The 57,671-nt window shown below is 72.1% G+C and carries 44 protein-coding genes and 2 tRNA genes (1 of these 46 only partly in view); 18 read left to right on the top strand and 28 right to left on the bottom strand.

The window, feature by feature from the left end; all coding sequences use genetic code 11:
• The 4 genes from ACZ402_RS14005 to pknB all read left to right on the top strand — a co-directional run.
• A protein-coding gene (locus ACZ402_RS14005) for an FtsW/RodA/SpoVE family cell cycle protein (RefSeq protein ID WP_375823220.1) crosses the window boundary here: on the top strand, positions 1 to 971 show its 3' portion. Its footprint begins 688 nt before the window's first position; 971 of the gene's 1,659 nt are visible here — the last part of the coding sequence; its start codon lies off the left edge, out of view; the stop codon is at positions 969 to 971.
• Positions 968 to 2,434 (top strand): peptidoglycan D,D-transpeptidase FtsI family protein, encoded by a 1,467-nt coding sequence (locus ACZ402_RS14000; protein ID WP_375823221.1) that lies wholly within the window; start codon positions 968 to 970, stop codon positions 2,432 to 2,434. Before ACZ402_RS14005 ends, ACZ402_RS14000 begins: the two co-directional genes overlap by 4 nt.
• Complete coding sequence (locus ACZ402_RS13995; RefSeq protein ID WP_375823222.1) at positions 2,431 to 4,023, top strand: serine/threonine-protein kinase; 1,593 nt, start codon at positions 2,431 to 2,433, stop codon at positions 4,021 to 4,023. The genes ACZ402_RS14000 and ACZ402_RS13995 overlap by 4 nt, the downstream gene beginning before the upstream one ends.
• A 121-nt stretch (positions 4,024 to 4,144) precedes the next feature.
• Positions 4,145 to 6,205, top strand: a complete 2,061-nt coding sequence (gene pknB, locus ACZ402_RS13990; protein ID WP_375823223.1) for a Stk1 family PASTA domain-containing Ser/Thr kinase — start codon at positions 4,145 to 4,147, stop codon at positions 6,203 to 6,205.
• A gap of 148 nt (positions 6,206 to 6,353) precedes the next feature.
• Here pknB and ACZ402_RS13985 read toward each other — a convergent pair whose 3' ends face one another.
• The 4 genes from ACZ402_RS13985 to ACZ402_RS13970 are packed head-to-tail and all read right to left on the bottom strand — an operon-like array spanning position 6,354 to position 8,762.
• Positions 6,354 to 7,013 carry an aminodeoxychorismate/anthranilate synthase component II gene (locus tag ACZ402_RS13985; protein WP_375823224.1) on the bottom strand — a complete coding sequence of 220 codons (660 nt, stop codon included), beginning with the start codon at positions 7,011 to 7,013 and terminating at the stop codon, positions 6,354 to 6,356.
• Positions 7,010 to 7,204: a hypothetical protein gene (locus ACZ402_RS13980; protein ID WP_375823225.1), complete on the bottom strand. Its 195-nt coding sequence runs from the start codon at positions 7,202 to 7,204 to the stop codon at positions 7,010 to 7,012. Before ACZ402_RS13980 ends, ACZ402_RS13985 begins: the two co-directional genes overlap by 4 nt.
• Positions 7,204 to 7,989 (bottom strand): class E sortase, encoded by a 786-nt coding sequence (locus ACZ402_RS13975; protein ID WP_375823226.1) that lies wholly within the window; start codon positions 7,987 to 7,989, stop codon positions 7,204 to 7,206. The genes ACZ402_RS13980 and ACZ402_RS13975 overlap by 1 nt, the downstream gene beginning before the upstream one ends.
• The gene (locus ACZ402_RS13970) at positions 7,986 to 8,762 is read right to left on the bottom strand and encodes a DUF881 domain-containing protein (protein ID WP_375823227.1); all 777 of its coding nucleotides are present in this window, start codon (positions 8,760 to 8,762) and stop codon (positions 7,986 to 7,988) included. The genes ACZ402_RS13975 and ACZ402_RS13970 overlap by 4 nt, the downstream gene beginning before the upstream one ends.
• A 320-nt stretch (positions 8,763 to 9,082) precedes the next feature.
• Between ACZ402_RS13970 and ACZ402_RS13965 the strand changes: the two genes are divergently transcribed.
• Positions 9,083 to 9,334 carry a cell division protein CrgA gene (locus ACZ402_RS13965; protein ID WP_087470436.1) on the top strand — a complete coding sequence of 84 codons (252 nt, stop codon included), beginning with the start codon at positions 9,083 to 9,085 and terminating at the stop codon, positions 9,332 to 9,334.
• Positions 9,335 to 9,490: 156 nt separating this feature from the next.
• Here the strand turns inward: ACZ402_RS13965 and ACZ402_RS13960 are convergent, their stop codons facing one another.
• Entirely contained in the window at positions 9,491 to 10,213 is a 723-nt protein-coding gene (locus ACZ402_RS13960) for a rhomboid family intramembrane serine protease (protein WP_375823228.1), read from the bottom strand.
• Between the two features lie 197 nt (positions 10,214 to 10,410).
• Positions 10,411 to 10,950, bottom strand: a complete 540-nt coding sequence (locus ACZ402_RS13955; protein ID WP_087470435.1) for a peptidylprolyl isomerase — start codon at positions 10,948 to 10,950, stop codon at positions 10,411 to 10,413.
• A gap of 142 nt (positions 10,951 to 11,092) precedes the next feature.
• Here ACZ402_RS13955 and ACZ402_RS13950 point away from each other — a divergent pair, with 142 nt between their 5' ends.
• Positions 11,093 to 12,226, top strand: coding sequence for a hypothetical protein (locus ACZ402_RS13950; RefSeq protein ID WP_375823229.1), 1,134 nt, complete (start codon positions 11,093 to 11,095; stop codon positions 12,224 to 12,226).
• 91 nt (positions 12,227 to 12,317) lie between these two features.
• Here the strand turns inward: ACZ402_RS13950 and ACZ402_RS13945 are convergent, their stop codons facing one another.
• Positions 12,318 to 14,084, bottom strand: coding sequence for an ATP-binding protein (locus tag ACZ402_RS13945; RefSeq protein WP_375823230.1), 1,767 nt, complete (start codon positions 14,082 to 14,084; stop codon positions 12,318 to 12,320).
• Positions 14,085 to 14,230: 146 nt separating this feature from the next.
• Between ACZ402_RS13945 and ACZ402_RS13940 the strand changes: the two genes are divergently transcribed.
• Entirely contained in the window at positions 14,231 to 15,214 is a 984-nt protein-coding gene (locus ACZ402_RS13940) for an HNH endonuclease (protein WP_375823231.1), read from the top strand.
• Positions 15,215 to 15,333: 119 nt separating this feature from the next.
• Here the strand turns inward: ACZ402_RS13940 and ACZ402_RS13935 are convergent.
• The 6 genes from ACZ402_RS13935 to gyrB all read right to left on the bottom strand — a co-directional run bounded on the left by ACZ402_RS13935 (position 15,334) and on the right by gyrB (position 21,651).
• A tRNA-Ala gene (locus tag ACZ402_RS13935) sits at positions 15,334 to 15,406 on the bottom strand.
• 39 nt (positions 15,407 to 15,445) lie between these two features.
• Positions 15,446 to 15,565 (bottom strand): DLW-39 family protein, encoded by a 120-nt coding sequence (locus ACZ402_RS13930; protein WP_208863433.1) that lies wholly within the window; start codon positions 15,563 to 15,565, stop codon positions 15,446 to 15,448.
• Between the two features lie 32 nt (positions 15,566 to 15,597).
• Positions 15,598 to 15,671: transfer RNA gene (locus ACZ402_RS13925), tRNA-Ile, on the bottom strand.
• Positions 15,672 to 15,796: 125 nt separating this feature from the next.
• On the bottom strand, positions 15,797 to 16,768 hold the full coding sequence (locus ACZ402_RS13920) for a DUF3566 domain-containing protein (protein ID WP_375823232.1): 972 nt from the start codon (positions 16,766 to 16,768) through the stop codon (positions 15,797 to 15,799).
• Positions 16,765 to 19,464, bottom strand: a complete 2,700-nt coding sequence (gene gyrA, locus ACZ402_RS13915; protein ID WP_375823233.1) for a DNA gyrase subunit A — start codon at positions 19,462 to 19,464, stop codon at positions 16,765 to 16,767. Before gyrA ends, ACZ402_RS13920 begins: the two co-directional genes overlap by 4 nt.
• A 114-nt stretch (positions 19,465 to 19,578) precedes the next feature.
• On the bottom strand, positions 19,579 to 21,651 hold the full coding sequence (gene gyrB / locus ACZ402_RS13910; RefSeq protein WP_375823487.1) for a DNA topoisomerase (ATP-hydrolyzing) subunit B: 2,073 nt from the start codon (positions 21,649 to 21,651) through the stop codon (positions 19,579 to 19,581).
• A 573-nt stretch (positions 21,652 to 22,224) separates the two neighbouring features.
• Between gyrB and ACZ402_RS13905 the strand changes: the two genes are divergently transcribed.
• Complete coding sequence (locus ACZ402_RS13905; RefSeq protein ID WP_375823234.1) at positions 22,225 to 23,739, top strand: hypothetical protein; 1,515 nt, start codon at positions 22,225 to 22,227, stop codon at positions 23,737 to 23,739.
• 134 nt (positions 23,740 to 23,873) lie between these two features.
• On the opposite strand, the gene ACZ402_RS13900 is transcribed toward ACZ402_RS13905, so the two are convergent.
• The 5 genes from ACZ402_RS13900 to dnaA form a co-directional block, all read right to left on the bottom strand.
• Complete coding sequence (locus tag ACZ402_RS13900; RefSeq protein ID WP_375823488.1) at positions 23,874 to 24,374, bottom strand: DciA family protein; 501 nt, start codon at positions 24,372 to 24,374, stop codon at positions 23,874 to 23,876.
• A gap of 88 nt (positions 24,375 to 24,462) precedes the next feature.
• Positions 24,463 to 25,773 (bottom strand): DNA replication/repair protein RecF, encoded by a 1,311-nt coding sequence (gene recF / locus ACZ402_RS13895; protein ID WP_375823235.1) that lies wholly within the window; start codon positions 25,771 to 25,773, stop codon positions 24,463 to 24,465.
• Between the two features lie 31 nt (positions 25,774 to 25,804).
• On the bottom strand, positions 25,805 to 26,710 hold the full coding sequence (gene gnd, locus ACZ402_RS13890; protein WP_375823236.1) for a phosphogluconate dehydrogenase (NAD(+)-dependent, decarboxylating): 906 nt from the start codon (positions 26,708 to 26,710) through the stop codon (positions 25,805 to 25,807).
• A 61-nt stretch (positions 26,711 to 26,771) separates the two neighbouring features.
• On the bottom strand, positions 26,772 to 27,902 hold the full coding sequence (dnaN, locus tag ACZ402_RS13885; protein ID WP_375823237.1) for a DNA polymerase III subunit beta: 1,131 nt from the start codon (positions 27,900 to 27,902) through the stop codon (positions 26,772 to 26,774).
• Positions 27,903 to 28,929: 1,027 nt separating this feature from the next.
• Positions 28,930 to 30,348, bottom strand: coding sequence for a chromosomal replication initiator protein DnaA (dnaA, locus tag ACZ402_RS13880; RefSeq protein ID WP_253051590.1), 1,419 nt, complete (start codon positions 30,346 to 30,348; stop codon positions 28,930 to 28,932).
• A 545-nt stretch (positions 30,349 to 30,893) separates the two neighbouring features.
• On the opposite strand from dnaA, the gene rpmH reads away from it, so the two are divergent.
• From rpmH to ACZ402_RS13840, 8 genes are all read left to right on the top strand, one after another.
• Positions 30,894 to 31,031: a 50S ribosomal protein L34 gene (rpmH, locus tag ACZ402_RS13875; protein WP_034225701.1), complete on the top strand. Its 138-nt coding sequence runs from the start codon at positions 30,894 to 30,896 to the stop codon at positions 31,029 to 31,031.
• 6 nt (positions 31,032 to 31,037) lie between these two features.
• A complete protein-coding gene (rnpA, locus tag ACZ402_RS13870; RefSeq protein ID WP_375823238.1) occupies positions 31,038 to 31,406 on the top strand; it encodes a ribonuclease P protein component in 369 nt (122 codons plus the stop codon).
• Positions 31,403 to 31,735 (top strand): membrane protein insertion efficiency factor YidD, encoded by a 333-nt coding sequence (gene yidD / locus ACZ402_RS13865; protein WP_375823239.1) that lies wholly within the window; start codon positions 31,403 to 31,405, stop codon positions 31,733 to 31,735. The genes rnpA and yidD overlap by 4 nt, the downstream gene beginning before the upstream one ends.
• Before the next feature lie 60 nt (positions 31,736 to 31,795).
• Positions 31,796 to 32,893, top strand: a complete 1,098-nt coding sequence (yidC, locus tag ACZ402_RS13860) for a membrane protein insertase YidC (RefSeq protein ID WP_375823240.1) — start codon at positions 31,796 to 31,798, stop codon at positions 32,891 to 32,893.
• A 38-nt stretch (positions 32,894 to 32,931) separates the two neighbouring features.
• Positions 32,932 to 33,459, top strand: coding sequence for a Jag family protein (locus tag ACZ402_RS13855; protein ID WP_375823241.1), 528 nt, complete (start codon positions 32,932 to 32,934; stop codon positions 33,457 to 33,459).
• Between the two features lie 212 nt (positions 33,460 to 33,671).
• Positions 33,672 to 34,469 carry a 16S rRNA (guanine(527)-N(7))-methyltransferase RsmG gene (gene rsmG, locus ACZ402_RS13850; protein ID WP_375823242.1) on the top strand — a complete coding sequence of 266 codons (798 nt, stop codon included), beginning with the start codon at positions 33,672 to 33,674 and terminating at the stop codon, positions 34,467 to 34,469.
• A 237-nt stretch (positions 34,470 to 34,706) separates the two neighbouring features.
• Positions 34,707 to 35,768, top strand: a complete 1,062-nt coding sequence (locus ACZ402_RS13845; RefSeq protein ID WP_375823243.1) for a ParA family protein — start codon at positions 34,707 to 34,709, stop codon at positions 35,766 to 35,768.
• On the top strand, positions 35,765 to 37,138 hold the full coding sequence (locus tag ACZ402_RS13840) for a ParB/RepB/Spo0J family partition protein (protein ID WP_375823244.1): 1,374 nt from the start codon (positions 35,765 to 35,767) through the stop codon (positions 37,136 to 37,138). The genes ACZ402_RS13845 and ACZ402_RS13840 overlap by 4 nt, the downstream gene beginning before the upstream one ends.
• A 2,494-nt stretch (positions 37,139 to 39,632) precedes the next feature.
• On the opposite strand, the gene ACZ402_RS13835 is transcribed toward ACZ402_RS13840, so the two are convergent.
• The 8 genes from ACZ402_RS13835 to ACZ402_RS13800 form a co-directional block, all read right to left on the bottom strand.
• Complete coding sequence (locus ACZ402_RS13835; RefSeq protein WP_375823489.1) at positions 39,633 to 40,577, bottom strand: D-alanine--D-alanine ligase family protein; 945 nt, start codon at positions 40,575 to 40,577, stop codon at positions 39,633 to 39,635.
• A 180-nt stretch (positions 40,578 to 40,757) separates the two neighbouring features.
• Positions 40,758 to 42,086, bottom strand: a complete 1,329-nt coding sequence (locus ACZ402_RS13830) for an aminotransferase-like domain-containing protein (RefSeq protein ID WP_375823245.1) — start codon at positions 42,084 to 42,086, stop codon at positions 40,758 to 40,760.
• A gap of 101 nt (positions 42,087 to 42,187) precedes the next feature.
• Positions 42,188 to 42,520, bottom strand: a complete 333-nt coding sequence (gene trxA / locus ACZ402_RS13825; protein ID WP_087470418.1) for a thioredoxin — start codon at positions 42,518 to 42,520, stop codon at positions 42,188 to 42,190.
• Between the two features lie 45 nt (positions 42,521 to 42,565).
• On the bottom strand, positions 42,566 to 43,594 hold the full coding sequence (gene trxB, locus ACZ402_RS13820; RefSeq protein WP_375823246.1) for a thioredoxin-disulfide reductase: 1,029 nt from the start codon (positions 43,592 to 43,594) through the stop codon (positions 42,566 to 42,568).
• A 185-nt stretch (positions 43,595 to 43,779) separates the two neighbouring features.
• Entirely contained in the window at positions 43,780 to 45,648 is a 1,869-nt protein-coding gene (locus ACZ402_RS13815) for a protein kinase family protein (protein ID WP_375823247.1), read from the bottom strand.
• Between the two features lie 97 nt (positions 45,649 to 45,745).
• Positions 45,746 to 47,662 (bottom strand): murein biosynthesis integral membrane protein MurJ, encoded by a 1,917-nt coding sequence (murJ, locus tag ACZ402_RS13810; protein ID WP_375823248.1) that lies wholly within the window; start codon positions 47,660 to 47,662, stop codon positions 45,746 to 45,748.
• Positions 47,659 to 49,965 (bottom strand): DUF6049 family protein, encoded by a 2,307-nt coding sequence (locus ACZ402_RS13805; RefSeq protein ID WP_375823249.1) that lies wholly within the window; start codon positions 49,963 to 49,965, stop codon positions 47,659 to 47,661. Before ACZ402_RS13805 ends, murJ begins: the two co-directional genes overlap by 4 nt.
• Positions 49,962 to 50,681 (bottom strand): NUDIX hydrolase, encoded by a 720-nt coding sequence (locus tag ACZ402_RS13800; protein WP_375823250.1) that lies wholly within the window; start codon positions 50,679 to 50,681, stop codon positions 49,962 to 49,964. Before ACZ402_RS13800 ends, ACZ402_RS13805 begins: the two co-directional genes overlap by 4 nt.
• A gap of 81 nt (positions 50,682 to 50,762) precedes the next feature.
• On the opposite strand from ACZ402_RS13800, the gene ACZ402_RS13795 reads away from it, so the two are divergent.
• Positions 50,763 to 52,286 (top strand): CCA tRNA nucleotidyltransferase, encoded by a 1,524-nt coding sequence (locus ACZ402_RS13795; protein ID WP_375823251.1) that lies wholly within the window; start codon positions 50,763 to 50,765, stop codon positions 52,284 to 52,286.
• A 183-nt stretch (positions 52,287 to 52,469) separates the two neighbouring features.
• On the opposite strand, the gene ACZ402_RS13790 is transcribed toward ACZ402_RS13795, so the two are convergent.
• Positions 52,470 to 54,008, bottom strand: a complete 1,539-nt coding sequence (locus ACZ402_RS13790; RefSeq protein ID WP_375823252.1) for an MDR family MFS transporter — start codon at positions 54,006 to 54,008, stop codon at positions 52,470 to 52,472.
• Positions 54,009 to 54,329: 321 nt separating this feature from the next.
• Entirely contained in the window at positions 54,330 to 55,661 is a 1,332-nt protein-coding gene (locus ACZ402_RS13785) for an MFS transporter (protein WP_375823253.1), read from the bottom strand.
• 155 nt (positions 55,662 to 55,816) lie between these two features.
• Between ACZ402_RS13785 and ACZ402_RS13780 the strand changes: the two genes are divergently transcribed.
• On the top strand, positions 55,817 to 57,535 hold the full coding sequence (locus ACZ402_RS13780) for a glycosyl hydrolase family 18 protein (protein ID WP_375823254.1): 1,719 nt from the start codon (positions 55,817 to 55,819) through the stop codon (positions 57,533 to 57,535).
• Positions 57,536 to 57,671: the final 136 nt, after the last annotated feature.

Below are 57,671 nucleotides of genomic sequence, written 5' to 3'. Positions count from 1 at the left end.
CGATCCTCGTGTTCGAGCGCGACCTCGGCACGTCGCTCCTGTTCTTCGGCTTGTTCGTCGCGATGCTGTACATCGCGACCGAGCGCGTGAGCTGGGTCGTCATCGGCCTGCTGCTCATCGCGGTCGGCGCGGTCCTCGCGGCCTCGACGTTCGGCCACGTGCAGGCGCGCGTCGACGTGTGGCTCCACCCGTTCGACGCCGAGATCTTCGGCCGCAAGGTCGGTGGGTCCGGCCAGCTCGTGGGCGGCCTGTTCTCGCTCGGCAACGGCGGGCTGTTCGGCACCGGCTGGGGCGCCGGCTACCCCCGGACGGTCCCGTACGCGTTCTCCGACTTCATCTACGCCTCGCTCGGCGAGGAGCTCGGCCTCACGGGCCTCATCGGCATCCTGCTCGCGTACCTCATCCTCGTGGAGCGCGGCCTGCGCACCGCGATCGGGGTCCGCGACGGGTTCGGCAAGCTGCTCGCCGGCGGCCTCGCGTTCGTCATGGCGTGGCAGCTCTTCGTCGTCGTCGGCGGGATCACGCGGATCATCCCGCTCACGGGCCTCACCATGCCGTTCGTCGCCCAGGGCGGGTCGTCGCTCCTCGCGAACTGGCTGGTCGTGGGCCTGCTGCTGCGCATCTCCGACGACGCGCGCCGGCCCTCGTCCCTGCCCGTGCGCGGGCAGGTGGCCCCCGGCGGGGCGCGCACGCGCCCCGACTCCGAGCCGGTCGAGGTCGTCGGCAGCGGCGCTCCCGCCGTCGGCGCGCGGCCCGACGACGCACCCACCACGGTCGGGGCGCCCGCCGCGGGCCCCTCGGCGGGACCCGTCACCGGTCCGACGCGCGCGACGACGGGCGTGCAGCCCGCCGTCGGACAGACGGGCGAGGTCTCCGCCCACCACCCCGACGAGCTGCGCACGGAGGTCGTGCGGCGTCCCGGTCCCGACGGCACCCACCCGGAGACCGACCCCTGGGGAGGAGCCCGGTGAACGTCCCCCTGCGTCGCGTCGCGACGGTCGTCCTCGTCATGTTCCTCGCGCTCATGGTGTCGACGACGTACATCCAGTTCGTCCAGGCGGACTCGCTCAACAACGACTCGCGCAACGCCCGCACCATCTACCGCGAGTACAACAAGTTCCGCGGCCCGATCGTCGTCGCGGGCGACGCGATCGCGTCCTCGACCCCGGTGGACGACGCGTTCGGCTTCCAGCGGCAGTACGCGAACGGCCCGCTGTACGCGCCCGTCTCCGGGTTCCTCTCGCTCACCAACGGGCGCACGGAGATCGAGGACAAGGAGAACGACTACCTGAACGGCGAGGCGAGCTCGCTGTGGCTCGACCGCCTCAGCGCGCTGTTCACCGGCAAGCAGCCTCAGGGCGCGTCCGTCGAGCTGACGATCGACCCCGCGGCGCAGCAGGCCGCCTGGGACGCGCTGGGAGACCAGCGCGGCGCCGTCGTGGCGATCGAGCCGAAGACCGGCCGCGTCCTCGCGCTCGTGTCCAAGCCGAGCTACGACCCCAACGAGCTCGCCACGCACGACACCGCCCTCGCGCGCGAGCGCTACCAGGAGCTGCTCAACGCCGACGGCAACCCGATGTCGAACCGGGCGATCCGCGGCAACACGTACCCGCCGGGCTCGACGTTCAAGATCGTCACCTCGGCCGCGGCGCTCGAGAGCGGGCAGTACACGGCCGAGACCGTGATCCCGGCACCGGACGAGCTCCCGTACCCGCAGTCGACGCAGACGATGAAGAACTTCGGCGGGTCGCGCTGCTCGCCGACGGGGGAAATGACCCTCGCGGACGCGCTCCGCATCTCCTGCAACACCGCCTTCGGCGACCTGGCCATGACGCTCGGCGAGGACGCGATGCGGGACCAGGCCGAGGACTTCGGCTTCGACGCCCCGCTCGAGATCCCGATGGACGTCACCCCCAGCCAGTTCCCCGCGAAGGGCACCCCGGGCGCGGACCCGGCGGGCATCGCCCGCGCGGGCATCGGCCAGGGCGAGGTCAAGGTCACGCCGCTCCAGATGGCGATGGTCGCCGCGGCGATCGCGAACGACGGCGTGCAGATGGCCCCGTACACGGTCGAGACGATCCGCAACCCCGACCTCGACGTGGTGCGCCAGTCCGAGCCGCGCCGCCTGCGGACGTCGGTGTCGCCGTCGACCGCCGACCAGCTCACGCAGATGATGCTCGGTGTGGTGCAGAACGGCTCCGGGAAGGCGGCGCAGATCCCGGGCGTGCAGGTCGCGGGCAAGACGGGCACCGCCGAGACGGGCGGCGAGGCCGCCCCGCACGCGTGGTTCACGAGCTTCGCGCCCGCCGACGACCCGCAGGTCGCGGTCGCGGTCATCGTCGAGAACGGCGGCTCGCTCGGCAACGAGGCGACGGGCGGCGCGATCGCCGCGCCGATCGCGCGCGCGGTCATGGAGGCGGTGTTGAACGGATGAAGCCCGTGAGGGGGCTGACGCTCGGCAACCGCTACCGCCTCGTGCGGCGCATCGCCGTCGGCGGCATGGGCGAGGTGTGGGTCGCGGCCGACGACGCGCTCGGGCGCGAGGTGGCCGTCAAGGTCCTGCGGACCGAGTACGCGGGGAACGAGGACTTCCTCAACCGGCTGCGGACCGAGGCCCGCAACAGCGCTGCGCTCTCGCACCCCAACATCGCCCAGATGTACGACTACGGGGAGACCAGCGGCTCCGGCTACCTGGTCATGGAGCTGGTCGTCGGCGAGCCCATGGCGGACCTGCTGGAGCGCGAGCCGGTGCTGCCGCCCGCGCGGCTCCTGCCGATCCTCGCCCAGACGGCGCGCGCCCTCCACGCGGCCCACCTGTCCGGCGTCGTGCACCGCGACGTCAAGCCCGGCAACATCCTCATCGACCGGTCCGGGACGGTGAAGATCACCGACTTCGGCGTGTCGCTCGCGGCCAACCAGGTCCCGATGACCGCGACCGGCATGGTCATGGGGACCGCCCAGTACCTGTCGCCCGAGCAGGCCGTCGGGCAGGCGGCCACGGGCGCGTCGGACATCTACGCGCTGGGCATCGTGGCGTACGAGTCGATCGTCGGGAACCGGCCGTTCACCGGGTCCACCCCGGTCGACATCGCGGTCGCGCACGTCAACGAGCCCGTGCCGCCCCTCCCGTCGTCGGTGGACCCGGAGCTCTCCGAGCTCGTCATGGTCATGCTCGCCAAGGACCCGCTGGCGCGGCCGCACCCGGCCGACGCGCTCGCGCGGGTCTTCGAGGAGATCCAGGCCCGCCTCGCGGCCGACCCGTGGTCCGCCCGTGCCGGCGCGTCCGTCAACACGCGGCGCGCCCGGCGCGCCCGCACGACGGCGGACGACGCCCCTCCCGTGCCCGAGCCCGACCCCGCTCCCGTCATCACGCCCCTCGTCATCCCGGCCGCCGTGCGCGACCCGCACCCGGTCGACCCCGCGACGCCGTGGATCGCCCCGGAGGCCCGACCAGGCGCCCACGCCGCCGAGCCCGCGGGTGGCCACCTCGCCGAGAGCGACGCCGAGCCCGTCGGTCAGGCGACCGCTCCGCCGTCCGACACGCCGCCCGCCCCCGGGCCCGCCCTGCCGTGGGAGCGCCCCGTCCCCACGACGGCGGGCGAGGACCCGGCCGGTCCCCGCGCCTACCCGCCGCGCCGCGAGATGCACGGCGGCACGCGCTCGTCGCGACGTCCGCAGCCCGCCCGCGGCGGCACGCGCCCGGGCGCCGGCTCGGCCGCGAGCACCCCGTCGGCGGCACCGGCCACGCGGGCGGAGGCCCGACGGCAGTCGCAGGCGGCCCCGTCGCGGGCGTCCTCCGGCCGCCGCACGTCGACGACGACGGGTCGGCGCCTCGGCGGGCTGCCGAACGGCCTCACGTGGCCGCTGGTGGCGCTGCTGGGCCTGCTCCTCGTGCTGGTCGTCGCGACGATCGCCTCCCTGGGAGACCGGGACGGGGGCGACGCCGACGCGGCTCTCGCGGCCGTCGTCGAGACGGTCCCCGACGACGCCGCGTCGGGCTCCCCGGCCCCCTCCGGAGGGTGACATCGTGACGACATCGTTGTGTTCCCGGCTTTCCCGGACGCCCTCCAGTGGGATGATTGCGCCAGATGTGCCGCGAGCGGACGCGCCCGCGGCTCCGACGACACCGAAGGACGAATGAGTGGTGGACAACGCTCCCCGAGTGCTTGCCGGGCGCTACCAGGTCGGTGAGCTCATCGGCCGTGGTGGCATGGCCGAGGTGCACATCGGGCACGACAACCGCCTCGGTCGCACCGTCGCGATCAAGATCCTGCGGTCCGACCTCGCCCGCGACCCCACGTTCCTCGCGCGCTTCCGCCGCGAGGCCCAGGCCGCGGCGTCCCTCAACCACCCCGCCATCGTCGCGGTGTACGACACGGGCGAGGACGTCCACGCGGACGCCACCGGCAACTCGGTGCACGTCCCGTTCATCGTCATGGAGTACGTCGAGGGCCACACGGTCCGCGACATCCTCCGCGACGGCCAGGCCGTCCCCATCGACGAGGCCGTCGAGATCACGGCGGGCGTGCTCGCGGCGCTCGAGTACTCGCACCACGCCGGGATCGTGCACCGCGACATCAAGCCCGCGAACGTCATGATCACGCCCACGGGCGCCGTCAAGGTCATGGACTTCGGCATCGCCCGCGCGATGGCGGACTCGGCCGCCACGATGACGCAGACGCAGGCCGTCATCGGCACCGCCCAGTACCTCTCGCCGGAGCAGGCGCGTGGCGAGACGGTCGACGCCCGTTCCGACCTGTACTCCACCGGCTGCCTGCTCTACGAGCTGCTCACCGGCCGCCCGCCGTTCATCGGCGACTCGCCCGTCGCGGTGGCCTACCAGCACGTGCGCGAGGCCCCGGCGACGCCGAGCGCCGTCGCGCCCGACGTGCCCGAGGTCCTGGACCGCATCACGCTCAAGGCGCTCGCCAAGGACCGCACGGCCCGCTACTCGAACGCCGCAGAGTTCCGCGCGGACCTGGAGAACGCGGTGCGGGGCGGGGCGATCACGGCCCCGGCGCTCGGGGTGGCCGCAGCCGCCGCGGGCCTCGGTGCCGCCGCGGCGGCGGCCGACCTCCAGCCGACGATGGTCGAGTCCGCCACGCAGGTCATGGCGCCCGCGGCCGCCACCCCGAACCCGTGGGCGACGAGCGTCGCACCGGCCGTCCCGCCCGGGGACGAGGTCCCGGGGGAGGACGAGGAGGAGCCCAAGAGCCGCAAGGGCCTCATGTGGACCCTCATCGCGATCGGCGTGCTCGCCCTCGCGGCGATCATCACCATGCTCGTCATCAACAGCCAGGGCGAGGACGAGCCGACGACGGGCACGGTCCCGACGCTCTCGGCGCCGATCACGCCCGAGGAGGCCGAGAAGGCGATCACCGACGCCGGCTTCGAGTACGCGCAGGCCATTGACCAGGAGTCGACCGAGCCCGAGGGGACGTTCACGAAGACCGACCCGGCGGGAGGCACCACCCAGGAGCTCGGTGTGACGGTCACGGCGTTCTTCTCCGCCGGACCGGACGCCGTCACGCTGCAGGACCTCAAGGGCAAGACCCAGGAGGAGGCCCGGCAGTACCTCGCGGACAACGGTCTCAACGTCGGCGACGTCGCCACGGAGGACTCCCCGGACGTCGCGAAGGGGTCCGTGACGCGGACGGACCCGGGCGCGGGCCAGTCCGTGCCCGCAGGGTCGACGGTCAACCTGTTGGTGTCGAGCGGGCTCGTCGCCTTGCCTGACGTCACCGGTCAGCAGTTCGACGCCGCGAAGGCGACGATCGAGGCCCTCGGTCTCGGGGTCGACCGCAGCGACGAGGAGTCCGACGAGGCCGAGAACCAGGTCCTCTCGCAGCAGCCCAACGCCGGGAGCGTCCCCCAGGGGTCGCGCGTGACCCTCAAGGTCGCGATCCCGCGTGCCGCGGAGACGACGACGGTCCCGTCCAACCTCGTCGGGATGACCGAGGACCAGGCGAGGGACGCGCTCGGCGGCGCGGAGCTCAACGCGGGCACCCGGCAGACGCAGGAGTCCGACCAGTGGCCCGCCGGTACGGTCATCGGCTCCGACCCGCGGGGTGGTTCCGAGGTCCCCGTCGGCACCGAGGTCTCGCTCATCGTGTCGACCGGCCCCGGCCCGTCGACCGGTGGCGACAACGGCGGCGGCCCCGGCGGTGGGGGCGGCGGAGGCAACGGCGGCAACAACGGCGACTGACGCGCCGCCCGGCCCGGCATGACGAACGGGCCCCCACCTCGCGAGGTGGGGGCCCGTCGTCGTCCGGCGGACGAGCGGTCAGCCGGCGGGACCAGCGGGGTTGGAGTCCTGTGCCCGTGCCATGGCCACGGACGGGTCGCTCCCGGGGCTACTGGCGGACGAGCGGTGCCATACCCGCCGAGCGCTCCACGGCGTCGTCCAGCCCGCAGGCCTCGAGCCAGTTCGCGAGCAGGCGGTGACCGCCCTCCGTGAGCACGGACTCGGGGTGGAACTGGACGCCGTGCAGGGGCAGGTCGCGGTGCTGCAGGCCCATGATGACGCCACCGGCGGTCGAGGCGGTCACCTGGAGCTCGGCGGGCACGGTGTCGGCCACGACGGCGAGCGAGTGGTACCGCGTGGCGGTGAAGGGCGCCGGGAGCCCGGCCAGGACGCCCTCGCCCTCGTGCTCGACGAGGCTCGTCTTGCCGTGCATGAGCTCGGGCGCGTGCGTGACCGTCGCGCCGTACACCTCGGCGAGCGCCTGGTGCCCCAGGCACACGCCGAGCATCGGCGTCCTGGACGCCGCGCACGCGCGGATGACCTGCTCGCTCTGCCCGGCTTCCTTGGGGGTTCCCGGGCCGGGGGAGACGAGGACGCCGTCGAAGACGGTGCCGTCGGCGTCGTGGAACCGCCCCTCGGCGTCGGGCTCGGGCACGGCGTCGTTGCGCACGACGACGGTCTGGGCACCGAGCTGGTCGAGGTAGCCGACGATCGTGTAGACGAACGAGTCGTAGTTGTCCACGACGAGGATGCGGGTCTGGTGGGTCATCGCGGGGCCTCCACGGACGCTGCGCCGGCGGCGTCGGTCTGGATGTTGGGGTCGTTGAACGGCATGTACGCGGACACGATCGGGAACAGCCACTCGAAGCACGCGAGCACCACGGCGGCCGCGAGGACGAGCAGGATCAGCACCCGGACCCACGCGGGCCCGGGCAGCACGCGCCACAGCGCCCCGTACATCACGCGCTCCCTTCGGCGGCAGGGGCCGCCTGGCCCACGAGGTCCGGCGGCGTGCCGTCCTCGACGGGCATCCAGTAGTCCAGCTTCGCGTTGACGATGTACCGGGCCACGAGCGAGTTCAGCCCGATCGGGTGGCACGTCGTCAGGGTGAGGTACCGCTCGGTCGGCTCGACGCCCGGCTGCCACGGGACGGGCGCCACGGCCTCCACCTGGTCGGGCTTCACGGCCTGCATGTGGTCCACGCGGTACACGTACCAGACCCCGCCGGCCTCGACGACGATCGGGTCGCCGATCTGGAGCTCCTCCACGTCGTGGAAGATCTTGCCGTACGTCTGCCGGTGCCCGGCGACCGAGAAGTTCCCGACGTCGCCCGGCATGACCGTCTCCGGGTAGTGCCCGGCCATCGCCTGGTCGAGGATCGAGCGCTTGTCCGTGCCCTCCGCGATCGGCATCATCTTGCCGTCCCAGCGCGGGACGTACAGCGTGCCCCACACCTCGCCGAGGGCGGGCGGCGCCATGACCGGGGGTGCGTCCCGCCGGACCGCCGTCTCCGGCGCGACGTCCGCGGCGTCGGGGGTGGGCGCGCCCATCTCCTCCAGCACCTGCGCCTGCACGCGGTCCGCCTGCACGTCCGTCCACCAGAGCTGCCACACCACGTACAGCCCCAGGAGGATGCCGAGCGTGATGAGCAGCTCCCCGACGACGCCGACGACCGTGGACACGGCCCCGCGCCCGGAGGCGCGGCGGCCCGCGTGCCGCACCGGCACGGGCGCGGTGGCCGTCACGACGCCACCGCGTCGGAGGGGCGGGCGTAGCGGAGCTCGAGCGCGCCCTGGTATCCGGGGAGCTCGAGGTCGGACTTGTCCTCGACCGACCAGCCCAGGTTCACCGCGTCGACGTACTCCTGGTACACCTGGACGCCCGGCGAGCGCTCCAGGGCGTCGCGCAGGGCGTCCGGGTCGCCCACGGCCTCCACGACGTAGGGCGGCGAGTACACGCGCCCGTGCAGCAGGAGGATGTTGCCCGCGCAGCGGAACGCCGACGTCGCGGTGACGCGCTGGCCCTGCAGCGTCATCGCCTCCGCGCCGCCGGCCCACAGGGCGTTGACGACGGACTGGATGTCCTGCTGGTGGACGACGAGGTCGTCCGGGCGGATCTGCGGCGGGTAGTTGCCCTCGGGAGGGGCGTCGTCGAGCGTGACGGACAGGCCCGTGCCTCTGACCGGCGTCGTGCCCGCCGCGACCGCGGTGCGCGACGCGAGGTCGGGGTCGACGCCCGGCGGGGCGTCGCCGGTCTGCGACAGTCCCGCGATCTCCTCCGTGAGCGCGTCCACCTGGGCCGACAGGTCCGCCACGCGGTCCGACTCCCGGTCGACGAGCTGCGCGAGGTTCTCGGGGTGGCGCGAGTCGTCGCCCCGCGCGAGCCGTGCGTTCGCCGTGAACATCACGCCGGCGAGCGCGAGGACGAGGGCGACGGTCACGGCGGACCGGACCCGGCGCGAGCGCGGGGGTGCGGCAGGCTCGTCCGGCGTCGCGGAGGCGGGGTCGGTGCTGCTCACGGACCGTCTCCTTCCTGGGGCGGACGAGGTCGTCGACCGTCTCGCCGATGTGTCTCTGCCGTGCGTCTGTCGTGTCGTCGTCGCCGCGGCCGGGCCGTTGCCCGCGCGCGGTGTCCGTGCCTATTGTGTGCGCCCACTACGCTAGTCGACGAACGTCGTCCACGATCGTGACGGATCCGTGCTCCCACGGAGCCCCGCGGCGCGTCGACGACCTTCGCCCGAGCCATGCACGGTTCCTGCACGACGACGGCAGGCGTCCGCTCCCGCGGTGCGTCCCGACGCCGCCGCAGCGGACCCCACCAGGACAGGAGCCCACCCTCGTGCCCGAGTCGAAGTCGCGCAAGAAGCCCAAGCCGCAGCGCCCGCCGAGCGTGCCCAAGCCCGAGTCGGGCAACCCGCGCTGGCTCGTGCCCACGATGCTCGGGCTGATGCTCCTCGGGCTGGCGTGGATCGTGCTGTTCTACCTCAGCGGGCCCAAGCAGCTCCCGATCCCGCCGCTGGGTGCCTGGAACCTCGGCGTCGGCTTCGCGTTCATCATCGCGGGCTTCGCGCTCACCACGCGCTGGAAGTAGCCGTCCCGACGACGTCGGCCGTCCGGGCGCGGACCGCCTGCAGGCTCCTGCGCGCCCGGACGACGACCGGCGTCCCCGAGGGATGCCGACGACACCGGTGTAGTTCCACACCTGTGAGTAACCCTGGGGATAACTTCCCCGGGCCGCTCGGCGGAGTCACCCGACGAGGTGGCCGAACTGGTCCGCCGAGGCGTACGTCAGCCATGCCGCGGCGACGAGAGCCACGGCGACGACCGCCGTCGCGCCCACCGACACCACGGTGCGACGCTCCTTCGGCGCGTACGCGTACGCGGCCCCGAGGACGAGGCCGACGACGAGCCCACCGAGGTGCGCCTGCCACGCGATGCCGGTGAAGAAGAGCCCGATCGCGAAGTTGATGCCGATGAGCACGACGATCTGCATCGCGTTCCGGCCCGTCCTGCGCAGCACGAGCAGGATCGCGCCGAAGAGCCCGAACACCGCGCCCGAGGCGCCGACGACCGGGGTCATCCACGCGACCGACGTCGGGCCGCCTGCGAGGACGAGGTAACCGACGGAGCCGCCGATCGCCGACAGCAGGTAGAGCGCCGTGAACCGCAGCCGCCCCAGCTGCTGCTCGAGGAACGGCCCTGTGACCCACAGCGCGTACATGTTGAAGAGGATGTGGACGGGGCTCGTCGAGTGCAGGAACGCCGCCGTGAGGAAGCGGTAGGGCTGCAGCTCGCCGATCCACGGGGCGAACGCGAGCATGCTCGTCCACGTCCCGCCCGTGACGAGCTGCAGGACCCAGCTCACGACGCACAGGCCGATGATCGTGAACGTCACGACCGGCGGGCCACCGCGGACCCTGCCTCCGAGCGCGGTGCGCTGGGTCGGCGCCTGCCGGGCGGCGTCGCGCACGCAGTCGACGCACTGCACGCCGACGGCGGCCGGGCGCTGGCACTCGGGGCACGCCGGGCGGCCGCACCGTTGGCACCGCACGTACGACACCCGGTCCGGGTGCCGCGGGCACACGGGCGGGACGGCAGGACCGTCGTGCGGCCCTGCCGTCCCGTACGCCGGCGGGCCGGGCGGCCCGGGAGGTGTCGTCGAGATGGTCAGTCCTCGATCGTGACGGACGTGATGACGATGTCCTCCTGAGGGCGGTCGCCCGGGCGGGTCGGCGTCGCGTTGATCGCGTCGACGACCGCGCGGGACGCGTCGTCCGCGACCTCGCCGAAGATCGTGTGCTTGCCGTTGAGCCACGGCGTCGGCACGGTCGAGACGAAGAACTGCGACCCGTTGGTGCCCTCGGCCTCGCCCGTGACCGGGTTGCGGCGCAGGCCCGCGTTCGCCATCGCCAGGAGGTAGGGACGGTCGAACTGGAGCTCGGGGTGGATCTCGTCGTTGAACGTGTAGCCGGGACCGCCCGTGCCGGTGCCCAGCGGGCAGCCGCCCTGGATCATGAAGTCCTGGATCACGCGGTGGAAGATCAGGCCGTCGTAGAAGGGCTCGGTGCGCTCTGCGCCGGTGCGGGGGTCGGACCACGTCGTGGTGCCCTGCGCGAGCCCGACGAAGTTCGCCACCGTCTTCGGGGCGTGGTTCGGCAGGAGCTCGATCCGGATGTCACCTGCGGTCGTGTGGAGGGTTGCGAACATGGGCACCATCCTCCCACGAGACCCGCGCGCGACCCGTCGGACGCGACGTCTCGCGGGGCGGGCACGGTGGTGGCAGAGTGGTCGGAAACGCCCATCGCATCCGCACCTTCGTCCCGTCGGACGACGACCCCGGGGAGCACGCATGACCCGTTCTCGCTCAGCGAGCGACTCCGTCAAGGACACGCTCGAGTCGATCGACACCGAGAAGCTCAAGGACCAGGCCGCGCAGGCCGCCGCGACCGCGCAGAGCGCGGCGAGCCAGCTCGCCGACCAGGCCAAGGACGCGGCGGTGCAGGCCAAGGAGTGGGGGACGCCCAAGGTGGAGGCGTTCCTCGAGTGGCTCCAGCCGCGCGTCGAGAAGGCGTGGCAGGACAGCATCCAGGCCGCCGCGCCGCGCGTCGAGAAGGCCGCGGGCAAGGCCGCGCCCGCCATCGACACCGCGCACGACAAGCTCGTCGACGACGTGCTGCCGAAGATCGTCGCGAGCTTCAACGCCGCCGCCGCCAGCGCCGCCGACTCCGCCCAGCGCGCGGCCGACAACGCGGCCGAGGCGACCGCCGCCGCGTCCGCTGCCACGGCGGCGGCGACCGGCAAGAAGGCGCGCAAGCTCGCCAAGGAGGCGCAGAAGGCCGCCGCGGAGGCCGCGAGGCAGGCCCAGAAGGCCGCAGGCAAGGCCGGCAAGAAGGCCTCGAAGCACGCCGACAAGGCGGCGGAGAAGGCGGCGGCCAAGCTCGCCGCCGCGGCCGACAAGGCCGCGGCGAAGGCCGCCGAGGCCGACGCGTCGAAGGGCAAGGGCCGCACCCTCTGGTGGATCGCCGGCGGCGTCACCGCCGCAGGCGTCGGCTACGTCCTCTACCGGCGCGCGCAGCCCACGACCGACCCCTGGGCCGAGCCGTGGGAGCAGGAGGAGCAGCAGGTCCACTTCGACGACGTCGTCGGCGACGCCCGGCACGCCGTCGGGGACGCCGCCGAGTCGCTGGGCGAGGCCGCGGGCGTCGCCGTGGCGAAGGGCCGCGAGGCGACCGACAAGCTCGCCGAGCGTGCCGCCGAGGTCCGCGACGACGTCAGCGACCGCGTCAGCGACGCCGTCTCCGACGCCAAGGACGCGGCCAAGAAGGCCACCAGCCGCGCCCGCAGCACCACCCGCAGCGCAGCGTCGTCCGCCAAGGACGCCGCCGCGGACGCGAAGGACGACCTCGGCGACGCCGGCAAGAAGGCCCGCGAGGCAGCCGAGGACGCCGCGGAGGACGCCGCCAAGAAGGCCGACGACGTCTGACCCAGCCAGCGCGGCACGCTGGACGTCGGACATCGCGCACTGCGTGAAGGGGGTCCGCACCTGGGGGTGCGGACCCCCATCGCCGTCCGAGTCAGACCGTGGGGCGAGAGAGCCGGTACTTCCGATTCCTGCTCGTCGGTGGCGCGGTGGCCACGATCGCCCCCTCTGCCACGAGAACACGCAGTCGTGGGCGAAGTGATCCGGCGGTCGTGCCAAGGAGCTCCGCGATCTCGTGGACCGACAGTTCCGGTCCAGGGGTGAGCGCTTCGACAATCCTCTCGTCGAGGGTCCCCTCCCATCGGATCTCCGTGGCGCGCTCCGAGAAGAGGGTCTCGGCAGCCTCGAGGCGGTGGCCCTCGCGATACGCACCGTCCGTCCGCCGCGGGTACTGGAGCCATCCCGCGTCGACGAGCCCACGGAGGACTGCCCTGGCGTCCGCAGAGTCCATCGCCAGTTGAGCCCGCAGGACTTGATCGTCGACTGCGTACCCACGGTGGACGAGAACGAGCGCGCGCCGGGCGTCAGGGTCGAGCGTGTCGGCCCCGATGCTGGCGAGCCATTGATTGGTCTCCGGGTTGAGCAGCCCGTGCCGATCCAGCACGACTGCCATCGAGGTGACGGTGGCGAGGTAGCGGGGTGCGGCGAGTCCCGCTCGCCCGAGCGCACCCGTCATCGTCGGAATCCCAGATCCCGCGTTCTCGGACACGGACTCGTCACGGTCGAGCATCGGGACGTCGGCGAGCATGGCGGAGAGCACGGCGTTGCGTGAGCGTGAAGACCCGTCGAAGAGGTCGACGACGCGCCGCCCACCCCAGATGCCTCCCGGGTTCGTGATCTCCAGTCGATCGGGGTAGAGCTCCACGCGCACCTGGTCGCCGAGTGCCCACGGGCTGTAGTCGCGGTGCGTGAGCGCGTTCGTGACAGCCTCGCGGATCGCGACCTCGGGGATCTCGGGTTCATCACGGGCTCCGGCGCCGACGATGACGCGGCGCACCGGGATGTTCTGCAGCACGGCCCTGACGCAGTCGTCGACCATGGCCGGGATCGGGCCCTCGATCACGCGGCGGTCCAGCATGCGGGTCTCGCCTGCGTAGACGTCCTTCGCCTTTCCCGGATAGACCGCGAACGTCACCATCGCCTGCGCGAGCGAGTGTTGCGGGTAGCGCCCGAACGCGAGCAGTCCGGCAACGGTAGGTGTTCGTCCGTCTGACGCCAGCACGTTGTGGCGTGTCAGGATGTCGACTGTGGACGTCAGGTCCGCAACGGATCGTGGGCGACGACGGCGCAGGCGCGCGATGAACCGCTCGACCTGCTTCATGTCGAGGTCGTCGAGGGAGGCGCCACGCACAGGCTCAGTGTCGACACGCGGCTGCGCGCCGTCGGTCGACAGCAGGAAGATGCCGTAGGTGCTCATCCGACGATCGCCGTCACCGACCCGCTCGAAGGTTCCGCCCTCTTTGCCTTGTGTCGTCACGAAGGCGGGCTTCATCGCCGCCGGCAAGGGCTCCACGTCGGCGACGACGATCGAGGCCCCGTCGACGACCGCGATGTCGATCGAGCCGAGTGGCCGAGGGCTCACCGGACCCGGCGACTCACCTCCGCCGCGAGGCCTGAAGCCGTCGATCAGGCCATCACGAATCGCGGCGGCGTCGAAGCCCTGCGTCGGAGCAAACCCTGTCGACTCGTCGAGCCCGAGAATGATGAGCCCGCCGTCGCCGTTGGAGAACGCGCTCACCGTGGGCCAGACGTCCTTGGGAACTCCTCCCGCAGCCTTTTTCACCTCGACGGACGAGAGATCCGTCGACGCTGCGCGAAGCCGCGCAACGACGTGCTCGATCGGACCCTGGCTCGTCTCCATGACACCTCACTGTAGTTCACTGTCGCCACTACATGCGTCACTGTAGTCGTTGCGTGAGGCAGCCTGTCGCGCCAACCGCCGGGGCTGACCCGAGGACCACCATCCTTCGCTTGCTGTGAGCGGTTCGGGTACGGAAAGCTCTGGCCATGGCCATCAGAGAGCCCCGGCGCGCATGGTTGCTGATGGCTGCGGGCGACGACCGGGGCTACGGCGGCAACGAAGGCTACGACGACGAGTACGACGCCTACTACTCCTGGGACAGCAAGGTCGTCAACCACAAGAACCTTATGGTCGGTGACCCTGTGGCCCTGTGGGACAAGCGCCGGCTGCTCGGGGTGTCTGTCATCGAGGCGATCGAGCGGTCCACGGGCCAGAAGCTGCAGAACCGGTGCCCCGCCTGCCGGACTACGGCGATCAAGCCGCGCAAGACCAAGGCGCCCACGTTCCGCTGCGACGACTGCAAGGCCGAGTTCGACACGCCGCGGTCCGAGGTGGTCGAGGTGGAGATCTACCGTGCTCGGTACGACGCCGCGTGGACGGACCTTGATGGTCTCCTGAACGACCGTGAGATCCGCGAAGTTCAGACGAACAAGGGTGAGTTCAACGCGATGCGGCGGTTGGACTGGGCGTCGTTCCGCGACGTCCTGGCGCGCAAGCACGCCGACCGCGCCCTCAGTCGGGTGGTCGGACGAATCCCGGACGTCGCGTGGGGTCCGACGCTCGGCATCGCAGTCGACGTGCCTCAGGGTTTCCGGGAGTCTCTGGTCCGTGTCCGCCGTGGCCAGCGAGAGTTCCGGGAGGCACTGCTCGCGGCCCAGGGCCAAAGGTGCGCGTTCACGGGGGCGGCACCCGCACGAGTCCTCGAAGCAGGTCACCTCTACAGCTACGCCAGGATCGGCGAGCACCGCGCACACGGCGACCTGATGCTCCGTCGAGACATTCATCGACTCTTCGACGACGGTCTGCTCGCCGTCGACCCTGAGCGCCGCCGGGTCGACGTCGCCGAGGAGCTCGGATCTTACGCACAGTACGCGCGCCTGCACCAGAAGCCGTTGACCCTCGAACTCCGCGACGAGCAGGTGGACTGGCTCACCCAGCACTGGGCCGAGCACCGCACCGCTGCTGGCTGATCCCACGCACGCCGGGCAGCGACCGGCAACGACAGATTTCGTGACGCCCGGACTGGCGGTGAGGAGGGTGCTGTCGACCTCGAGTACGGTCGACGACGAGACACGGATCATCGACGGAGTGGAGCCAGGGGGACTCGAACCCCCAACCCCCTGCTTGCAAAGCAGGTGCGCTACCAATTGCGCCATGGCCCCGGGTGACGCGGCCTGGGGCCGGTCAGGAGTGAGACGTGCTCACTCGAAGGTGTCGGTGACCTCTGCCCAGAGGTCACGCTCGGCGTTGTCCTCCGTGTACTTGCGCCACAGGAGATATCCGGCGCCGGCGGCGAGGAGCAGGACGAGAAGCTTCTTCATGACGTTCCCCCTCGAGTGGGTTCGTTCGGCAGTGGGCCTAAGAGGACTTGAACCTCTGACCTCTTCCTTATCAGGGAAGCGCTCTAACCGTCTGAGCTATAGGCCCGTACGCGCCTCGCCGGACAGCCCCGGGGGGCCGCTCCGCTCGCAGGCAGCGATTGAGGTTACCCCACCGGGAGCCGCAGACCCAAACCGAGGGGTCCGTGGCCCCCGGTCGGGAGCCGTCCTCGGTCAGTCGTCGGTGAGCGTGAGGTGCACGCCGCCCACCAGCGCGGCGACGATGTTGTACAGGAACGCCATGATCGTCGACAGCGCGGTGATGATCACCACGTTCACCACACCGAGCAGCGTGGCGATGGAGATCACACGGCCGAACGCCACGTACTGCTGGATGTCGACCTCGGTCTCGGTGCCGACGATCTGCGTGAACAGGTCCTCGATCTTGGCGAAGACCATCATCCCGTCGAGGACGTACCAGACCACGGCCGTCGCGACGACGGTCATGATGCCGATCGCGACGGCGAGCAGGAAGCCGAGCTTCATCGCGGACCAGGGGTCGATGCGCGAGACCGCGAGCCGGACGCGGCGCGGGCCGCCGTCGTTCCGGACCGTGGGCGTCGCGCCCGTCGCCGGGCCGACGGCGGGTGTGGCACCGGTGAGGGGGGTCGCCGAGCCGGAGACGCCCGCGGCGGAGTAGTGCATCGCCGCCGGCGCCGGGGTGTTCGTGGACGCCGCGGACGCCGCCGTGGCGCTCGGGGCTGTCGCGCTGGTCGTGGGCACGCGCCTCACCGTCTCGTCGTCGATCTCGTCATGACCGGGCTGCTGAGGGTCGGCCTCCGCGGGCGCGGCCGGGACCGCCGCGGAGACCTTCTTGGCCGCGCTCTTCGCCGCGGCGATGGCTGCGGCCGCCGCCTTCACCGCGCCCGCGCGGGCGACCGCGACACGGCTCTCGCCGGACGCGCGCTCCATGCCGTCGTCGTCGGCACCGCGCTCCGCGGCGGCCTGGCTCGAGGCCGGGCCCGGCGGAGGAGGCGGAGGAGGAGGCGGGACGGCGCCCGACGCCGCACCGTTCGACGCGCCGTTCGACTCACCGTGCTTGCTCGGCGCGGTCGCGCCCCCGGCACGCGACGTCGTGTCCGTGTCGGGACGCGGCACGGTCAGCCGGGGCGTGATCGTCGGCGGTGCGTTGTTCTCGCTGCTCATCTGGTTTCCTCGGTGGTTCCGGGGGCCGGCTCGGTCCCGCTCGCCTCGTCGGACGAGGCGGTCGGGTCGGTGATCGGTGCGCTGCTCGTGTCGGTGCCGCCCGGGGCCGTGCCGGTCCCGTCCTCGCCCTCCACGGTATCCCGATCCTCTCCGAGGCGACGCTCGACGTTCCGCGCGACCGCGATGATGCGGTCGCCCTTGTCGGGCTTCGCGAACGTCACCCCCTGCGTGTTGCGGCCCGTGAGGTTCACCTCGTCGACCGCGGACCGCACGATCTTCCCGCGTTCCATGATCACCAGCACCTCGTCGTCGGCCTCTGTCACCAGAGCCCCCACGAGATCTCCACGAGCCTCCACCAGGTTCGCGACCTTGATGCCCAGACCGCCACGGCCCTGGACCCGGTACTCGTCGATCCGCGTGCGCTTCGCGAACCCGCCCTCGGTCACGACGAAGAGGTCGGAACCCTCCTCGACGACGTCGGCCGAGAGCAGCTCGTCACCCTCGCGGAACTTCATGCCCGTCACGCCCGACGTCGCGCGGCCGAGCGGTCGCATCGTGTCGTCGCCCGCCGGGAACCGGATCGACTGGCCCTTGCGCGAGACGAGGATGAGGTCGTCGTCGGCGTCCACGAGGAGCGCCGCGACGAGCTCGTCGGGCGTGCCCGACTCGTCCTCGCGGAGGTTGATCGCGATGAGCCCGCCCGAGCGCGGCGAGTCGTACTCCGACAGCCGCGTCTTCTTGACGAGACCGCGGCGCGTGGCGAGCACCAGGTACTCCGCGGCGCCGTAGTCGCGCAGGTCGAGGACCTGGGCGATCTTCTCGCCGGGCTGGAACGCGAGCAGGTTCGCCACGTGCTGACCCTTGGCGTCGCGGCCGCCCTCGGGCAGCTCGTACGCCTTGGCGCGGTAGACCCGTCCCAGGTTCGTGAAGAACAGCAGCCAGTGGTGCGTCGTCGTCACGAAGAAGTGGTCGACGATGTCGTCCTCGCGCAGCTGCGCGCCGCGCACGCCCTTGCCGCCGCGCTTCTGCGCCCGGTAGCTGTCGCTGCGCGTGCGCTTCACGTAGCCGCCGCGCGTGATCGTGACGACCATCTCCTCCTCGGCGATGAGGTCCTCGATCGAGACCTCGCCGTCGAACGGGAGGATCGTCGTCCGGCGCTCGTCGCCGTACTTGGCGACGATCTCGCCCATCTCGGTGCCGACGATGGAGCGCTGGCGCTCCGGCTTGGCGAGGATGTCCTCGTAGTCGAGGATCTTGCGCTCGAGCTCGTCGTGGTCGTCGATGATGCGCTGCCGCTCGAGCGCCGCCAGACGGCGGAGCTGGAGGTTGAGGATCGCCGTCGCCTGGATCTCGTCCACGCCCAGCAGCCCCATGAGGCCCGCGCGGGCCTCGTCGGCGTCGGGGGAGCGGCGGATGAGCGCGATGACCTCGTCGAGCAGGTCCAGCGCCTTGAGGTAGCCGCGCAGGATGTGGATGCTGCGCTCGGCCTCGGCCAGCAGGTACCGGGTGCGCCGCACCACGACGTCGAGCTGGTGCGTCGTCCAGTGCCGGACGAACGCGTCGAGGCTCAGCGTGCGCGGGACGCCGTCGACCAGCGCGAGCATGTTCGCGCCGAACGTGTCCTGGAGCTGCGTGTGCTTGTAGAGGTTGTTGAGCACGACCTTCGCCACCGCGTCGCGCTTGAGCACGATCACGAGGCGCTGGCCCGTGCGGCCCGACGTCTCGTCGCGGATGTCGGCGATGCCCTGGACGCGACCGTCCTTGACGAGGTCGGCGATCTTCGCGGCGAGGTTGTCCGGGTTCACCTGGTACGGGAGCTCGGTGACGACCAGGCACACGCGGCCCTGGATCTCCTCGACGTTGACCACCGCGCGCATCGTGATCGAGCCGCGGCCGGTCCGGTACGCCTCCTCGATGCCCTTGTGGCCGAGGATCGTCGCGCCGGTCGGGAAGTCCGGGCCCTTGATGCGCAGCAGGAGCGCCGCGAGGAGCTCCTCGCGGCTCGCCTCGGGGTGGTCCAGGTGCCACTGGACGCCCTCGGCGACCTCGCGCAGGTTGTGCGGCGGGATGTTCGTCGCCATGCCGACCGCGATGCCCGCCGAGCCGTTGACCAGCAGGTTCGGGAACCGTGACGGCAGGACCGCCGGCTCCTGGGTGCGGCCGTCGTAGTTGTCCTGGAAGTCGACGGTGTCCTTGTCGATGTCCCGGACCATCTCCATGGCGATCGGGGCCATGCGGCACTCGGTGTACCGCGGGGCGGCCGCCGGGTCGTTTCCGGGCGAGCCGAAGTTCCCCTGTCCCGCGACGAGCGGGTAGCGCAGCGACCAGTCCTGCACGAGGCGCACGAGCGCGTCGTAGATCGCGCTGTCGCCGTGCGGGTGGAACTTGCCCATGACGTCGCCGACGACGCGAGAGCACTTCGAGTACGACCGGTCCGGGCGGTAGCCGCCGTCGTACATCGCGTACAGCACGCGGCGGTGCACCGGCTTGAGGCCGTCCCGGACGTCGGGCAGCGCGCGCCCGACGATGACGCTCATCGCGTAGTCGAGGTACGACCGCTGCATCTCGAGCTGCAGGTCGACCTGCTCGATGCGGCCGTGGTGCACCGCGACCGCCGTGCCGTCCGCGTGCACGACCGCCTCGTCCCCGTCGCCGGGGGCGGTGGGCTCGATCTCGGGGTTCTGCTCGTCGGTCACGGTCTACCTCGTTCGTTCGTTCGTGCGTGCTCGCTGTGCTCGTCGCCTGCCGCGGTCCGCGCCGCCGGGGCGCGTTCGCGGGCCGGTCGCCCGCGCGGGGCGGGCACCGGCTGGTCAGATGTCAAGGAACCGCACGTCCTTCGCGTTCCGCTGGATGAAGCTGCGGCGCGACTCGACGTCCTCGCCCATGAGGACGGAGAAGATCTCGTCCGCGGCCGCGGCGTCGTCCAGGGTGACCTGGTTGAGCGTGCGGTGCTCGGGGTCCATGGTCGTGTCCCACAGCTCCGAGTAGTCCATCTCGCCCAGACCCTTGTAGCGCTGGATCCCGTTCTCCTTGGGGATCCGCTTGCCCGCGGCCTGCCCGGACGCGAGGAACGCGTCGCGCTCCTTGTCCGAGTAGACGTAGTCGTGCGGCGCGTTCGACCACTTGAGCCGGTACAGCGGCGGCTGCGCGAGGTAGACGTGCCCGTTCTCGATGAGGGGGCGCATGTACCGGAAGAGCAGCGTGAGCAGGAGCGTCGCGATGTGCTGGCCGTCGACGTCGGCGTCGGCCATGAGGACGATCTTGTGGTACCGGAGCTTGGTGAGGTCGAAGTCCTCGCCGATGCCCGTGCCGAACGCGGTGATGATCGACTGGACCTCCTGGTTGGACAGGGCCCGGTCGAGGCGCGCGCGCTCGACGTTGAGGATCTTGCCGCGGATCGGGAGGATCGCCTGCGTCCGCGGGTTGCGACCGCGGACGGCGGAGCCACCGGCGGAGTCGCCCTCGACGATGAAGATCTCGCACTCCTCGGCGCGGTTCGACTGGCAGTCGCGCAGCTTGCCGGGCATGCCGCCCGACTCCAGCAGGCCCTTGCGCCGGGTCGCCTCGCGCGCCTTGCGGGCGGCGAGCCGCGCCTGCGACGCCTGGATCGCCTTGCGGATGACGTCGCGCCCCTCGTTCGGGTGCGAGTCGAACCAGTCCGTGAGCTGCTCGTGGACGACGCGCTGGACGAACGTCTTCGCCTCGGTGTTGCCGAGCTTCGTCTTGGTCTGGCCCTCGAACTGCGGCTCGCCGAGCTTGACGGAGACGACGGCGGTCAGGCCTTCGCGGATGTCGTCGCCCGTGAGGTTGTCGTCCTTCTCCTTGAGGATGCCCTTGTCGCGCGCGTACCGGTTGACCAGCGAGGTCATCGCCGCACGGAAGCCCTCCTCGTGCGTGCCGCCCTCCGTCGTGGAGATCGTGTTCGCGTACGTGTGGACGGACTCGGAGTACGAGCTGGTCCACTGCATCGCGATCTCCACGGAGATGCGCTTCTCGGTGTCCTCCGACTCGAAGTCGATGACGTCGGGGTGGACGAGCTCGACCTTCTTGGCCGCGTTGAGGTGCGTGACGTAGTCCACGAGGCCGCCGTCGTACTTGTACGTGACGGTGCGCGCGGGGGTGGTGGGGTCCGACGTCGTGCCGTCCGCCTCCGAGACGCCGTCCGCGTCGGCCGGCCCGTCGCCGCCCGTGACCTCGTCGCCCGTGTCGAGGTGGGCCGGGCGCTCGTCCGTCAGGGTGATGCACAGCCCCTTGTTGAGGAACGCCATCTGCTGGAAGCGCGCCCTCAGCGTCTCGAAGTCGTACTCGGTGGTCTCGAAGATCCCGGGGTCGGCCCAGAAGGTCTGCGTCGTCCCCGTCTCGTCCGACGGCTCGAGCCGCTCGACGGGCGTCACCGGGTTGCCGCCCTCCGTGAACTCCTGGCGCCACGAGTACCCGTCGCGGCGGACCTCGGAGACCATGCGCGTCGACAGCGCGTTGACGACGGACATGCCGACGCCGTGCAGACCCCCGGAGACGGCGTACCCGCCGCCACCGAACTTGCCGCCCGCGTGGAGGATCGTCATGACGACCTCGAGCGTCGGCTTGCCCTCGGTGGGGTGGATCGCGACGGGGATGCCGCGGCCGTTGTCGACGACGCGGACGCCGCCGTCGGCCAGGAGCGTCACGTCGATCGTGTCCGCGTGCCCGGCGAGGGCCTCGTCCACAGAGTTATCCACAATCTCGTACACAAGGTGGTGGAGGCCCCGCTCGCCGGTCGAGCCGATGTACATGCCCGGACGCTTGCGGACCGCCTCGAGGCCCTCGAGGACGGTGATGTTGCTCGCGTCGTAGCCGCCGCCCGCCGAGGGTGCCGCCTCCGCGGACGCCGTCGGGTCGGAGATGGCGGTGTCGGTGTGGTCTGCCACGGGCAGGACTGCTCCTCGTCGTCGTGCACGCAGCGCCCGCGTTCGTGCGGAAGCGGTCGCCGCTGCTCAAGGGTTCCGGGCCCGTACCACGGTCGACGTCGGCTCCTCCGCCACGGCGGACGACCGGCCGTGGACGGCTGGCCGCACCTCCTCGGAAGGGCTGCGCGCGCGGGTGGTGAACAGACCCGGAATGACGTCCCCAGTCTACCCGCCACGAGCCGAATTCCGCGGATTGTGGCGCTCCTGGGGACGGCTGACCGGGCATTCCCGACGCGATCCGCACGTCGCCGCCGAGACTCGTCCACACAGTTGTCCACAGCCTTTGTCCACCGGTGGGGGAGATGCCTCCGTACGAGCTCCCGAGGCCTGGAGCGGGCTCGGCGGACCGCGTCCTCGGCACGGGCGTGGGAACCCTCCCTTTCCCACAAGTCGGGAATCGGCATTTGGCCCGGAAAGTGGTCTAATACCACACACCATCATGATTCGCGCGTCGTCCGCGCAGGAGTGATCCGCGTGCGGGCGGCCTCACCCCGAAGGGACCCTCACCTCGTGAAGAGACTCCTCGCGAGCGCTGCGGCGACAGCGCTCGCACTCGGTGGCCTGCTCGTGGCCACCGCGGCCCCCGCCTCCGCCCACACGCCCGACGTCCGCGCCACGTGCACCGAGCTCTCGGTGAACCTCAGCCAGTACTCCGCCCGGGGCAAGAAGGACAACACCGTCACCGTCACCCTCGACGGCCGGCAGGTCGACAGCCAGACGTTCCCTGGCTCCTTCGCGGGGACGTACGCCGTGCCCGACCCCACGCGGGCGACCTCGTGGGAGGTCAGCATCAAGGCGTGGGACGACCCCCAGGGCAGGAACGGCTGGACGAAGGTCCTCACCGGCAGGACGACCGCGTGCCCGGGCCAGGGCCAGGAGGTCCAGGTCGGGATCTACCTCTACCCGAAGCTCGACGCCTCCAAGGACGCCGCCTGGGAGAACTCCGGGCCGCAGGACCTGCTCACGACCAAGACGCTCACGCTCTCCCCGGAGGAGCAGAAGTCGGGCGAGCACTGGTTCACGGAGCTGCCCGAGGGCACGCTCGACGGGAAGGACCTGTGCGAAGGCTGGGGGATCCAGCAGGACCTCGTCCGCGGTGGCCCTGACGACTACACGATGCCCGAGGAGATCACGTACCCCGACGGCTCCTCGATGGACGGCCACCTCGTCGACTGGACGCACCAGGAGCTGGACGAGTTCGGCGTCACGCTCCCGTCAGCCGCGGACTGCGACATCGCGCCTGTGGACGACGAGGTCGAGCCGACCGCCGTCGCCCCGGTCCCGCCCGCGACGATCGAGTCCTGCGAGGCGGACGCCGTCCCGGTGAAGCCCACGGACAGCCCCGAGGTCACCTACCTGGTCCGGACCGACGGCGTGCTCGCGACGCCGGCGAAGGGCTTCGTGTTCGGTGCCGACCTGGCCGGGTACCAGCTGCTCGACGACGGCAGCGCGCTCTTCCCGATCGCGGCCCTGCAGCCCGCCGCCGAGGACTGTGCCCTGGTCGCGGGCGAGATCACGGCCGTGTGCGAGGGAGACGTCCCCTACCTGGGCTACGCCGTCTCGCTCCCCGCGGGCATCGAGGTCGACGACGAGAACCCCCTGACGATCACGTTCCTCAACCCCGGCGACGGCGAGAACTGGACCGTCACGGACCAGCCGCTCTCGGGCCGCGTCCTGTGGCCCGGCGCCTCGGCGCAGGAGCCGCGGCAGTGGCCGGGCTGGCTCCTCACGGAGGACGGCTCGTACGTCGAGACCGAGGGCAACTACGCGTGGACCCGTGACGGCGTCGAGGTGCTGTTCGAGGTGAACCCGTCCTACTCGACGGTCGTCTCCTACCCGCCGGCGACGAGCGAGTGCGCCAACCCGCCCGCGGGCACGGTCGGCGTCGTCGACGCGGCCGCACCGCCGTCGGGCCCCGCGCTCGCCACGACCGGCGCGACCGTCGCCGGCGCCGCGGCGTTCGCCGCCCTGCTCGTCGGCGGCGGTGTCCTGGTGTTCTGGCTGCGCCGCCGCGTGCAGTCCTGACCCTGACGTGGTGACCTGACCGGTCACCACTCGCGAGGCCCGCCGTGCCCCGGTCACGGCGGGCCTCGTCGTGTCCGAGCGCCCCGAGCCCCGGCGCGGCCCGCAGGACGGCGCGAGGACGCGCCGTCGGGCACTCAGCCCCAGGTGTCGCGCGGACCGGGCCCGCGGACGGACTTCTTCCCCCGCCGGAAGCTCGGGCCCGCGGGCCCGAGGACCGTGACCGTCTCCACGACGCCCTCGCCGACCTCGTGCGCGAGCCGCTCGAGGAGCTGCGGTGCGAGCAGGCGCACCTGCGTCGCCCACGCCGTCGAGTCCGCCCGGACGACGAGCACCTTGTCCTCGAACGTCTCCGGCTCGCAGTGGTCCGCCACCTGGTCCCCGACCACCTCGCGCCACCGCCCGACGACGCCCCCCACCGACACGTCGGCGACCCAGTCGCGCTCGCGCAGCAGGCGCGCGACGACGTCGCCCAGGAGCTGCGGGTCGCGGCCACCTGGTCGGGCGCCCGACGTCGGCGGGTCGGCGAGGATCCGGCGCCGCGGCTCCTGGCCCGGCCGCAGGCCCTTCGCCCGCGCCGCCGCCTTCGCCCGGTTGAGCGCCTGCCGCGCCACCTCCGCCGGCGGCGTGAGCTCCACGACGTCCCCCACGGGCAGCCTCGTGGCACGAGGCTCCGCGCCGTCCCGGTCCTCCACGGCGTCCGACGGCTCGGCGCCCGGCGCCGCGTCACGGTTCGACACGGCTCACCGTCCCGTCCTGCACGACGAACCGCGCCCCGTCCAGGAGGGCGGGGACGTCGTCCGGCACGGCCGCGGTGATGATGACCTGCCCCGCGTCCGCGACGAGCTCGGCCAGCCGCTCGCGTCGCCGGACGTCGAGCTCGGCGAACACGTCGTCGAGCACGAGGACGGGCTCGCCGTCGGGACCCCACTGGTCCGCCCACAGGAGGGAGTCCAGCCCCGCCGGCGCCCCGTCCCGGAGGAGCCGGTACGACGCGAGGCGCAGCGCGAGGGCGAACGACCACGACTCGCCGTGGCTCGCGTAGCCCTTGGCCTGGAGCCCGCCGAGGGTGAGGACGACGTCGTCCCGGTGGGGCCCGACGAGGTTCACCCCGCGCTCGATCTCCTTCGCCCGCACCGCCCGCATGGCATCCAGCATGCGCGCCTCGAGCGTCGACGCGTCGGGGAGGCCCGACGTCGGGCCGTCGCCGTCCCGGTCCGGCTCGCCCCGGGCGGGCGTGGTGCCGACGGTCCCGTCCGGGTCGAGCGCCTCCTCGACCGAGGAGCGGTAGGCGATCTGCGCCTCGCCCTGCCCCGCGCTGACCTGCTCGTACGCCTCCGCGACGTACGGCGTCAGGGCCGCCACGAGCTGGAGGCGCAGCGCCGTGATCTCGGCGCCGAGGCTCGCGAGCCGCGCGTCCCAGACCTCGAGCGTCGCGAGGGGAGACGGTGCGCCCTCGGGCGCGTCGTCGTCGAGCGGTGGCTCCGCGGCCGCGGGACGGCGTGCCCCGCGGCCGCGACCCCGGAGCGCGGTCGCGGACTTGAGGAGCGCCCCGCGCTGACGCAGCACGCGCTCGTAGTCCGCGAGGAGGGCGGCGACCCGGGGGACGAGGAGCACGGCGAGCTGGTCGAGGAACCGGCGACGACCGTCGGGGTCGCCCTTGACGAGCGCGAGGTCCTCCGGCGCGAAGAGGACGGTCCGCACGATGCCGAGGACGTCGCGCGGCCGCTTCGCGGGGGACCGGTTGATGCGCGCCCGGTTCGCGCGGCCGGAGGCGATCTCCAGCTCGACGGTGCTCGCCCGGTCGCCCCGGACGACCCGCGTCCGCACGACGGCGCGCGGGGCGCCGGCGCGGACGAGCGCCGCGTCCCCGGCGACCCGGTGGCTCGCGAGCGTCGCCACGTACCCGATCGCCTCGACGAGGTTCGTCTTGCCCTGGCCGTTCTGCCCGACGAGGGCGTTCACGCCCGGGGCGAGCTCGACGTCGACGGACTCGTAGGAGCGGAAGTCGACGAGGGACAGGTGGGAGACGTACATCGCGAGGACGTGCCGGGGGACGGCCGACCGGTCAGGCCGGGTCGGCGGCCTTCACGGCGTGCCCGCCGAACTGCTGGCGCAGCGCCGCGACGGCCTTGAGCGCCGGGGACTGCTCCTGGCGCGAGGCGAAGCGCGCGAACAGCGCCGCCGAGATGACGGGCAGCGGCACGGCGTTGTCGATCGCCTCGTCGACCGTCCAGCGGCCCTCGCCCGAGTCGTCGACCCAGTCGTCGATCGCCGCGAGCTGCGGGTCCTCCTCGAGCGCCTTCACGAAGAGGTCGAGGAGCCAGGACCGCACGACCGTGCCGCGCGTCCACGCCTTCATCGTGCCGTGCACGTCCTTGACGAGCTCGCCCTTCGCGGCGAGGAGCTCGTAGCCCTCCGCGTACGCCTGCATGAGGCCGTACTCGATGCCGTTGTGGACCATCTTCGCGAAGTGCCCGGCGCCGACCTCGCCCGCGTGGACGAAGCCCTCCTCGCGCGGTCCCTCCGGGCGCAGGGCGTCGAAGACCGGCATGGCGACCTCGACGTGCGTGCGGTCGCCGCCCACCATGAGTCCGTAGCCGTTCTCGAGGCCCCAGACCCCGCCGGAGACGCCGACGTCCAGGTAGCCCACGCCCTTCTCGCTCAGCTCCGCGGCGCGCGCCTGGTCCTCGGCGTAGTACGAGTTGCCGCCCTCGATGACGAAGTCGCCCGCGCCGAGCAGGCCACCCAGCTCGGTCACCACGCTCCGGGTCGGCTCGCCCGCCGGGACCATGACCCACACGACGCGCGGACCGTCGTCAGGCAGGGCCGCGACGAGGTCGGCGAGAGTCGCGACGTCCGAGACCTCGGGCCGCGGGTCGTAGCCCACCACCTCGATGCCGGCGGCGCGGATGCGCGCCCGCATGTTGTTGCCCATCTTGCCGAGGCCGACGAGTCCGATGCGCGTGACCATGCGAGTCCTCCGGGGTGCGGTGATGCGGTCGGGGCGGTGGTGCGAGAGGGGTCCTCGCGGGTCAGCCCGCGAAGCGGATCGGCACGAGCAGGTAGCGGTAGTGCGACGAGTCCTCGCCGTCCAGCGAGTCCTGCCCGGTGAACTCCACGGGCTTGTTCGGGTGCGTGAAGCTCAGGCGCACGAAGTCCGTGCCGAGGGCCCCGAGGCCGTCGAGGAGGAACTGCGGGTTGAAGGCCACCGAGATGTCCTCGCCCACGAGCACCGCCTCCAGCGCCTCCGACGCCTGGGCGTCGTCCCCCTGGCCCGCGTCGAGCACGACCTGCCCGTCCGTGAACGACAGCCGGATCGGCGTGTTCCGCTCGGCGACGAGCGACACGCGCTTGGCCGCGTCGATGAGCGGGGCCGTCGGGACGACCGCGTGGATCGGGGTCTCGTCGGGGAACAGCCGGCGGACGGCCGGGTAGTCCCCGTCGACGAGCTGCGACGTGGTGTGGCGGCCGCCGGCCTCGAAGCCGATGAGGTCCACCCCGGTGCCGGTGTTCAGGCCGACGTTCACGAGGCCCGAGCTGCCGAGGGACTTGGCCACGTCGTTGAGCGTGCGGGCGCGGACGAGGGCGACCGCCGAGTAGCTGGGGGTGACGGGGGTCCACGTGAGCTCGCGGAGCGCCAGACGGTAGCGGTCCGTAGCGAGGAGCGTGATCTTCTCACCCTCGATCTCCACCCGCACGCCGGTGAGGAGCGGGAGCGTGTCGTCGCGGCTCGCCGCCACCGTGACCTGCGCGACGGCGTTCGTCAGCTCGTCGCCGGAGACCGTGCCGGAGAGCTCGGGCATGGCGGGCAGGGCCGGGTACTCGTCCACAGGCATGGTGAGGAGCGTGAAGCGGCTCGCGCCGCACGTCACCGTCACCTTGTTGCCCTCGAGGACGACGTCGACCGGCTTCGCCGGGAGCGCGCGGGAGATCTCGGCGAGCAGCCGGCCGGACACGAGCACCGTGCCGGGCTCGCTCACCTCGGCGGGGATCTCCGAGCGGGCGGAGACCTCGTAGTCGAAGCTCGACAGGCCGATCGTCCCGGACGCGTCCGCCTCGAGCCGCACGCCCGCGAGCACCGGGGCAGGTGGGCGGGTCGGCAGGGTCCGCGCCGTCCAGGTCACCGCGTCGGCCAGGACATCACGCTCAACCCGGAACTTCATCCCACACCCTCTCGTCCCAACGTCCTGATCGGACTCGATCTTCACATGTGCCGTCCGGCCGCGCCTCGGCGCCCGGACCGTCGTCGGGCCGAGCGCGTCCTGGCCGCTCGCGGGAGGCCCGTGGGCGGTGGACGCGGGGAGCTCGGGTCGCAGGTCCGCGCACACGTGTCGTGCATGAACCCTACGCGAGGAGCCGGTCCGGAGGAACTGGAACGACGCTCCTGGGGACGGTCCTGTGCATCGATCGCGTCACGGCGTCGGCTCGTGCGACCGGTGCTTCCCGTCTCCTCGTCGATGGCTGTCGTTCGGTGGGTACGGCATCGTGGTCGGGACGGTGGTCGGGATGGTGGCTGGGCGGGGGTGCGGGTCGGCCGCCGGAGCCTGATGAAGGCGTGTGGAATTCCCCCTAGATCACACCTTCGTCGTCGTCATAGGGGTTGTGGAATGCGTGGAAAACGGGTGTCTCTGCAGGTCAGACGGGAAAAATGCGTGTGGACGAACCGGTGGTCCCGCTGTGGGAAAGTCGCACGGCCTGTGGGCGACCGATCTGTCCCCACACGCCGTCCACCGATCGGTGCCCCGTCGTCCACACCGTAGGGCCCGTCGTCCACAGTTATCCACAGAAGCGTGCACAGCGGGGGCCTCCGAGTGCCGTCCACAGACTGTGTACGACGCACCGTTTCCACAGTCGGACCGGGGAAAACGCTCGATACTGCGCCGATCGTGGAGCGTCGTAGGTCCCTGTGGTCGATCGAGGATCCCAAGATCACGCCGATGTCACAACTCACAGATGGCCTGTGGATGACTGTGGACAACTCGGCCCACACGTTGTGTACGAAGGTGTGAACAGGGGATCGTGCGCGTCGCGATGGCGTTCGAGAGGGCAGTATCCACAGGATGATGCACCCCGGTGGGCATCTCTGTGGATCTGTGTGGATCGTCGGGGGCGACGGCGAGCTGGCGCCCCCGAGCGGTGCGACCACGTCCCGCGACGGTGGGGGTGCGTGGTCCGGCACGTCGTCGCGTCTCAGCCCCGGTGCTGCTGCTTGATCCTGCTCGTCAGCTCGGTGACCTGGTTGTAGGTGGACCGTCGCTCGGCCATCTGCTCGGTGATCTTGCGGTTCGCGTGCATGACCGTCGTGTGGTCGCGCCCGCCGAACTGCTGGCCGATCTTGGGCAGCGACAGGTCGGTCAGCTCGCGGCACAGGTACATGGCGATCTGGCGCGCGGTGACCAGGACGCGCGAGCGCGAGCTCCCGCAGAGGTCGTCGATCGTCAGGCCGAAGTATGCGGCCGTCTGCGCGATGATCGCGGCGGGGGTGATCTCGGCGCTGTCCTCGTCGGTGATGAGGTCCTTGAGGACGATCTCCGCGAGCGGGAGGTCCACCTGCTGGCGGTTCAGGTTCGCGAAGGCGGTCACCCGGATCAGCGCGCCCTCGAGCTCGCGGATGTTCGTCGAGATGCGAGACCCGATGTAGGAGAGCACGTCGTCCGGGGCTGCGAGGCGCTCGCTCGACGCCTTCTTCCGGAGGATCGCGATTCGCGTCTCGAGGTCCGGCGGCTGGACGTCGGTGATGAGCCCCCACTCGAACCGGGAACGGAGCCGGTCCTCGAACCCGTTGAGCTGCTTCGGCGGGAGGTCGGACGTGATGACGACCTGCTTGTTGGCGTTGTGGAGGGCGTTGAACGTGTGGAAGAACTCCTCCATCGTCTGTTCCTTGCCCTGGAGGAACTGGATGTCGTCGATGAGAAGGACGTCGACGTCCCGGTAGCGGCGCTGGAACGCGCCGGCCTTGCCCTCGCCGATGGAGTTGATGAAGTCGTTGGTGAACTCCTCGGAGTTCACGTAGCGCACACGGACGTTGGGGTACAGGTTGTGCGCGTAGTGGCCGATCGCGTGCAGCAGGTGCGTCTTGCCGAGGCCCGAGTCCCCGTAGATGAACAGCGGGTTGTAGGCCTTGGCGGGTGCCTCGGCCACAGCCACGGCAGCGGCGTGCGCGAACCGGTTCGACGACCCGATGACGAACGTCTCGAAGACGTACTTGGGGTTGAGCCTGCTCGGCTCGGCCTGCGGCCGGGGCGGAGGAGGGGGCGGCAGGTCGGGCAGGCCGTCGTCCGGCTCGATGTACGGCCGCTCGACGGCGGGACGGGATGCGGGCGCGACGACCGGGTCCGAGCTGAGCTCCGGGTCGACCGTGATGCCGAAGCGGACGTCACGCCCGAGGCAGGAGGACATCGCCGTCACGAGCTCGTCGCGCACGCGCGTCTCGAGATAGGTGCGGGTCTGCTCGTGCGGCACCGCGATGAAGACCGTGTCGTCGAGGATCGCGAGCGGCTTGGCGAGGCGGATGAAGGCGATCTGCCGCGGCGTGATGTCCGGGCTCGCCTCGAGGATGCTCAGGGTCTGCACCCAGACGTCGGCGATGTTCTCGTCCGGGTTGGCCACGGGCAGTTCCTCACAGGTCGAGGGCGTGCGCCGGCGCGTGGAGCCGACCGTCGAGCGCGCGCTGACGGGCCGGGCAGGGTGCGCCGACGAAGGAAGGTCACGGGTGTGGTGATGCTGAGGTCGATCGTGCCATGGGAACCCCTCGTCCACATAGTTGTCCACAGGCTGTGGGTTGTAGGGTGGGGATGCTCTCAGGCCCCGCGGGGTGCCGTGGGGAGCGCGACGACGCGGCACCCGCGCCGCGGCGTATCTCACGTCTCCTGGTTTGACCCGGGGGGGTCGCGCAGCGTAACGTCAGACAGCCGTTCCAGGTGTTCTTGGCGCGCCCGCGTGGAGGAGACTCGACACGAGGCCTCGCGTCGTGAGCTGCCTGCAAGGATCCGGTGCCCCCAGCAATGGCCCACTCGATCTGCGTGCCTGGACGGCGTGCGTGCGGGCGACCGCACGATGCACCACCTGAACCACCGACAGGCTCCAACCGGGACCTGTCACTGCATCGTCGAGGACATAGACGGTGTACCTCCCCGACGTTCTTGGAGTACCTCGTGAGCAAGCGGACCTTCCAGCCGAACAACCGGCGCCGGGCGAAGACCCACGGCTTCCGGCTGCGCATGCGGACCCGTGCCGGCCGCGCCATCCTGGCTGCCCGCCGTCGCAAGGGCCGCACCGAGCTCTCTGCCTGATACCACGTGCTCCCCGCGGCGCACCGACTGCGCCGTTCCGTCGATTTCGAGCGGGCGGTGCGCCGCGGCGTGCGTGCGGGTAGGTCGACCGTGGTCGTGCACCTCTCGGAGGATCTCGAGGGGGACGCGCATCCACAGGTCGGCTTCGTCGTCTCCAAGGCAGTGGGGAACGCGGTGCACCGCAACCTCGTGAAGCGTCGCCTGCGTGCCGCGACCGCGGCGCGCCTCGACGCGCTGCCCGCGCACGGCCGCGCCGTCGTCCGAGCGCTTCCCGCCTCGGCGGTGGCGTCCTTCGACGCCCTGAGCGCCGACCTCGACAGCGGGCTCGAGCGCGCTGTCCGGCGTCTCCACGAACGCTCGGGCGTGGATCGATGACGACCACGCACCCGGTCGACGCTCCCGGCGCGGAGTCCCCCGAGGACACCGGCGGAGCTCCCGGCATCGTGCGTCGCGTCGTCGCCGTGCTGCGTCGTGTCCCGGCGCTCACCCTCATCGGCATGATCCGGGCCTACCAGTCGGTGATCTCCCCGATGACGGGTCCCACGTGCAAGTACTACCCGTCCTGCTCCCAGTACGCCCTCACGGCGGTGCGTCGTCACGGCGCCCTGCGCGGAACGGGCCTCGCCCTCTGGCGGCTGCTGCGCTGCAACCCCTGGAGCCTCGGTGGGGTCGACGACGTTCCGCCGGCACGACACACGCACTAGACCGCAGCCCGACCACGGGCGATTCACAAGCTTTGTCCGAAGTTGAGGGAGCAGTCACGGATGGACTTCTTCGCGATCCTTTACCCCATCGAGTGGGTAGTCGCCTGGATCATGTACTTGTGCCACCAGGGCCTGACGTACCTGGGGTTCTCCGACGGTCCCGGTCCGGCATGGGTGCTGTCGATCGTCGGCCTGGTCATCATCATCCGCATCCTGCTGATCCCGCTGTTCTTCAAGCAGATCAAGGCCTCGCGGGGCATGCAGATGCTGCAGCCCGAGATGCAGGCGATCCAGAAGAAGTACAAGGGGAAGACGGACCCGGCGTCTCGCGAGGCCATGAGCCGCGAGACCATGGACCTGTACCGCAAGCACGGGACGAACCCGTTCGCGTCGTGCATGCCGATCCTGCTGCAGTCGCCGATCTTCTTCGCGCTCTTCCGCGTGCTGAACGGGCTGGTGCCGATCTCGAACGGCACGGATGACCCGATCGGTCCGATCAACTCCGCGGTCGCGAGCGACATCGAGAGCTCGTCGGTGTTCGGGGCCCAGCTCTCCGACGTCTTCCTGCGGACCGACGACCTGCAGACCAAGATCGTCATCGCCGTTCTCATCGTCGCCATGTGCGCCACGACGTTCTTCACGCAGCGCCAGCTCACGATGAAGAACATGCCGAAGGCCGCTCTCGAGGGTCCGATGGCGTCGACGCAGAAGATGATGCTCTACGTCTTCCCGTTCATCTTCGCGGTCTCGGGCGTCAACTTCCCGGTCGGCGTGCTCGTCTACTGGACGACGACGAACCTCTGGTCGATGGGGCAGCAGTTCTACACGATCCGGCGCATGCCCGCGCCGGGCTCCGAGGCCGAGCGCCTTCTCAAGGAGCGTCAGGCCCGCAAGCGTGCGGCGAAGGGCATCGTCGAGGATGCGACGCCCGTGATCGAGCAGCCGCGTGGCCAGCGTCAGCAGCCGAAGCGCAAGGACCGCCAGAAGGGCGCCGCCCCGGTGCGCCCTGCAGGGACGTCGTCTGACACGGGCTCTGCGAACTCACCGGTGGAGGACGCGCCCGTGGCTGAGGACGGCCCTGTGACGGACCACGGTGCGAAGGGGTCGTCGTCTCCCACGACGTCGAAGCCCGCGCCCAAGAAGAAGAAGCAGAAGTAGACCCGCGCCCGAGCGCGCCCGCCGTGAGGAGCACCGTCATGACGCCTACCGAGACCCCCGCGCCCGAAGAGGCCGCCACCGACGAGTCGACGCGCGAGACCACCAGCCTGGAGGAGGAGGGTGAGATCGCGGCGGACTACCTCGAGGAGCTGCTCGACATCGCCGACCTCGACGGCGACATCGACATCGACGTCGAGCACGACCGCGCGGCGGTCGAGATCGTCGCCGACGACCCTGCGGCGCTGCGTTCGCTCGTGGGCGACGGTGGGGACGTCCTCGACGCGCTCCAGGAGCTGACTCGCCTGGCCGTCCAGGCCCGCACCGGGGAGCGGAGTCGACTGATGCTCGACGTCGCGGGGTTCCGCGCCGACCGTCGGCGTGAGCTGACCGCACAGGCCGAGGAGGCCATCTCGCGTGTCCAGTCGGGTGGGGCGAAGGTCTCGTTGGAACCGCTCAACGCGTTCGAGCGCAAGGTGATCCACGACGCGGTGGCCGCCGCCGGCCTGCGCAGCGACTCCGAGGGGGTCGAGCCCCAGCGCTACGTGGTGATCTATCCCGCGGACTGACACAGTCTCCCGTTTGACGACCGTCGCCCCCCGTTTCACGTGAAACGGGGGGCGACCGTCGTTAGGGGGACAGCACGCTGACGGTGTCCATCCAGGAGGGCTGTCACGAACGGGGCGCGGGTCCGTCGGTGATGCTCGCTCGTGTGCGCGTCGGGCGGTGCTGACCAGGTGAGTCTCTTCGGTCGCCGCAATGTGCGCGTCGCGGATCCCCGGTGGTCGACGTCGGTGGAACTCAGCGTCTGGCCGACCTCACGGGGCGAGGAGGATCACGTGCTGATCGGACACGCCGCCAGGCGTTTCACGTGAAACGATGTGGCGTGCCCATTGACGAGGAGGCAGAAGAGCCGATGCACGACCAGGCTGACGGCAACGTAGAACCGGAGATCTCACGGGAGGCGTTGGCCGAGTACTTCGGTGCGGCGTTCCCGACCGTCGAACGGTTCGCGGACCGCCTGCGCGACGAGGGCGAGCTGCGCGGACTCATCGGGCCGCGCGAGGTCCCTCGCATCTGGGACCGGCACATCCTCAACTCCGCCGCGGTGGTCCCGTTCCTCCCGAAGACCGGCGTGATCGCGGACATCGGGTCGGGCGCGGGCCTTCCCGGGGTCGTGATCGCGGCGATGCGTCCAGACGCCACCGTCTACCTGGTCGAGCCGATGGAGCGGCGGTGCGCCTGGCTGTCGGAGATCGCATCGGACCTGAACCTCGCGAACATCGAGGTGAAGCGGGGGCGCGCCGAGGAGTACCACGGAGCGTTCGAGTGCGACGCCGTGACGTCGCGCGCCGTGGCCGCGCTGGACAAGCTGGTCCGGCTGTCGTTGCCGCTCGTCCGACCGGGTGGCGAGATGATCGTCCTGAAGGGCCGCAACGTTGCCCGAGAGATCGACCCTGCCCGCAAGGTGCTGCGCCGGCTCAAGGGGGGCGAGCCCGAGATCGTCGACGCGCCGACGATCCCGGGTGTGGAGACCACGACTGCCGTGCGGATCGTGCGGCAGACTGGGGCACGCTGAACCCGTCCCTGGGCGTCGCCACCGCTGTGTGGCGACACGGGGACGACCAGCGCCCGACCTCCACGGATGAGTGGATCGGACGGCGCATGCTGGGAAGCGACGACGGAGAGGATGAGACGCGTGACGGAAAGCCCTGTCGACCCTGGAGAGCTTCAGGATCGGTCGGCGACGTCGCTCTCCCACGACGGGGGAGGGGCTCGGAGCTCCGGGAGTGAGGACGATCGGAGAGCAGCGCTCATGGCGAGCCTGCCGATCACGGACGACTCGACTCCCCTCGCCGCTCAGCTCGCCGAGGATGCCCGGCGTCGCATCGACCTCCAGGGCCGGCGTTTCCCCCGCCCTGCATCGACGCGCATCATCACGGTCGCGAACCAGAAGGGCGGGGTGGGGAAGACCACCACGACCGTCAATCTTGCCGCGGGGCTCGCGCTGGCGGGACTCAACGTGCTCGTCATCGACAACGACCCCCAGGGAAATGCCTCGACGGCGCTCGGAGTCGAGCACCGCGCCGGGACACCGTCGGTCTACGAGGTCCTCGTCGACGGTGACCCGTTGGCCAGCGCCGTCCAGCAGTGCCCCGACATCCCGACGCTGTGGTGCGTTCCGGCGACGATCGATCTCTCCGGAGCCGAGATCGAGCTCGTCTCGCTGGTTTCACGTGAAACACGGCTTCGACGCGCACTCGATGAATACCTGGCGGGACGAGAGCGTGACGGCCAGGAACCTATCGACTACGTCCTGGTGGACTGCCCTCCGAGCCTCGGCTTGCTCACGGTGAATGCCTTCGTGGTCGGTCGGGAGGTGCTCATCCCAATCCAGTGCGAGTACTACGCGCTGGAAGGACTGAGCCAGCTCCTGAAGACGATCGAGCTCATCAAGTCGCACCTCAATCCCGGCCTCCACGTCTCGACGATCCTTCTCACGATGTACGACGGTCGCACCAACCTTGCGCAGCAGGTGGCTGCCGAGGTCCGGGAGCACTTCCCCGACCAGACGCTGAGGACGACCGTTCCGCGCTCGGTACGCATCTCTGAAGCGCCGAGTCACGGACAGACGGTGATGACCTACGATCCTGGATCGACGGGCGCGCTCGCGTACCTCGAGGCTGCGCGTGAGCTCACGCAACGCGGTGCGAACAGGCCAGAGGATCCCGATCTCGATGCGGTCCCTGAGCAGGAGCCGAAGCGGGAGCAGGGTCTCACCGCCGCGCCCGGTAGTGAGAGCCGGACGGTTCGAACGGAACACGAGTTTGCCGGCACCATCGGTGGTCCCGGCCTGCGGCAGGAGGAACTGCGATGAGCGAGAAGCGTCGGGGGCTCGGTCGAGGGCTTGGGGCACTCATCCCGACGAGCTCGGAGGGGAAGCGTCCCGTTGACGTGTTCTTCCCGAGCCCTGCGTCGGACGAGCCGCGGACCGATGACGTATCGGGCGACGGTGCAGCCGCGGCGGACGAGCCGGGCGCGGTGGAGAGCACCGAGGTCGTCGCTCCCGTCGTGACCCTGGTTGCCGAGTCTGGTTCAGGGCCGGCCGACGTCGACTCCTTGACGTCGCTCTCGGCCCGCGACCTCGCCGAGCTGGACGCGTTGAGCGTGGAGTCCGCACCGCTGGGCGGCTCGGAGGTCGGAGGTTCGCCTGCCGCGCCGCAGGAGGGCAACGACGGTACGGCGGCGCGCGATGAGGTGACTCCTGACGCTGTTTCACGTGAAACCGCGCCTGAGACGGGGAAGCGTGATGGGACGACCGGACTCGCCGCTGGTGACGCGACGTCGGACGTCCTCTCGGGCGACGTGACCACCGCTTCCGAGGAGTGGACGGGGAGCGCAGCGGACGACCTCGTTCCGGTCCCCGGTGCACGCTTCGCCGAGATTCCGACGGCGTCGATCCGTCCGAACCCCCGTCAGCCGCGCACGGTGTTCGACGAAGGCGACCTCGACGAGCTGGTGGGCTCGATCCGTGAGATCGGCGTCCTTCAGCCGATCGTCGTCAGGCCCGTCCCGGGCGAGGACGGTTCTTTCGAGCTGATCATGGGCGAGCGGCGGTGGCGCGCGACGCAGGCGGCCGGACTGGACGTGATCCCCGCGATCATCCGCGAGACGGATGATGCCGACCTGCTGCGCGACGCGCTCCTCGAGAACCTGCACCGCAGTGCCCTCAATCCCCTGGAAGAGGCAGCGGCGTACCGCCAGCTCCTCGACGACTTCGGGTGCACCCACGAGGAGCTCGCTGAGCGGATCTCCCGCAGCCGTCCTCAGATCTCGAACACGCTGCGACTTCTGCGTCTCCCGCCGCTCGTGCAGCGTCGCGTCGCGGCAGGTGTCCTCTCTGCTGGCCATGCCCGCGCGCTCCTGGGTCTGACCGACGGAGCTGAGATCGAACGCCTCGCCCAGCGCATCGTCGCCGAAGGGCTCTCGGTGCGTGCGACGGAGGAGATCGTCGCGATGGGTGGACTCGACGGGCAGCGTCGCGCTCCGCGCGCTCCGCGGGCGGGTCAGCGCTCCGCCGCGATCGACGAGCTCGCTCATCGGCTCTCGGACCGCTTCGAGACGCGGGTCAAGGTCGACCTCGGCAAGAACAAGGGGCGCCTGACGGTGGAGTTCGCGTCGGTCGAGGACCTCAACCGAATCCTGGACGTGATGGCACCGAACGACCCGGGCCTTCTGCGCAAGTAGTCGGGGGAGTGTCGCGGGGGCTGGGGCTGGGGCTCGGGCTCGGGCTCGGGCCGGGGCTAGGAGGGACCGGGACCGGTCCAGCCGCGCCGCGGCTCGCGGCGCCCAGTACCCACGCCGGGACTGTCACACGGTGCGTGAAGTGTGAGCGGAAGTCCCGGCCTTGCATCGCGGTCCTCGGTCGGGTGCGGAGCCCGCACGTCGGACGCGGGAGCCGCGAGCGGGTCGCCCAAGCCCGGCGCCGGATACCCAGGCCGGGACTGTCGCACGCCGCTTGACGTGCCAGCGGCTGTCCCGGCCTTGTATCGCCGCTCCCGGTCGGGTGCGGACTCCGCGCGCCGGGCGCGAGCGGGGCTAGCGGGTTCGCCCACGCCCGGCATCGGATACCCAGGCCGGGACTGTCGCACGGGGCTCGACGTGCCGGCGGCGGTCACGGCCTTGCATCGCCGCTCCCGGGCGCGCACGCCGGACTCGTGAGTGGCGACCGTCTCGCCCCGGACCCAGTCGCTCTTCCTCGCGCTCGCCGGTCGATATGACCGGCACCGTCCCGATCTCAGGACGGCCGTCGGCAGGTCCGGCGCACCGGGTCGCCAGGGTGACGGACGCCCACCGGGTGTGGGGGAGGGGAGCGTCGTGGGGCAGCGTCGCTGGTCGCGCGGCGCCGGACTCGCCGGCACCGGCGGGTCCGGTGGGAGTCCGCTCGACCTCGGATCTCGTGGATGTCGCGGTGCGCATCTTCTGCCGTTGAGATCGGGATGTCCGCGCCACTGGCAGTCCCCGATGGCTCCAGCGCCGTTTCACGTGGAACAACCGCGGGAGCACGCCGCGCCTCCCGTCGAGCGGCCCCGATCCGGCCCTCGTCATCGATCGGGGCCCGCGTCGCGTGGGTCAAGCGAGGGTCGTCTCACACTGTGCGTTCGCAGGTGTGGCTCTCGCCGAACGCGAGGTGGCGGCGCGGAGAGCGATGCTCGTTGGCGCCCTCTTCCGCGCGGAGAGCGCACGGACCAAGCCGTCGTCGGACTCGCTGTGACGCCACTGGCACGTGTCAGGGTGGAACGTCGCGGCTCGGCGTCGGCGATCGCGCGTTCTCGCGCACGAGCTCGACGCTGGCGCGTCGAGCTCGGCGGCGTAGGCCATGAGGAGACGCGCGAGCGGAAGCATGGCGGTGTCGTGGTTTCACGTGGAACAACGCGGTCGCGCTTCTCGGGGAGGCGTGGTGGTCCACGTGGTTCGAGAGTCCCCGCGGTGAGCGCACCGGGCCGTCCGTCAGTTCGTCGACGCCATGTTGCAAGCCACGACTGATCGGGAGTTGCGCCAGAGGGTGCCCGGTGGAAGGGCAAGACTTGATGGTGCGCTCTGGATGCCACGGGCCTTGCCCGTAGCAGCGGACGCCTTCGTGGTCGCCGCGGGCGTCATGTCGGAAGAGCGGTCGTCAGCGCGGTGCTGGAGTGGCTTCACGTGGTGACCCGGGCGTCTGCCGGGGCCCCACGGGATTCCGCTCTCGGGGTTTCACGTGGAGGGCGCGGCCATGTGCGGGAAGCGAGTGGCTTCACGTGGAACATGGCCGGCTGCGCGGTAGGGGAGGGCTTCATGCGGAAGGCGGATGCTGGAGCGGCCCTGAGCGGCCCCACGAGGGACGCGTTCCACGTGAAACAGGAGGAACCTCGACGCGTCTCCTCCCTGGTCGCGATCGCCGCCGAGGCGGTTGCTGCTTCACCGAGGTAGGTCGTCCTCGGCCACGTGGAGACTCGACGTGACCCGACGACGTCGGGTGGACCAGGGAAGACGTCCCCGACACGCTGACGAGGTGTCGGTCGAGAGAGATGGATGCAGCTCCTCTCCAGGTCACGATCACCGCCACGGCGGCCGGCGGTTCACCGAGATAGGCGCCCTCCCCAGGCGGCGCTACGACGCGACCCGGCCACATCGGGTGGACCGGAGAAGAACGCCTGTCGACCCATGCTGATGCCGACGATGATGTCGTCCGAAAGGGAGTCTTCCTCCTGGGTCACGATCGCTGGCAAGGCGGCCACCGCTCCACCGAGGCCGGCCACGGCCACGGCCACGGTTGCCACGGCCACGGCCGTATCTCGACACGACCCGACCACGTCGGGTGAGCCACGCCGAAAGATCTGTCGACCAGCATGCCGACGACGTCCGAGAGCCGCGACAGAGCTTCGACACGCACGAGCTGTCCCCACGAGCTCGCGGCCGGACTGAGCGCCAGCTCACATCGCGTGGAGCCCTGCAGCCTAGTCCTGCGCGGACTAGCCGCGAGCCACGACGACGCCACGTGCCCCCCCGAGAGCCTGAGCCGAGCCATGCACCGATCGCACCACTGTCTCGGCGGCGAGAGACGCACCTCGGCCCCACGAGGATCGCGACGGAAGGCCGCCAGCCGGAGGAGCGTGGGAGGACCGCGCGGCGAGAGCGTCGGCAACCAACGTTCCACGTGAAACATGGCGCGCCGCCGCGCGCCGCGGGCTTCCGACGATGCTCAGTGGCGCACGTGCGTCTGGACGAGCGAGCGGTAGAGGTGGCCCAGGTCGAGACCGGCGGCGCGCGCGGCTTGGGGGAGGAGCGACGTCTCGGTCATGCCCGGCGCGACGTTGACCTCGAGGAACTGCACGACGCCGTCCGGGTCGAGGATGACGTCCGTGCGGGACAGGTCGCGCAGTCCGAGCGCGACGTGCGCGCGGACCGCGACCTCGCGGACGATGCCCAGCACGTCGTCGTCCAGGCGCGCAGGGGCGAAGTACTCGGTGCGTCCGGGGTTGTACCGTGCATCGAAGTCGTACGTGCCGGTCGTGACGATCTCGACCGGCGGAAGCGCCTCGGGTCCCTGGCCGACGTCGACGACGCTGACCGCGAGCTCGACGCCGCGCACCGCACGTTCGATCAGGGCGACGTCCCCGTAGGCGAAGCAGTCGACCATGGCACGGGGCAGCTGGTCGGCACGCTCCACGAGGGTGACGCCGAGTGCTGAGCCGCCATGGGTCGGCTTGACCACGAGGGGAAGGCCGAGCCGCGCGACGACCGCGTCCAGGACGGGTTGGGCGCCGAGCTCGCGGAACAGGCTCTGGGGGAGGGTGACGTACTCGGGCGTGCACAGGCCCGCGCCGAGCACGATGCTCTTCGCGACGGGCTTGCTCCACGCCGCGCGGCTCTCCCGCGGTCCGGTCCCCACGTAGGGCACGCCGACGAGGTCGAGCACGTCGCGGATCGAGCCGTCCTCGCCGCTCGCGCCGTGCAGGAGCGGCCACACGACGTCGGGGCGGGTCGCGTCGAGGAACGGGAGGAGGTCCGCGTCGACGTCGTGGACGGTCACCTCGAGGCCGGCGGCGCGCAGGCTCTCGGCGACGCGGCGTCCGGAGCGCAACGAGACGTCGCGCTCGTGCGACAGTCCGCCCGCGAGGATGACGACGTGGCCGCCCGAGGGCACCTCGTCGTCGAGCCGGAGGAGGCGAAGGTGCTGGTCAGGGCGCTGCGCGTCGGTCGCGGCCGCGCCACCGGCCTCGTCCGTCGCCGTCGGGGTACCCGTGGTCGTGTCCACTGTTGACGGACTCCTGTTCGGTGCCGGCGTCTCCCGGTAGGGTCCGCTCGGCGTCGTGGTGAGAGGGCTTCAGGCCAGGTTGGGCGAGGGGTTCTCGACGTCCGTGACGTCGGGGTCGAGCTCGGCGTTCGTGCCGAAGATCTCGACGAGCTCCTGCTCGGCGTTGACGACCCCGGCGAGGCGTCGGACTCCCTCACGGATCCGCTCGGGGGTCGGGAAGCAGTAGGAGAGGCGCACGTGGCTCGAGCCCGTGCCGTCCGCGTAGAACGCCGTGCCGGGGACGTAGGCGACACGGGCCGTCACGGCGCGCGGCAGCATCGATCGGGCGTCGAGGCCCTCGGGGAGCTGCACCCACGTGTAGAAGCCACCGTCCGGGACGGTCCAGCGGGCCGAGGGGAGGTGTTCGGAGAGCGCACCGATCATCGCGTCGCGCCGCTCGCGGTAGAGCTCGCGGAACTGCTTGATCTGCCCCTTCCAGTCGCACGTGTCGAGGTAGGCGGCGATCGCGAGCTGCGAGGCGTTCGACGGGCAGAGGATCGCGGACTCGCTGGCGAGGACGAGCTTCTCGCGCACGGCGTGGGGCGCAACCACCCAGCCGACCCGGTACCCGGGGGCGAAGGTCTTGGAGAACGACCCGAGGTACAGGACGCCGTCCTCGTCGAGCGAGCGGAGCGCGGGGAGAGTCTGTCCGTCGAAGCCGAGGAGGCCGTAGGGGTTGTCCTCGATGACGAGGACGCCGTAGCGCTGCGCGATCTCCAGGATGCGCGGACGGCGCTCCGCGGTGAGGGTCACCCCGGCGGGGTTGTGGAAGTTCGGCACGGTGTAGAGCAGCTTGACGCGGCGACCGTCCGCGGCGAGGCGGGCGAGCGTCTCCTCCAGCGCCTCGGGGACGAGGCCGTGCTCGTCGAGGGGCACGTGCACGACGTCTGCCTGGTACGACCGGAACACTCCCAGGGCGCCGACGTAGCTCGGCGCCTCGGCGACGACGACGTCACCGGGGTCGACGAAGATCCGGGTCACGAGGTCCAGGGCCTGCTGCGAGCCCGTCGTCACGACGACGTCGTCGGGGTGGCACTCGATCCCTTCGAGCCGGACCACGTCGAGGATCTGCTCGCGCAGCGTCTCGTCGCCCTGCCCGGACCCGTACTGGAGCGCCGTCGCACCGCGCGTCGCGACGAGGCGCTGCATGGTGTCGGCGATCTGGTCGAGCGGGAGCCCTTCGAGGTAGGGCATGCCGCCGGCGAGCGACACGACCTCGGGGCGGTTCGCCACGGCGAACAGCGCCCGGATCTCCGACGCTCGCATCCCGTGCGCTCGCTCTGCGTACGCACCGAACCACGGGTCGAGGCGGGTGCCGCTGGGAGCGGGCTGCTGCGGGGGAGTCGTCGGTCCAGTCACGACCCCCAGTGTCGCACGGTGCGTCGGGGGATCCCGTGAAGACGCCGGAGGGCGGACCGCGGTGCTCGCGGTCCGCCCCCCGGGCAGTGGTCGGATGCGGCTCAGACCGCCGTGGCGAGCACGGCGTCGATCTCCTCGGTGAGCGCGCGCTTGGGGCGCGCCCCGATGATCGACTTCTGGAGCTCGCCGCCGACGTAGACGTTCAGCGTCGGGATCGACACGATCCCGTAGGCACCGGTCGTCTCGGGGTTCGCGTCCGTGTCGAGCTTGGCGATCTTGATCTTGCCGTCGTACTCCTCGGCGAGCTCTTCGAGGATCGGTGCGACCTGGCGGCACGGGCCGCACCAGGTCGCCCAGAAGTCGACCAGGACGGGGACCTCGGACTCGAGGACCTCGGCACGGAAGGTGTCGTCGGTGACCGGAACGGTCGGCATGGTGACCTCCTGCGGTAGGACTCGGTGGGTGACGGGGACGCTGGTTCAGGCCTGGAGCTCGGCGAGCGCCTCGGGCAGCTCGTCCGGGTTCGGCGTGCTCGGCGTGCCGGCGAGGTCCTCCAGGCCGGCGGCGTCGGCGAGCTCGGTGAGGTAGCGCTGCGCGTCGAGCGCGGCGGCGCACCCGGAGCCGGCGGCGGTGATGGCCTGGCGGTAGGTGTGGTCGACGGCGTCGCCGCACGCGAACACGCCCTCGAGGTTGGTCGCGGTGGTGCGCCCGACGACCTGGATGTAGCCCTCGTCGTCCAGGTCGATCTGGCCCTTGACGAGCTCGGTGCGGGGCTCGTGACCGATCGCGACGAACAGGCCGGTCGCGGGCAGCTCGCGCTCCTCACCGGTCACGGTGTCGCGCAGCGTGAGCGCCTCGACCTTGTTCTCGCCGCCGATCCCGGCGACCTCGCTGTTCCAGGCGAAGTCGATCTTCGGGTCGTTCAGGGCGCGGTCGGCCATGATCTTCGACGCGCGCAGCTCGTCGCGACGGTGGACCAGGGTCACCTTCTCCGCGAACCGGGTGAGGAACGTCGCCTCCTCCATCGCGGAGTCCCCGCCACCGACGACGGCGACGTGCTGGTCGCGGAAGAAGAACCCGTCGCACGTCGCGCACCAGGAGACGCCGCGGCCGGACAGGCGCTTCTCGTCGTCCAGGCCGAGCTCGCGGTAGGCGGACCCGGTCGCGAGGATGACGGCGCGGGCGCGGTACGTCTCGCCGTTGCCGGTCACGACGGTCTTGACCGGTCCTTCGAGGTCCAGCAGCGTGGCGTCGTCCCACTCGATGCGCGCGCCGAACCGCTCGGCCTGCTTGCGCATGTTCTCCATGAGGTCGGGACCCATGATCCCGTCGGGGAACCCGGGGAAGTTCTCGACGTCCGTCGTGTTCATCAGGGCGCCACCCGCGGTGACCGATCCCGCGAGCACGAGCGGGGCCAGCCCCGCGCGCGCCGCGTAGATCGCCGCGGTGTACCCCGCGGGACCGGACCCGACGACGATCAGGTTCTGGACGGCAGACTGCTCGGTCACGTGCTCTCCTCGATGCTCGGTGCGTGGCGGCCGACCACGCGAGAGTGTGAACGCCGCCGGGGCGGCTTCTGTTCCACGGTACGGGTGTTCGGCACGCTACGGGGACCGGTCGCACGGCGCGCGGGCCGTCCACGCACCGCAGGTCGGCGACGGCCGACCGGAGGCAGGTCCTCCGGGCCGGAGCGTCAGGAGATGAGGATCTCGTTGATCTCCGCGCGGAACTCTCCGGACGGGTTCTGCGGCAGCTCGGTGAACCACAGCACGATCGACTCCGCCTCGACCGGCTGGTCGAACGTGAACTCCGCGCCGGGAGCGAGCGGCCCCGAGGCGAGGACGGTGCCCTCGGTGGGGGCGTCCGGGCTCGTGGCACGGATCTCGACGTTGCCACCGGTGGCGGACGTGTCGAGCACGACCGTCGAGACCGGCGCCTTCTCCTCGAGCGTGACCGCGAACCCGATCCCGGTGCGCAGGCCGGCGAAGTCTGCGGCGTTGTACCGGCGCGAGAACCACGTGGTGTCGGGCTGCTGGTCGTAGGCGAGCGGGGCGAGCTCGGGGTGCTCACCGTCGTTGTTCCCGGAGGCGTCGCCCTCGGGGTCCAGGGCCTGACCCGACGCGATCACGGGGCGGACGTCCGTCACCGGGGGCGGCTGCTCTCCCTCCGCGGTACCAGTGCCGCCCTCGGACGGGGCCTGCGACCCCTCGCCCGTGGGCTCCTCCTCGCTCGTCTGGAGAGCGGGCCCGAAGCCGTCGAACGCCGTGCCGACCGCCCACACGACACCCCACACCACGAGGCCGAGGACGAGCACGAGGACGATCGGGGTCGCGTTGAAGCGGCGGGGACCGCGCCGTCGTGGTGCGGGCTCGCTCCAGGCCTGCGGCTCCTCCGTGACGGGGGGAACGGGCGGTGGGGCGGCCGCGTACTGGACGGGTGCGGTGCCGGCGTCGTACCCGACGGGCGGCGGGGGGACCGCGTACGCCGCGGTCGCCGAGTCCGGTGCCGGCGGGGGGACCGCGGCGGTCGCTCCCGTGGCGACCCCGGCGGCGTACGCGACGCCGGGACCGGCGGACCCGGGCACGTCACCCACGCGGTGGATGCGTCCGGTGGTCGGGCGCCGGACGGGGGGCGCGGGCGGCGGCGTGCCCGGGGGTGCGCTCGTCCCGCCGTCGAACGCCGTGCGGACGGACTGGCGGCTCACGCCCGCGCTCGCGGGCTGCACGAAGGACGGCAGGGCGGCGACGACCGAGACCTCGCCCCACGGCTCGACCGCGCTGACGACGTCGGCGGGGGAGCGGGGCACGTCGCCCGCGGGCGGTGCCGTCCACTCCTCCGCGGTGCCGTGGGTACCGGCGAAGGCGCGCGCGCAGAGCGCGTCGAGCTCGGCGGGGACGTCGGGGCGGACGGTGGAGAGCGCCAGGATCTCGTCTCCCGCGCGCTGCGCGGGCAGCGGGTGGATGGCGTCGGGGGCGATCCAGGGCACGTCCAGGGACGGTCCGGCCCACCGTGCGGTCATCGCGTAGTAGAGGAGGGCGACGAGCCCGACGGCGTCGGTGCGCGACGTCCGGTCGGCGTCGTGCTGGTCGTGGCCCGCCACGCCCGCGTCGAGACCGAGGCCCGTGAGGAGGACGCGGCTGCCGTCGACGCGGAGCGCGTCGGGCCGCAGCGCGAGGTGGTGGACGCCCCGCCTCCGGGCCACCTCGAGCGCGGCCGCTGCCTCCCCGACGATCGCGCGGGCCTGCTGCGGGTCGACGATGCCGCCCGCGACGACCTCGCTCAGCGTGATGCCCGTGTAGCGCTCGGTCACGACGTACGCGACGCCGTCCTCCGTCCCGACGTCGAGGACGCGCGTCAGGCGCGGGTCGACGACGAGCGCGGCGCGCCGGGCGGAGTCGAGGGCGTCGGCGACGTGCGCGCCGGAGACCAGCGAGATCCGTACGGGCCGGTCGAGGATCTGGTCGTGCGCCGACCATGCGGTGACGTCCGACAGGTCGGACGCGAGCTGCTCGTCGAGCCGGTAGCGCGCGACGAGCAGTGTTCCTGGGGCCACGCCGTTCACCGGACCTCCTCCGTGGGACTCGTGGTCGACACACCATGGTACGCGGGCCCTGATTGCCCGCGTATCACCCGATTGGTTCCGGGTGGTCGGACGGCGCTCACCGTCGCACGAGCCGTCGGACGCGGCCCACGACCGGACCGGCGAGCTGGTCGAGCTCGCGCACCCGCATGAGCTTGAGCCCGCCCGCGTAGACGGCCGTCATGACGGCCCCGGCGACGGACACCACGACGACGGCCTGCCACCACGAGAGCCCGTAGATGCCGTCCGGGCCGTCCCCGGTGAGGACGACGAACCCCCGCAGCACGCCCCAGCCCGCGACGGCGCTGGCGAGCGCGGCGAGCCCGGCCTTGACGTGGAGGCGCAGGATCCGGGCACCGTCGAGCCCGCGCAGCGTGCGTCGCAGCCCGACGGTGCGCAGCGCGACGGCCACGAGGTTGGACACGCTCATCGCGAGGCCGATCCCCACGACCCAGAGCTGGGGTGCCAGGACCTGCGTCGCGAGCCACGACACGCCGACGAGCACGAGCGTGCCCGGGACCTGGATCCAGAAGACGGTCCGGCCGTCCTCGAACGCGTAGTAGACCCACTTCATGAGCACCATGCCGCCGAGCGGCACGAGCCCGAGCGCCATGGCGCGCAGCACCTCGGAGACGGCCTCGCCGGACGCGGCGTCGACGGAGGGGACGAGGAGCTTGGTGATCGGCAGGGCGAGGACGACCAGGACGACCGTCGCGAACACGGTGAAGACCCCGACGGTGCGCACGCCGCGCGAGAGGTCGTGCCGGACGCGCGCGAGGTCGCCCGCGTGGGCCGCGGCGCTCATGCCGGTGAAGAGCGCCGTCGCGATCGACACGGTCACGAGCGAGTGGGGCAGCAGATAGATCATGAGGGCCTGCGTGTAGGCCGCGTTCCCCGCGACGGCGAGCGCGCCGGAGAAGGCGTCCGGCGCGCCGGTGACGAGTCCCGTGACGGCGCCGAGGGTCCCGGGGTCGTCGCGGTAGGGTCCGAACGCCTGCGCGAGCGCCGCGCGCGGCGCCTCGCTCGCGAAGCGCGTGGTGAACAGGACGCCGACCTGCTCGAGGAGGACGGCGGCGAACGTCCAGAGCGCGACCTGGCCCGCGGAGCGCAGCCCGATGCCGTGCAGCCCGAACCGCAGGTGCCAGCGGAAGCCCGCCCGCCACAGGGGGACGACGAGGATGAGCGCCTGCGCCGCGACGCCGAGCGTCGCGGTCCCCGCGAGCAGCGCGATCTTGGGCCCGTCCCACTGCGTGAGGTCGTCGACGTTGCCCACCGCGGCGGGGCCGTAGATCGCGATGAACGCCCCGAACCCGACGATCGACACCACGTTGTTGAGCACGGGCGCCCACATGAACGGTCCGAACTGGCCCCGCGCGTTGAGCACCTGCCCGAGCAGCGTGTACAGCCCGTAGAAGAAGAGCTGTGGCGTGCACCAGAAGGCGAACGCGACCGCGAGCGACGTCTGCGGCGCGGTCCACCCCGGCCCGGTGTAGAGCGCGACGAGGATGCTCGACCCGGCCGTGAGCAGCGCCGAGAGGGCGACCAGCACGACGCCCGAGAGCGTGAGCAGCTTGTCGAGCCGCTCCTGGGTGTTGTGCGCGCGGTACGCACGGACGATCTGCGGCACGAGGACCGCGTTGAGGACGCCGCCCGCGAGGATCGCGAAGAGGACGTTGGGGATCTTGTTCGCGACGTCGAACGCGTCCGCGACGAGGCCGGTGGTCCCGATCGCGGCGACCAGGAGGACGTTGCGCACGAGGCCGAGCCCGCGCGAGACGAAGGTGCCGGACGCCATGAGCGCGGACGAGCGGCCGAGGCCGCCCGTGCGAGGGGCGGGTGCCTGGGTGGCCCCGGCCTCCGCGGTCTCGTCCGGGGTGCCCGACGCCGCGGGGTCGCCCGGGAGCGCCCCGGACGGGACGACGTCGCGCGTCGTACCGGGCCGTGTGCCGTGCCCCGCGCCGGCGGGCCGGACGTGCCGGGGCTGGTCCGGGCTCACTCGACCCGCTCCTCGTCCCGTCGGGCGGGCCGCGCGGTCGACGCCGGGTCCTGCGCGGGCGGCGCCGGCTGGTCCACGGTGGCGCCCGCCAGACGGCGTGGCGAGCGGCCGCGCCGCACGGTGCGCCAGATCCCCGCGACCAGGGCGAGGGCCAGGAGCACCGCCACGACCACCGTGCCGACCGACTCCCAGTCGGCACGCACGCGCACGACGAACTCCTGCGGTTCCGCGACGCGGACCTGGGGCTGCGCCGCGCTGACGAGCTCGACCTCCACCGTGACGTTCCCGCTCCCGAACCCCTCGACGGGCACGCCCACGCTCGTCTCGGTCGCCACCAGGTCGCCGTCGGCGTCCCGCGTGGCCGCCGGGATCGTCACGGTCCTGCGCTCCGGCGCGCGCAGCCGCGGGTCGTCCGGCCGCAGCACGACCTCGACCGTCGCGTCCTGCTCCAGCGTGCTGCTCACCCGGACCGGGAGGTCCTCCTGCTCGGCGACGAAGAGGAACGGGGTGCGTGTCTCCACGGAGAGCGTGCCCCGGACGGCGGCGGACTGCTGCTCGGCGTGCTGGACGGCGAGCACGCGCGACGGCTGCGCGGCGCGGAACGCGACGGCGGTCGGCGTCACGAAGCCGGGCTCGAGCGGGCGCGTGATGGTCACGGGGTCGGCGGCGACGGTCGCGAACGCGGCGAGGTCGGTGCGCGACCGGTCGAGAGCGCGGAGCTGGGCGCCCGTGATCTCGCCCTCGGCCGCGCCCGAGTCCGGGAGCGGCGTGCGCTCGACGGCGGGCGGCGCGGTCGCGAGCAGGTCGTCCACGGGGGCGAGGTCGACCCAGGGGGCCGACTCGAGGGCGTCGAGGCGCGCCGTGAAGAGCGTCGGCTCGGCGTCCCAGCTCCGGGGCAGCGCGACGAGGACGTGGCGCTGCTCGGCCGGGCGCTCGCGGGCGATCACCGCGGTCTCGGCGAGGATCCGCTGCGTCGCCGTGACCCCCGAGCCGTCGCCGGCGGACAGGAGGGCGGTGAGCACCGCGTCGGCGACGAGCGCCTTCACGGGTCCGGCGGCGGTCGGGACCTCGGCGACCCCGGAGGGGGTGTACGTCAGCGACTCGTCCGGGACGAGCCCGCCGGGGCCGACGACCGTCGCGGTCGCGCCCGACGCCGCGGCGAGCGTCGTCGTGGTCAGGTCGGGGACGGCGTCTCCCGGCCAGGCGAGGTCGGTCCGCCACCCGGCCGTCGGGTCGGCCGCGGGGGCGCCGGAGCCGACGGCCGCCTCGCGCGTGGCGTCCGCGTCGTCCTCCGTCGCGTCGTTCCCCGCGTCGTCGGTCGCCGCCTCGTCGGTCGTCGGGTCGGGCGCGGCGGGGAGCGGGGTCCCCTCCGGCAGCGCGAGACCCGCGTGGGCGAACGCCGCGACGTCCGGGTCGTAGGCGCGCAGCGCGAACGTGGACCGGCCCGCGGCAGCGGCGTCCACGGCGTCGGCCCAGGCGTTCACCGCCGGGTCGGCCGCGCCCGTCGCCGCCGCGAGCAGGGCCGGGTCGGCGACCCACGCGACCTCCGGCGCGCTGCCGGTCGCCGCGAGCAGCCGCCCGAGGCGACCGTCCGTCCCCACCGCGGTGGAGAGCGCGTCGTCGTACGCCTGGGGGTCGGGGTCCACCGGCGGACCGGTCATGGCCGCGACCACGCTCAGGCGAAGCGGCGTCACCTCGCTCGACGGCTCCCACAGGACGAAGGTGCGTTGCACGGCCAGGCGCGCGCCGCCGTCGGACACCGTGAGGGAGATGCCGCGCGGGCCCCATTCGCTGCCGGCGTTCAGGTTGAGCTCCGCGACCGGGACCGTGAGCGTCACGTCCGCGCTCCCGCCCGGTGCGAGCGGTGCTCCGAGGTCCTGGGTCGTGACGCCGGCGCCGACACGGCCGTCGGGCCCGGTCGTGGTCCAGCTCTCGAGCGCCGACCGGGTGCTCAGCACGCGTCGCTCGATGCCGAGCGCCACCGCGGGCGACCCGAGCGTCTGGGCGGTCCCGTTGGTCACGCGCGCGGTGAGGGTGAGGGTGGCGCCCGGACCGAGGACGGTCGGCTGCAGCGACGCCACCTCGAGCGTCACCGCGTCCTCCGTCTCCGTGGCGGTGCCGGCCGTCGTCCCGGCCGTCGCGCCCGTGGTCGCGCCCGTCGCTGCGAGGGATCCGCCGAGGACGACGCCGACGGTCAGGACCAGCAGGACGACCAGGGCGACGAGGAGCCGAGCGGACCTGCCGAGGAGCGGAACCGACGCGGCGCCGCCGGGGCGCGCGCCGCTGCTGGGGGAGGGCGTCATGAGTGGTCGGTCGAGCTCCGTGGGGCGGGCGGTGCCTGGCCGCCGCGGCCGTCGTGCGGACGGCCGGGCGAGCGGACGATCGTCCTGGTCACCCTACTCTCGACCACCCCGTGGAACCGCGCCGGTCTGCCCTCGAGGACGCTCTGCGCGACGGCGGCGATCCGGCGCTCGTTGGGGTAGGCGAGCCGGTCGGGCAGGTCCGCCACGGGGATCCACGCGACGTCCTCGGCCTCCCCGTCCGGGTCGCCCTCGACCGTGAGGTAGCCGCCCGTCGCGCGCAGGAGGAAGTGGTGGACGACCTTGTGCACGCGGCGGTCGTCGCCGGTGAACCAGTAGTCGATGACGCCGAGCGGCTCCTGGACCGCTCCGTGGATGCCCGTCTCCTCCGCGATCTCGCGGACCGCGGCCTGCTCCGGCGTCTCGTCGCCCTCGAGGTGGCCCTTGGGCAGGCACCACTCGAGGCGACCGCCCCGGTTGCGCCGCGCGATGATCGCCGCGCACACGTCGCCGCCCACGATCGTGACGACGAGCCCGCCGGCCGAGACCTCGTCGACCACGGGCAGCGGCGGGGGCGCGGGGGCCGGGCGCGAGCGCGGGTCGATGCGCAGCGCGTGCCCGCCGGGCGGGGCGGGGACCGGGAGGGGCTGCCCGCGACCGTTGCCACGCCCGCCCGCCGGATCCCTCCGGGGCTCGTCGGCGTGCGCAGGGGTGGACATGTCCCAACTTTACCGAGTGGACGTCGGGTCCCCGGGACCGGCTCCCCGGTGCGGGCGTCGCATCTGGCAGGCTTGGGTGTCGTGCCCCAGCCTTCGTCGTCCCCGCCGTCACCCCCGCCGGCATCTCAGCCGACGCCGCAGTCGCTCGACCTGCAGCGCCGAGCCCTCGCCGTGCTCACCGAGATGGCACCCGCGGCGATCGAGCTCGGCGAGGCGTTCCGCGCCGCCGGTCACGAGCTCGCGCTCGTCGGCGGGCCCGTCCGCGACGCGTTCCTCGGGCGGGCGAGCAACGACCTCGACTTCGCCACGTCCGCGTCCCCCGACGAGACCGAGGCGCTCCTCGCGCGCTGGGGCGACGCCCACTGGGACATCGGCAAGGAGTTCGGCACGATCGGCGCGAAGCGGTTCGGCCGGGGGGGAGCCGCCGACGACCTCGTCGTCGAGGTGACGACGTACCGCACGGACGAGTACGACCCGACGTCGCGCAAGCCCGTCGTCGCGTTCGGCGACACGCTCGAGGGCGACCTGTCGCGCCGCGACTTCACCGTCAACGCGATGGCGGTCCGGGTGCCGGAGATGACGTTCGTCGACCCGTTCGACGGCCTCGACGACCTCGCGCGGCGCGTGCTGCGCACGCCGATCGCCCCCGAGCGGTCGTTCGACGACGACCCGCTGCGGATGATGCGCGCCGCGCGCTTCGCGGCCCAGCTCGGGTTCGACGTCGACGGCGGGACGCTCGCCGCGCTCGTCCTCATGACCGAGCGCATCGAGATCGTGTCCGCCGAGCGGGTGCGGGACGAGCTCTCGAAGCTGCTGTGCGCGACGTCGCCGCGCCGCGGGCTCGAGGTGCTCGTGGACACCGGCCTCGCCGACCACGTGCTGCCCGAGCTGCCCGCGCTCAAGCTCGAGATCGACGAGCACCATCGGCACAAGGACGTCTACGAGCACTCGCTCACGGTGCTCGACCAGGCGATCGCCCAGGAGACCGGGCCCGACGGCGCGGTCCCGGCTCCCGACGTCGTGCTCCGCCTCGCGGCGCTGCTGCACGACGTCGGGAAGCCGCCGACGCGGCGCTTCGAGCCGGGCGGCGGCGTGAGCTTCCACCACCACGAGGTCGTCGGGGCCAAGATGGTCGCCAAGCGCCTCAAGGCGCTGCGGTACGACAAGCAGGTCGTCAAGGACGTCGCCCGGCTCGTCGAGCTGCACCTGCGCTTCCACGGCTACGGCGACGGCGCCTGGACCGACTCCGCGGTGCGCCGGTACGTGACCGACGCCGGACCGTTGCTCGAGCGGCTGCACCGCCTCACGCGCGCCGACTGCACGACCCGCAACCGGCGCAAGGCCCAGCGGCTGCGCGAGTCGTACGACGACCTCGAGCGCCGCATCGCCGCCCTCCAGGAGAAGGAGGAGCTCGACGCCGTCCGCCCGGACCTCGACGGTCAGCAGATCATGGCGATCCTCGGGATCCGGCCGGGACCGGTGGTGGGGAAGGCGTACAAGCACCTGCTCGAGCTGCGCCTCGACCGCGGCCCGGTCGACGAGGAGACGGCGCGAGCGGACCTCCTGGCCTGGTGGGGCGACCAGCCGGAGTCGTCCACCTCCTGAGCGGCGACGCGTCCTGGTCGGTCCGGGCGAGACCTCGGGGGCGGTCGTGCCGGGTCTACCATCCGCGCCGCTCGTTCCTCGCGCCGCTCCTGCCAGACCCGCCACGACCCGGCACGACCGCCCCTCCGGCCTCGCCCTCGGCGGTCGCGTCGCCTCCGGGCGGGCGCGCGACGCGGCGAGGACTCAGACGTCGTCGGTGGCCAGAGCCGCCTCGACCTTGACGTCCTCGACCGATGCGTCCTGCGTCCGGTCCTCCGCGGGGCCGTGGCCCTGGCCGTGGTCCTGCGGCGCGGGGCGGCGCAGGAGGAACGAGAGGCCCACGGCCACGAGCATGACGGCAGTGCCCCAGACGAACGCGTCCCCGACGCCCTCGGCCAGCGCCGCCTGCGGCGACGCGCCCGCCTCGCCGTAGGCGATGGAGCGGGTCGTCATGACGGCGACGAACATGGCCGTGCCGGCGGCGCCCGCGAGCTGCTGCACGGTGCCGATCGACGCGGACCCGTGCGAGTACTGGTGCGGCTCGAGCGCCGACAGCGCGGACGTGAACAGCGGCGTGAACATGAACGCGAGGCCCAGGCTCAGCGTGACGTGCAGCGCGAGGACGAACCACGGCGACGAGTCCGCGTGGATCGTCGTGAACGCCGCGAGGGCGACGGCGACGACGCTCACGCCGGGGATGACGAGCGGGCGCGGGCCCACCCGGTCGTAGAGCCGGCCGACGGTCGGGCCGAGCAGACCCATGAGGAGCCCGCCCGGGAGCACGATGAGGCCGGTCGCGAGCGGCTCGAGGCCCATCGCGTCCTGCAGGAACAGCGGCAGGAGGATGAGGGAGCCGAACATGGCGACCATGCCGACCGCCATGATGCCCAGCGGCACGCTGAACCCGCGGTGCGTGAACACGCGGAGGTCGAGGAGCGCGCGGTCCTCGCGCTGCAGCACGAGCTGGCGCCACACGAACGCGCCGAGCGCGAGGGCGCCGAACGCGATGGGCACCGCCGGCGGGACGACGGGGGTGTGGCGCGCGGCCTCGCCGATGCTCGACAGCCCGTAGACCAGGCCGCCGAACGCGAACGCCGCGAGGACCAGCGAGAACGGGTCGAGGCGCGAGTGCGTACGGTCGGCGACGTCCCGGATGTACAGGAAGCCGAGGACGAGCGCGACGAGCGCGATCGGGAGGACGATCCCGAACACCCAGCGCCAGCTCAGCGAGTTGAGGATGAGGCCCGAGAGCGACGGGCCGAGCGCGGGCGCGGCGGCCATGACGATGGAGATGTTCCCCATGACCTTGCCGCGGATCGTCGGCGGCACCAGCGTCATGATCGTCGTCATGAGCAGCGGCATCATGATCGCCGTGCCCGAGGCCTGCACGATGCGGCCGACCAGCAGCCACGCGAACCCGGGGGAGACGGCGGCGAGCAGCGTGCCCGCGCTGAACAGCGACATCGCGAGCAGGTACGCGCCGCGCGTCCCGAGGCGCTGGAGCAGGAACCCGGTCGCCGGGATGACGACCGCCATCGTCAGCATGAACGCGGTCGTGAGCCACTGGCCCGTGCTGGCCGTGATGCCGAGGTCCTCCATGAGCGGCGCCAGCGCGACGCTCATGGTCGTCTCGTTGAGGATCACGACGAACGCGGAGCCGAGCAGCAGCGCGATGACGAGGAAGTCCGCCCGGGGTAGCCGGTCGACGGGTGCCGAGGTGTCGTGGGTGGGGGAGGCTGTCACGGGGGTGTCTCCGCTCGCGTCGGTGGCGGCCCGGGCTCAGGTTCGGACCCGGTCGGGGCAGTGCGGGCTGCGCAGGGCAGCACGGGGATCGCGTGCGGTGCACGCGACGTCGGTGTCGGTTCTCGGTCGGCAGGACCACGGGGGAGCGTGGGTGACCCGGGACGATCGACGCGGTCGGCCACGACGATCCGTACCCTGTACGACCATTCACCATCCTGCGTTATTCCCGCCGACGGTGACGACTTCTTTTCCGCCCCGGACTCATCGGTACGCCGACGGCAGGACCGGACCCGGAGATCGGCCGGGAGCGGTGCGTCCCGCTCAGGCGGGCGTCGCCCGCGAGGCGGCCTCGGCGTCGGGCACGACGGCGTCCCCCGCCCCGGCCGGGGTCCGCGCACCGCGCGTCCACATCACCAGCGCGGCGAGCGCGTACGCGACCGCGAGGGCGACGAACACGCCGCGCGACCAGCCCGTGTCCGGGAGGGTGAACGCCGCCAGCGCGGCCGCCCCGACGAACGCCGCGTTGTACAGGACGTCGTAGAACGCGAACGCCCGGCCGCGGTACTCGTCGTCGGTGTCGCGCTGGACGATCGTGTCCACCGCGATCTTGGTGCCCTGCGCGGCCAGCCCCAGCAGGGCGGCACCCGTGTACACGACCGCGCGCGACGGCGTCGTCACGAGCAGGAGCTGGCTCGCCGCGGCGAGCAGCAGCATGATCGCTATCCACACCTGCGGGCCCGTGTACCGGGAGAGCGTGGGGGTCAGCACCATCGCCCCCGCACCGCCCAGACCCGTCAGCCCGACGACGATCGCGAAGGTCGCCATGCCCGCCGTCTGGCTCCCCGCGTCGAGGAGGTTCCGGGCGATGAGGATCGACGCGATGAAGACCACGCCGTAGAGGAAGCGGTGGGTCGCCATCGCGAGCAGCGCCTGGCCCGGCGTGCGACGCGCGACGAGGTACCGGGCGCCGTCGGCCAGGCCGCGCGCGACCTTGACGATCTCCGACCGGATCGCCGACTCGGCGGGCCGCTCCGGGCCGAGCTCCGTGCGGCCGAGGCGCAGCGCGAGCAGCGACGCGGCACCGAAGACGAGCGCCGCGCACACGAGCGCGGACGAGTCCTTGACCCGGCCCGGCTCGAACGCGAGACCCAGGACGAAGCCGATCCCGCCCCCGACGAACGCCGCGCCGGCGCCGAGCGTCGGGGTCAGGGAGTTCGCCGTGAGCAGCAGGGGGCCGTCGACGACGCGGGGCAGGCCCGCGGACAGGCCCGCGAGGAGGAAGCGGTTCACCGACAACGCCGCGAGGCCGAGCGCGTAGATCCACCCGCTCACGCCGCCCGAGAGCATGAGCGCCGCCATCCCCAGCGTGATGACCACGCGCACCGCGTTGCCCCACGCGAGGACCTGGCGGCGCTGCCAACGGTCGAGGAACACCCCCGCGAACGGGCCCACGATCGTGAACGGCGCGAGCATCACCGCGAACGCGCCCGCGATCGCCGCCGCCGTGCCCTGCGACTCGGGCGAGAAGAACAGCAGCGACGCCAGGCCGACCTGGAACATGCCGTCCCCGGCCTGCGAGACGAGGCGGACGGCGAACAGCCTGCGGAACCCGCGCAGCCGCAGCAGCGCTCGCAGCTCGGCGACGACACTCACCCCTCAACCCTAGGCGGTCGAGGGAGCCCGGCCGACGACGCGCCGTTCTCGCATCCTGGGAACGGCTGGGCAAGAATCGTTAGGAAGGTTACCTTTGCGTTTTCGTCACGACCCGCCACAGTGGCCGGGCCCGGAGAAGCAGCGAGGCATTCTCGATGACACGAACCCCCAGGACGGCAGCCGCAGGGCTCGCCTTCGCAGCGACGGCGGCACTCGTCGTCGGCACGGTCGGGACGGCGCACGCCGCACCCGCGACCGCCGGCGGAGACGGCGCCAACGGCTACAAGACGGTCGGCTACTACCCCGCGTGGGACGCCGGCAACGAGGACGGCTACCAGGTGGCCGACCTCCAGACCACCGGGGCGGCGTCCGACCTGACGCACCTCAACTACGCGTTCGGCAACGTCACGACCGACCTGGTCTGCGACATCACCGACCGGGAGGACCCCCTCGACGGCGGCCTCGAGGGCGACCCCCTCAACGACTACGTCCAGCTCAAGCCCGCCGAGCACGCCGTCGACGGCGTCGCGGACTCCGCCGACCAGGCGCTCGCCGGCAACTTCAACCAGCTGAAGAAGCTCAAGGAGGCCAACCCGGGCCTGAAGGTCCTCATCTCGCTCGGCGGCTGGACCTGGTCGGACAACTTCTCCGACGCCGTCTCCACGCCGGAGAACCGCGAGCGCCTCGTCGAGTCCTGCCTCGACGTGTACTTCCGCGGCAACCTGCCCGTCGTCCAGGACGCGGAGAACGGCACCAAGGGTGGCGACGGCGTCGCCGCCGGCATCTTCGACGGCGTCGACTTCGACTGGGAGTGGCCCGGCGCGACCGGCGAGCACCCCACGCCCCGACCCGAGGAGGACGCCGAGAACTTCGTCCAGTTCGCGCAGCTCCTGCGCGCCGAGCTCGACGAGCTCGGCGCCGAGACCGGCGAGGACTACCTCATCACCGGCTTCGCACCGGCCGGCTGGGCACCGCGCACCTACGGCGGCTGGCTCGACCCGCGCTTCATCGACGCGCTCGACTTCATCAACGTCCAGGGCTACGACTACCACGGCGACTGGAACACCACCCGCACCGGGCACCAGGGCAACCTGCACGTCTACGACGACCCGACGACGGGCGAGCCCGCCAACTGGGGCCTCGCCGCGGACGGCGTCCTCGGCGCCTACCACTCGGCCGGGTGGCCCAAGGAGAACCTCGTCCTCGGCATGGCCGCGTACGGCTACGGCTGGAAGAACGTCACCGACCCGACGCCCGGTGCCGCGGCGGACGGCGCGCTCCCGTTCACGTACTACTCCGAGATCAAGGCGAAGGGCCTCCCGGAGTACTACGACGAGGTCGCCGGGCAGGGCTACTTCTACGGCGACGGCGAGTGGTGGACCGCGGACACCCCGCGCTCCGTGACCGCCAAGGCCGAGTACCTCGCCACCAACGGCTACGGCGGCGGCTACTTCTGGGACCTCGCCGGTGACGACGACAACGAGCTCCTCGGGACCCTCCGCGGCACGTTCGAGACCGCCACCCCCGGTCCGCTCGTCCCCGCCGACGCGGCGGCCCCCTGGTACGCGACCGGCGTGTACGGCACCGGCGACGTCGTCTACCACGACGGCGTCGAGTACCGCGCCGCCTGGTGGACCCGGAACCAGGAGCCCGGCCAGCCGGACGGCCCCTGGCGCGCCATCGGCGGCGCCGGCACCGCCCCCGCCGGAGACGCACCCGCGTGCGGCGACGCCTGGGACGCCGGCCGCACCTACACGACGGGCGACGTCGTCACCCGCGCGGGTGTGAACTACACCGCGCAGTGGTGGACCACCGGGTCCCAGCCCGGCACCGACGCGTACGGCGCCTGGGACGCGGGCAGCCCCTGCGTCTGACGCACCGACGAGCACACGAGCGAGGCCCCTGCCGATCATCGGCAGGGGCCTCGCCCGTCGTCACCCAGCGCCGAACGCGCCGGGCTTCACACCTCCGTCGCGCCCCGGATCAGCGCTCCAGGTCAGCGCTCGACCT

It is taken from the genome of Cellulosimicrobium sp. NPDC030954, from assembly GCF_055571305.1.
This window is presented reverse-complemented; position numbering and strand designations above follow the sequence as displayed.

Coding starts and splice junctions, on each gene's coding strand:
- ACZ402_RS13945 (WP_375823230.1), bottom strand. CDS start 14,084: ATGGAGACGAGCCAGGGTCCGATCGAGCACGTCGTTGCGCGGCTTCGC.
- ACZ402_RS13800 (WP_375823250.1), bottom strand. CDS start 50,681: ATGTCCACCCCTGCGCACGCCGACGAGCCCCGGAGGGATCCGGCGGGC.
- ACZ402_RS13845 (WP_375823243.1), top strand. CDS start 34,707: ATGGCGAGCCTGCCGATCACGGACGACTCGACTCCCCTCGCCGCTCAG.
- dnaN (WP_375823237.1), bottom strand. CDS start 27,902: ATGAAGTTCCGGGTTGAGCGTGATGTCCTGGCCGACGCGGTGACCTGG.
- trxA (WP_087470418.1), bottom strand. CDS start 42,520: ATGCCGACCGTTCCGGTCACCGACGACACCTTCCGTGCCGAGGTCCTC.
- ACZ402_RS13950 (WP_375823229.1), top strand. CDS start 11,093: ATGACCCGTTCTCGCTCAGCGAGCGACTCCGTCAAGGACACGCTCGAG.
- recF (WP_375823235.1), bottom strand. CDS start 25,773: ATGTACGTCTCCCACCTGTCCCTCGTCGACTTCCGCTCCTACGAGTCC.
- yidD (WP_375823239.1), top strand. CDS start 31,403: ATGACGACCACGCACCCGGTCGACGCTCCCGGCGCGGAGTCCCCCGAG.
- ACZ402_RS13995 (WP_375823222.1), top strand. CDS start 2,431: ATGAAGCCCGTGAGGGGGCTGACGCTCGGCAACCGCTACCGCCTCGTG.
- ACZ402_RS13930 (WP_208863433.1), bottom strand. CDS start 15,565: ATGAAGAAGCTTCTCGTCCTGCTCCTCGCCGCCGGCGCCGGATATCTC.
- gnd (WP_375823236.1), bottom strand. CDS start 26,710: ATGGTCACGCGCATCGGACTCGTCGGCCTCGGCAAGATGGGCAACAAC.
- ACZ402_RS13805 (WP_375823249.1), bottom strand. CDS start 49,965: ATGACGCCCTCCCCCAGCAGCGGCGCGCGCCCCGGCGGCGCCGCGTCG.
- ACZ402_RS13920 (WP_375823232.1), bottom strand. CDS start 16,768: ATGAGCAGCGAGAACAACGCACCGCCGACGATCACGCCCCGGCTGACC.
- ACZ402_RS13855 (WP_375823241.1), top strand. CDS start 32,932: ATGACGCCTACCGAGACCCCCGCGCCCGAAGAGGCCGCCACCGACGAG.
- ACZ402_RS13940 (WP_375823231.1), top strand. CDS start 14,231: ATGGCCATCAGAGAGCCCCGGCGCGCATGGTTGCTGATGGCTGCGGGC.
- ACZ402_RS13780 (WP_375823254.1), top strand. CDS start 55,817: ATGACACGAACCCCCAGGACGGCAGCCGCAGGGCTCGCCTTCGCAGCG.
- ACZ402_RS13985 (WP_375823224.1), bottom strand. CDS start 7,013: ATGACCCACCAGACCCGCATCCTCGTCGTGGACAACTACGACTCGTTC.
- yidC (WP_375823240.1), top strand. CDS start 31,796: ATGGACTTCTTCGCGATCCTTTACCCCATCGAGTGGGTAGTCGCCTGG.
- ACZ402_RS13840 (WP_375823244.1), top strand. CDS start 35,765: ATGAGCGAGAAGCGTCGGGGGCTCGGTCGAGGGCTTGGGGCACTCATC.
- ACZ402_RS13980 (WP_375823225.1), bottom strand. CDS start 7,204: ATGTACGGGGCGCTGTGGCGCGTGCTGCCCGGGCCCGCGTGGGTCCGG.
- ACZ402_RS13955 (WP_087470435.1), bottom strand. CDS start 10,950: ATGTTCGCAACCCTCCACACGACCGCAGGTGACATCCGGATCGAGCTC.